The sequence below is a fragment of the Polaromonas sp. P1_F1 genome (genome assembly GCF_056405795.1).
The window spans coordinates 1181830-1236402 of the sequence record NZ_JBFUBJ010000001.1; the positions used below are offsets into that span (position 1 = coordinate 1181830).

57 protein-coding genes and 1 tRNA gene (1 of these 58 only partly in view) are annotated in these 54573 nt (G+C 62.0%); 21 read left to right on the forward strand and 37 right to left on the reverse strand.

The window, feature by feature from the left end; translation table 11 throughout:
- On the reverse strand, nucleotides 1-503 hold the 5' portion of the coding sequence (locus AC1DZE_RS05660) for a YggS family pyridoxal phosphate-dependent enzyme (protein WP_477668826.1). 217 nt of this gene lie to the left of the window's left edge; the window shows 503 of its 720 coding nt (coding positions 1-503); the start codon lies at nucleotides 501-503; the stop codon falls past the left edge of the window.
- 48 nt (nucleotides 504-551) lie between these two features.
- Here AC1DZE_RS05660 and AC1DZE_RS05665 point away from each other — a divergent pair, with 48 nt between their 5' ends.
- Together AC1DZE_RS05665 and AC1DZE_RS05670 are read left to right on the forward strand one after the other, a co-directional pair.
- The gene (locus AC1DZE_RS05665; RefSeq protein WP_457281553.1) at nucleotides 552-1595 is read left to right on the forward strand and encodes a type IV pilus twitching motility protein PilT; all 1044 of its coding nucleotides are present in this window, start codon (nucleotides 552-554) and stop codon (nucleotides 1593-1595) included.
- 188 nt (nucleotides 1596-1783) lie between these two features.
- Nucleotides 1784-2920: a PilT/PilU family type 4a pilus ATPase gene (locus AC1DZE_RS05670; RefSeq protein WP_457281554.1), complete on the forward strand. Its 1137-nt coding sequence runs from the start codon at nucleotides 1784-1786 to the stop codon at nucleotides 2918-2920.
- On the opposite strand, the gene AC1DZE_RS05675 is transcribed toward AC1DZE_RS05670, so the two are convergent.
- On the reverse strand, nucleotides 2917-3864 hold the full coding sequence (locus AC1DZE_RS05675) for a LysR family transcriptional regulator (protein WP_477668827.1): 948 nt from the start codon (nucleotides 3862-3864) through the stop codon (nucleotides 2917-2919). The two genes, AC1DZE_RS05670 and AC1DZE_RS05675, sit on opposite strands and share 4 nt — an antisense overlap.
- Before the next feature lie 116 nt (nucleotides 3865-3980).
- On the opposite strand from AC1DZE_RS05675, the gene AC1DZE_RS05680 reads away from it, so the two are divergent.
- The 3 genes from AC1DZE_RS05680 to AC1DZE_RS05690 all read left to right on the forward strand — a co-directional run bounded on the left by AC1DZE_RS05680 (nucleotide 3981) and on the right by AC1DZE_RS05690 (nucleotide 5940).
- On the forward strand, nucleotides 3981-4403 hold the full coding sequence (locus AC1DZE_RS05680) for a 4-oxalocrotonate tautomerase (protein ID WP_477668828.1): 423 nt from the start codon (nucleotides 3981-3983) through the stop codon (nucleotides 4401-4403).
- Nucleotides 4404-4486: 83 nt separating this feature from the next.
- Nucleotides 4487-4867, forward strand: coding sequence for a tautomerase family protein (locus AC1DZE_RS05685; protein WP_477668829.1), 381 nt, complete (start codon nucleotides 4487-4489; stop codon nucleotides 4865-4867).
- 170 nt (nucleotides 4868-5037) lie between these two features.
- Nucleotides 5038-5940: an NAD(P)-dependent oxidoreductase gene (locus AC1DZE_RS05690; RefSeq protein WP_477668830.1), complete on the forward strand. Its 903-nt coding sequence runs from the start codon at nucleotides 5038-5040 to the stop codon at nucleotides 5938-5940.
- 81 nt (nucleotides 5941-6021) lie between these two features.
- Here AC1DZE_RS05690 and AC1DZE_RS05695 read toward each other — a convergent pair whose 3' ends face one another.
- From AC1DZE_RS05695 to AC1DZE_RS05705, 3 genes are all read right to left on the reverse strand, one after another.
- Nucleotides 6022-6681: a BON domain-containing protein gene (locus tag AC1DZE_RS05695; protein WP_477668831.1), complete on the reverse strand. Its 660-nt coding sequence runs from the start codon at nucleotides 6679-6681 to the stop codon at nucleotides 6022-6024.
- Complete coding sequence (locus tag AC1DZE_RS05700) at nucleotides 6678-7277, reverse strand: phosphoheptose isomerase (RefSeq protein WP_431098788.1); 600 nt, start codon at nucleotides 7275-7277, stop codon at nucleotides 6678-6680. Before AC1DZE_RS05700 ends, AC1DZE_RS05695 begins: the two co-directional genes overlap by 4 nt.
- Before the next feature lie 95 nt (nucleotides 7278-7372).
- On the reverse strand, nucleotides 7373-7828 hold the full coding sequence (locus AC1DZE_RS05705; RefSeq protein WP_477668832.1) for a YraN family protein: 456 nt from the start codon (nucleotides 7826-7828) through the stop codon (nucleotides 7373-7375).
- A 50-nt stretch (nucleotides 7829-7878) separates the two neighbouring features.
- Between AC1DZE_RS05705 and rsmI the strand changes: the two genes are divergently transcribed.
- Nucleotides 7879-8727 (forward strand): 16S rRNA (cytidine(1402)-2'-O)-methyltransferase, encoded by an 849-nt coding sequence (rsmI, locus tag AC1DZE_RS05710; RefSeq protein ID WP_477668936.1) that lies wholly within the window; start codon nucleotides 7879-7881, stop codon nucleotides 8725-8727.
- Nucleotides 8724-9956, forward strand: a complete 1233-nt coding sequence (locus AC1DZE_RS05715) for a multidrug effflux MFS transporter (protein ID WP_477668833.1) — start codon at nucleotides 8724-8726, stop codon at nucleotides 9954-9956. The genes rsmI and AC1DZE_RS05715 overlap by 4 nt, the downstream gene beginning before the upstream one ends.
- Nucleotides 9957-9971: 15 nt before the next feature.
- Here AC1DZE_RS05715 and AC1DZE_RS05720 read toward each other — a convergent pair whose 3' ends face one another.
- Nucleotides 9972-10454 (reverse strand): hypothetical protein, encoded by a 483-nt coding sequence (locus AC1DZE_RS05720; protein ID WP_477668834.1) that lies wholly within the window; start codon nucleotides 10452-10454, stop codon nucleotides 9972-9974.
- A gap of 307 nt (nucleotides 10455-10761) precedes the next feature.
- Nucleotides 10762-11685 (reverse strand): LysR substrate-binding domain-containing protein, encoded by a 924-nt coding sequence (locus AC1DZE_RS05725; RefSeq protein ID WP_477668835.1) that lies wholly within the window; start codon nucleotides 11683-11685, stop codon nucleotides 10762-10764.
- A 217-nt stretch (nucleotides 11686-11902) separates the two neighbouring features.
- On the opposite strand from AC1DZE_RS05725, the gene AC1DZE_RS05730 reads away from it, so the two are divergent.
- Nucleotides 11903-13141 (forward strand): cation:dicarboxylate symporter family transporter, encoded by a 1239-nt coding sequence (locus tag AC1DZE_RS05730; RefSeq protein ID WP_477668836.1) that lies wholly within the window; start codon nucleotides 11903-11905, stop codon nucleotides 13139-13141.
- Here AC1DZE_RS05730 and AC1DZE_RS05735 read toward each other — a convergent pair.
- From AC1DZE_RS05735 to AC1DZE_RS05770, 8 genes are all read right to left on the reverse strand, one after another.
- Nucleotides 13087-14955 (reverse strand): peptide transporter, encoded by a 1869-nt coding sequence (locus tag AC1DZE_RS05735; protein ID WP_477668837.1) that lies wholly within the window; start codon nucleotides 14953-14955, stop codon nucleotides 13087-13089. The genes AC1DZE_RS05730 and AC1DZE_RS05735 overlap by 55 nt on opposite strands.
- Before the next feature lie 63 nt (nucleotides 14956-15018).
- Complete coding sequence (locus tag AC1DZE_RS05740) at nucleotides 15019-16575, reverse strand: lyase family protein (RefSeq protein ID WP_477699859.1); 1557 nt, start codon at nucleotides 16573-16575, stop codon at nucleotides 15019-15021.
- Nucleotides 16562-20458: a beta strand repeat-containing protein gene (locus AC1DZE_RS05745; RefSeq protein WP_477699860.1), complete on the reverse strand. Its 3897-nt coding sequence runs from the start codon at nucleotides 20456-20458 to the stop codon at nucleotides 16562-16564. The genes AC1DZE_RS05740 and AC1DZE_RS05745 overlap by 14 nt, the downstream gene beginning before the upstream one ends.
- A gap of 9 nt (nucleotides 20459-20467) precedes the next feature.
- Nucleotides 20468-23497: a ShlB/FhaC/HecB family hemolysin secretion/activation protein gene (locus AC1DZE_RS05750; protein ID WP_477668840.1), complete on the reverse strand. Its 3030-nt coding sequence runs from the start codon at nucleotides 23495-23497 to the stop codon at nucleotides 20468-20470.
- A 104-nt stretch (nucleotides 23498-23601) separates the two neighbouring features.
- Nucleotides 23602-24645, reverse strand: a complete 1044-nt coding sequence (locus AC1DZE_RS05755; protein WP_477668841.1) for an alpha/beta fold hydrolase — start codon at nucleotides 24643-24645, stop codon at nucleotides 23602-23604.
- Nucleotides 24646-25121: 476 nt separating this feature from the next.
- The gene (locus AC1DZE_RS05760) at nucleotides 25122-25697 is read right to left on the reverse strand and encodes an NADP-dependent oxidoreductase (protein ID WP_477672170.1); all 576 of its coding nucleotides are present in this window, start codon (nucleotides 25695-25697) and stop codon (nucleotides 25122-25124) included.
- Nucleotides 25694-26044 carry an alcohol dehydrogenase catalytic domain-containing protein gene (locus tag AC1DZE_RS05765; protein ID WP_477672171.1) on the reverse strand — a complete coding sequence of 117 codons (351 nt, stop codon included), beginning with the start codon at nucleotides 26042-26044 and terminating at the stop codon, nucleotides 25694-25696. Before AC1DZE_RS05765 ends, AC1DZE_RS05760 begins: the two co-directional genes overlap by 4 nt.
- A 15-nt stretch (nucleotides 26045-26059) precedes the next feature.
- Nucleotides 26060-26494 (reverse strand): ester cyclase, encoded by a 435-nt coding sequence (locus AC1DZE_RS05770; RefSeq protein ID WP_477668843.1) that lies wholly within the window; start codon nucleotides 26492-26494, stop codon nucleotides 26060-26062.
- A gap of 98 nt (nucleotides 26495-26592) precedes the next feature.
- Between AC1DZE_RS05770 and AC1DZE_RS05775 the strand changes: the two genes are divergently transcribed.
- On the forward strand, nucleotides 26593-27504 hold the full coding sequence (locus tag AC1DZE_RS05775) for a LysR family transcriptional regulator (protein ID WP_477668844.1): 912 nt from the start codon (nucleotides 26593-26595) through the stop codon (nucleotides 27502-27504).
- A 107-nt stretch (nucleotides 27505-27611) separates the two neighbouring features.
- Here the strand turns inward: AC1DZE_RS05775 and AC1DZE_RS05780 are convergent.
- Nucleotides 27612-27687 (reverse strand) — tRNA-Arg (locus AC1DZE_RS05780).
- A gap of 232 nt (nucleotides 27688-27919) precedes the next feature.
- On the opposite strand from AC1DZE_RS05780, the gene AC1DZE_RS05785 reads away from it, so the two are divergent.
- Nucleotides 27920-28789, forward strand: coding sequence for a c-type cytochrome (locus tag AC1DZE_RS05785; RefSeq protein WP_477668845.1), 870 nt, complete (start codon nucleotides 27920-27922; stop codon nucleotides 28787-28789).
- A gap of 112 nt (nucleotides 28790-28901) precedes the next feature.
- Here the strand turns inward: AC1DZE_RS05785 and AC1DZE_RS05790 are convergent, their stop codons facing one another.
- From AC1DZE_RS05790 to AC1DZE_RS05805, 4 genes are read right to left on the reverse strand one after another with little or no spacing between them, the layout of a single operon-like run.
- Complete coding sequence (locus AC1DZE_RS05790; protein WP_477668846.1) at nucleotides 28902-29468, reverse strand: DUF2946 family protein; 567 nt, start codon at nucleotides 29466-29468, stop codon at nucleotides 28902-28904.
- Nucleotides 29469-29525: 57 nt separating this feature from the next.
- A complete protein-coding gene (locus AC1DZE_RS05795; protein ID WP_477672106.1) occupies nucleotides 29526-30566 on the reverse strand; it encodes a YheT family hydrolase in 1041 nt (346 codons plus the stop codon).
- Nucleotides 30567-30576: 10 nt separating this feature from the next.
- On the reverse strand, nucleotides 30577-31023 hold the full coding sequence (locus AC1DZE_RS05800; RefSeq protein WP_477668848.1) for a YybH family protein: 447 nt from the start codon (nucleotides 31021-31023) through the stop codon (nucleotides 30577-30579).
- A gap of 9 nt (nucleotides 31024-31032) precedes the next feature.
- Nucleotides 31033-31863, reverse strand: coding sequence for a hypothetical protein (locus tag AC1DZE_RS05805; RefSeq protein WP_477672105.1), 831 nt, complete (start codon nucleotides 31861-31863; stop codon nucleotides 31033-31035).
- A 75-nt stretch (nucleotides 31864-31938) separates the two neighbouring features.
- On the opposite strand from AC1DZE_RS05805, the gene AC1DZE_RS05810 reads away from it, so the two are divergent.
- The 3 genes from AC1DZE_RS05810 (at nucleotide 31939) to AC1DZE_RS05820 (ending at nucleotide 34042) form a co-directional block, all read left to right on the forward strand.
- Entirely contained in the window at nucleotides 31939-32538 is a 600-nt protein-coding gene (locus AC1DZE_RS05810) for a LemA family protein (RefSeq protein ID WP_477668850.1), read from the forward strand.
- 66 nt (nucleotides 32539-32604) lie between these two features.
- Nucleotides 32605-33495, forward strand: a complete 891-nt coding sequence (locus AC1DZE_RS05815) for a TPM domain-containing protein (RefSeq protein WP_477672107.1) — start codon at nucleotides 32605-32607, stop codon at nucleotides 33493-33495.
- 4 nt (nucleotides 33496-33499) lie between these two features.
- Nucleotides 33500-34042 (forward strand): TPM domain-containing protein, encoded by a 543-nt coding sequence (locus tag AC1DZE_RS05820; protein ID WP_477668851.1) that lies wholly within the window; start codon nucleotides 33500-33502, stop codon nucleotides 34040-34042.
- 42 nt (nucleotides 34043-34084) lie between these two features.
- On the opposite strand, the gene AC1DZE_RS05825 is transcribed toward AC1DZE_RS05820, so the two are convergent.
- The 10 genes from AC1DZE_RS05825 to AC1DZE_RS05870 all read right to left on the reverse strand — a co-directional run bounded on the left by AC1DZE_RS05825 (nucleotide 34085) and on the right by AC1DZE_RS05870 (nucleotide 42114).
- A complete protein-coding gene (locus AC1DZE_RS05825; RefSeq protein WP_457281580.1) occupies nucleotides 34085-34228 on the reverse strand; it encodes a hypothetical protein in 144 nt (47 codons plus the stop codon).
- A gap of 631 nt (nucleotides 34229-34859) precedes the next feature.
- A complete protein-coding gene (locus AC1DZE_RS05830; RefSeq protein WP_477648282.1) occupies nucleotides 34860-35279 on the reverse strand; it encodes a F0F1 ATP synthase subunit epsilon in 420 nt (139 codons plus the stop codon).
- A 40-nt stretch (nucleotides 35280-35319) separates the two neighbouring features.
- Nucleotides 35320-36723, reverse strand: coding sequence for a F0F1 ATP synthase subunit beta (gene atpD, locus AC1DZE_RS05835; RefSeq protein WP_293400292.1), 1404 nt, complete (start codon nucleotides 36721-36723; stop codon nucleotides 35320-35322).
- 60 nt (nucleotides 36724-36783) lie between these two features.
- Nucleotides 36784-37650: a F0F1 ATP synthase subunit gamma gene (atpG, locus tag AC1DZE_RS05840; RefSeq protein WP_457281582.1), complete on the reverse strand. Its 867-nt coding sequence runs from the start codon at nucleotides 37648-37650 to the stop codon at nucleotides 36784-36786.
- Nucleotides 37651-37713: 63 nt separating this feature from the next.
- Nucleotides 37714-39267: a F0F1 ATP synthase subunit alpha gene (gene atpA / locus AC1DZE_RS05845; protein ID WP_457281583.1), complete on the reverse strand. Its 1554-nt coding sequence runs from the start codon at nucleotides 39265-39267 to the stop codon at nucleotides 37714-37716.
- A gap of 58 nt (nucleotides 39268-39325) precedes the next feature.
- On the reverse strand, nucleotides 39326-39856 hold the full coding sequence (locus tag AC1DZE_RS05850) for a F0F1 ATP synthase subunit delta (RefSeq protein WP_477668853.1): 531 nt from the start codon (nucleotides 39854-39856) through the stop codon (nucleotides 39326-39328).
- 13 nt (nucleotides 39857-39869) lie between these two features.
- Nucleotides 39870-40340, reverse strand: coding sequence for a F0F1 ATP synthase subunit B (locus tag AC1DZE_RS05855; protein WP_457281585.1), 471 nt, complete (start codon nucleotides 40338-40340; stop codon nucleotides 39870-39872).
- Between the two features lie 38 nt (nucleotides 40341-40378).
- The gene (atpE, locus tag AC1DZE_RS05860; protein ID WP_293400282.1) at nucleotides 40379-40627 is read right to left on the reverse strand and encodes a F0F1 ATP synthase subunit C; all 249 of its coding nucleotides are present in this window, start codon (nucleotides 40625-40627) and stop codon (nucleotides 40379-40381) included.
- Nucleotides 40628-40712: 85 nt separating this feature from the next.
- A complete protein-coding gene (gene atpB / locus AC1DZE_RS05865; RefSeq protein WP_457281586.1) occupies nucleotides 40713-41564 on the reverse strand; it encodes a F0F1 ATP synthase subunit A in 852 nt (283 codons plus the stop codon).
- 31 nt (nucleotides 41565-41595) lie between these two features.
- Complete coding sequence (locus AC1DZE_RS05870; protein ID WP_477668938.1) at nucleotides 41596-42114, reverse strand: ATP synthase subunit I; 519 nt, start codon at nucleotides 42112-42114, stop codon at nucleotides 41596-41598.
- Nucleotides 42115-42378: 264 nt separating this feature from the next.
- Here AC1DZE_RS05870 and AC1DZE_RS05875 point away from each other — a divergent pair, with 264 nt between their 5' ends.
- From AC1DZE_RS05875 to AC1DZE_RS05905, 7 genes are all read left to right on the forward strand, one after another.
- Nucleotides 42379-42825: a DUF4149 domain-containing protein gene (locus AC1DZE_RS05875; protein ID WP_477697840.1), complete on the forward strand. Its 447-nt coding sequence runs from the start codon at nucleotides 42379-42381 to the stop codon at nucleotides 42823-42825.
- A gap of 37 nt (nucleotides 42826-42862) precedes the next feature.
- Nucleotides 42863-43408 carry a DUF2062 domain-containing protein gene (locus AC1DZE_RS05880; protein ID WP_477668855.1) on the forward strand — a complete coding sequence of 182 codons (546 nt, stop codon included), beginning with the start codon at nucleotides 42863-42865 and terminating at the stop codon, nucleotides 43406-43408.
- Between the two features lie 68 nt (nucleotides 43409-43476).
- Nucleotides 43477-44382: a D-amino acid aminotransferase gene (locus tag AC1DZE_RS05885; protein WP_477668856.1), complete on the forward strand. Its 906-nt coding sequence runs from the start codon at nucleotides 43477-43479 to the stop codon at nucleotides 44380-44382.
- Between the two features lie 14 nt (nucleotides 44383-44396).
- On the forward strand, nucleotides 44397-44714 hold the full coding sequence (locus tag AC1DZE_RS05890) for an HP0495 family protein (RefSeq protein WP_477668857.1): 318 nt from the start codon (nucleotides 44397-44399) through the stop codon (nucleotides 44712-44714).
- Between the two features lie 24 nt (nucleotides 44715-44738).
- Complete coding sequence (gene lipB, locus AC1DZE_RS05895; RefSeq protein ID WP_477668858.1) at nucleotides 44739-45449, forward strand: lipoyl(octanoyl) transferase LipB; 711 nt, start codon at nucleotides 44739-44741, stop codon at nucleotides 45447-45449.
- Between the two features lie 25 nt (nucleotides 45450-45474).
- The gene (lipA, locus tag AC1DZE_RS05900) at nucleotides 45475-46500 is read left to right on the forward strand and encodes a lipoyl synthase (protein WP_477668859.1); all 1026 of its coding nucleotides are present in this window, start codon (nucleotides 45475-45477) and stop codon (nucleotides 46498-46500) included.
- Between the two features lie 10 nt (nucleotides 46501-46510).
- Nucleotides 46511-47212, forward strand: a complete 702-nt coding sequence (locus AC1DZE_RS05905) for a helix-turn-helix domain-containing protein (RefSeq protein WP_477699861.1) — start codon at nucleotides 46511-46513, stop codon at nucleotides 47210-47212.
- Nucleotides 47213-47225: 13 nt separating this feature from the next.
- Here the strand turns inward: AC1DZE_RS05905 and AC1DZE_RS05910 are convergent, their stop codons facing one another.
- A complete protein-coding gene (locus AC1DZE_RS05910) occupies nucleotides 47226-47438 on the reverse strand; it encodes a hypothetical protein (protein ID WP_477668861.1) in 213 nt (70 codons plus the stop codon).
- Between the two features lie 225 nt (nucleotides 47439-47663).
- On the opposite strand from AC1DZE_RS05910, the gene AC1DZE_RS05915 reads away from it, so the two are divergent.
- Complete coding sequence (locus AC1DZE_RS05915) at nucleotides 47664-48509, forward strand: DMT family transporter (protein WP_477668862.1); 846 nt, start codon at nucleotides 47664-47666, stop codon at nucleotides 48507-48509.
- A gap of 12 nt (nucleotides 48510-48521) precedes the next feature.
- Here AC1DZE_RS05915 and AC1DZE_RS05920 read toward each other — a convergent pair whose 3' ends face one another.
- The 6 genes from AC1DZE_RS05920 to ptsP all read right to left on the reverse strand — a co-directional run bounded on the left by AC1DZE_RS05920 (nucleotide 48522) and on the right by ptsP (nucleotide 54520).
- Nucleotides 48522-49889 carry a sensor histidine kinase gene (locus AC1DZE_RS05920; protein WP_477672949.1) on the reverse strand — a complete coding sequence of 456 codons (1368 nt, stop codon included), beginning with the start codon at nucleotides 49887-49889 and terminating at the stop codon, nucleotides 48522-48524.
- Entirely contained in the window at nucleotides 49886-50572 is a 687-nt protein-coding gene (locus AC1DZE_RS05925) for a response regulator transcription factor (protein WP_477672948.1), read from the reverse strand. Before AC1DZE_RS05925 ends, AC1DZE_RS05920 begins: the two co-directional genes overlap by 4 nt.
- An 8-nt stretch (nucleotides 50573-50580) precedes the next feature.
- On the reverse strand, nucleotides 50581-51576 hold the full coding sequence (locus tag AC1DZE_RS05930) for an alpha/beta hydrolase family protein (protein ID WP_477672947.1): 996 nt from the start codon (nucleotides 51574-51576) through the stop codon (nucleotides 50581-50583).
- A 55-nt stretch (nucleotides 51577-51631) separates the two neighbouring features.
- Complete coding sequence (locus tag AC1DZE_RS05935; protein ID WP_477699862.1) at nucleotides 51632-52090, reverse strand: DUF4260 domain-containing protein; 459 nt, start codon at nucleotides 52088-52090, stop codon at nucleotides 51632-51634.
- A complete protein-coding gene (locus AC1DZE_RS05940; RefSeq protein WP_477668867.1) occupies nucleotides 52083-52541 on the reverse strand; it encodes a Spy/CpxP family protein refolding chaperone in 459 nt (152 codons plus the stop codon). The genes AC1DZE_RS05935 and AC1DZE_RS05940 overlap by 8 nt, the downstream gene beginning before the upstream one ends.
- Nucleotides 52542-52756: 215 nt before the next feature.
- Nucleotides 52757-54520 (reverse strand): phosphoenolpyruvate--protein phosphotransferase, encoded by a 1764-nt coding sequence (gene ptsP / locus AC1DZE_RS05945; RefSeq protein WP_457281601.1) that lies wholly within the window; start codon nucleotides 54518-54520, stop codon nucleotides 52757-52759.
- Nucleotides 54521-54573 lie beyond the last annotated feature (53 nt).

Below are 54573 nucleotides of genomic sequence, written 5' to 3' on the forward strand. Positions count from 1 at the left end.
CGCAAGGTGAGGTTCGGCAGCTGCACAACCGCCTGCGCCAGCGCCAGGACATCCTCAGGCGCCACGCCCGACTTGTTGGCGCCACCATCCACGTTGACCTGCAGGCAGATCTGGAGCGGCGGCAAATCGGGCGGTCGCTGCTCGCTCAGCCGCTGGGCGATTTTGGGGCGATCTACCGACTGCACCCAGTCAAAATGCTCAGCCACGAGACGGGTCTTGTTGCTCTGAACCGGGCCAATGCAATGCCACTCCAGCGTAATCCCAGGGCCCTGTGCCTCGGCGCCTTGCCAGGCGCGGAGGGCGGCAATTTTCTCTACGCCCTCAGTGATGTAGTTTTCGCCGAAGGCACGCTGCCCATCCGACGCGGCGTCGATCACGGCGTCCGCACCAAAGGTTTTGGAGACCGCCAGCAGCCGCACGCTCGCCGGATTGCGCCCGGCGGCTACGCAGGCCGTGGTTATCCGGTCACGGACAAGCTGGAGATTGCGCACAATCGTGGTCATAATCGAACTGTAAACTTAGTTTGAAAACCATTTTCAAAGGGTCCCGGGATGGATATCACGCAGTTGCTGGCTTTTAGTGTCAAGAACAAGGCGTCTGACTTGCATTTGTCGGCAGGCTTGCCGCCCATGATCCGGGTTCACGGCGACGTGCGGCGCATCAACATCGATCCGCTGGACCACAAGCAGGTGCATTCCATGGTGTATGACATCATGAACGACACCCAGCGCAAAACATATGAAGAATTCCTGGAGGTCGACTTCTCGTTCGAAATCGACGGCCTCGCCCGCTTTCGCGTCAATGCCTTCAACCAGAATCGCGGCGCCGGTGCGGTGCTGCGGACCATTCCATCCAAAATCCTGACACTGGAACAGCTCAACGCCCCCAAGATTTTTGGCGACCTGGCCATGAAACCGCGCGGCATGGTGCTGGTCACCGGCCCCACCGGCTCGGGCAAATCGACCACACTGGCCGCCATGGTCAACTACCTGAACGAAAACGAGTACGGCCACATCCTGACGGTGGAAGACCCGATCGAATTCGTGCACGAATCCAAAAAATGCCTGATCAACCAGCGCGAGGTCGGCCCACACACCCTGAGCTTTAACGCCGCGCTGAAATCGGCCCTGCGGGAAGATCCGGACGCCATCCTGGTGGGTGAAATGCGTGACCTGGAAACCATCCGGCTGGCCATGTCGGCCGCTGAAACGGGCCACCTTGTCTTCGGCACGCTGCATACTTCCAGCGCCGCGAAAACCATCGACCGGATCATCGACGTGTTTCCGGCCGAGGAAAAGGAAATGATCCGTTCCATGCTGTCCGAGTCGTTGCAGGCCGTGATTTCGCAAACACTGTGCAAAACCAAGGATGGTGCGGGCCGCGTGGCCGCACACGAGATCATGCTGGGCACCAGCGCCATCCGCAATTTGATCCGCGAGGCCAAGGTCGCCCAGATGTATTCATCCATCCAGACCGGCAACAGTGTGGGCATGCAGACGCTGGACCAGAACCTGACCGAGCTGGTGAAGCGCAATGTGATTTCTGCTGCCGAAGCCCGCGGCAAGGCAAAAATCCCGGAAAACTTCCCCGGCTAGAAGCTATGGCCCCCACGCTTGTCACTTCGAGCCTACGGCGCGCTGCCCCTTTCCTTACGTATGAGGCCGCTGCGCCTGCGGCCCGGCAAAGCCGGTTCCGCGGCCCCTGCTTGATTGAAGAGAGAACCACCGTCACCGATCCTGCCGAGTTTCCGGCAACGACAGAGTTTGTTTGAAAGGAGTCGCAAATGGAACGCGACCAGGCCAGTAAATTCATCAATGATCTGCTGAAACTCATGGTCAGCCGTAATGGCAGTGACCTGTTCATCACAGGCGACTTCCCACCGGCCATGAAAGTCGACGGCAAGGTGACCAAAGTGTCGCCGCAGCCGCTGAACGCCGGCCACACGCTCGCCCTTGCCCGTTCCATCATGAACGACAAGCAGGCCGCCGAATTCGAACGCACCAAGGAATGCAATTTCGCCATCTCGCCGCCCGGCGTGGGCCGCTTCCGTGTCAATGCGTTCATCCAGCAGGGCAAGGTCGGCATGGTGATGCGGACGATTCCCGCCGTGCTGCCCACCATCGACGGGCTGGGCGTGCCCCAGGTGCTCAAGGAAGTGGTGATGAGCAAGCGCGGCCTGACCATTTTGGTGGGCTCTACCGGTTCGGGTAAATCCACCACGCTGGCGGCCATGGTCGACTGGCGCAACGAGCAGTCGTTCGGCCACATCATCACGATTGAAGACCCGGTGGAATTTGTCCATGCGCACAAGAACTGCGTGATCACGCAACGTGAAGTGGGCCTGGACACCGACAGCTGGGAAGCGGCCCTCAAAAACACGTTGCGCCAGGCGCCCGACGTGATCCTGATGGGCGAGATCCGCGATCGCGAAACCATGGAACATGCCATCGCATTCGCGGAAACCGGCCACCTGTGCCTGGCCACCTTGCACGCCAACAGCGCCAACCAGGCGCTGGACCGCGTGATCAACTTTTTCCCCGAAGAGCGCCGCACCCAGTTGCTGATGGACCTCTCGCTCAACCTCAAGGCCATGATTTCGCAGCGGCTGGTGCCCAAGCAGGACGGCAAGGGCCGTTTTGCGGCGGTGGAGGTCATGCTCAACTCGCCGCTGATCTCCGATCTGATCTTCAAGGGCGAAGTCTCCGAAATCAAGGAGATCATGAAAAAAAGCCGCAACCTGGGCATGCAGACTTTCGACCAGGCGCTGTACGACGCCTTCGAGAGCCACTTCATCACCTACGAAGATGCCCTGCGCAACGCCGACTCGGTGAACGACCTGCGCCTGCAGATCAAGCTCAACTCGCAACGCGCCAAGTCCGTCGACCTGGCGGCCGGCACCGAAAACTTCGCTATCGTTTAAGCCGCTGAACTGCCGGCGTTGTTCCGGCCAAGGGCTGAGTTGGAAGGGCTAAAGGCCGCGAAGCAGGCCTGAAGGTAATCGATAGTGGCCCGGATTTTGGGAGCCCGATGGCGTTCGGCCAGAATCACCGCATCAATAGAATAGACATCGCTCACCGTGTGCCGGGCCAGCACGGGCTTTAACCGGCCTTGCGCCACCAGCTCGCGGCCGATAACGTCGTTGATCCGGGCAATGCCGGCTCCCGCCAAGGCAAGTGAAACCACCGCAGCGCTGCTATTGACGCGCAACTGCCCCTGCACCGCGAGTGGGGTGACGACCGCGTTTTCTTCGAAGGTCCATTGATTGTGGGTAATCGAAGTGGTATTTGATATCAGACTGTGCAATTGAAGATCTGCCGGCGCACGCGGAACGCCATGCTTCTTGAGATACACGGGTGAGGCGTACAAAGCACGCCCATGGCTTCCAAGATTACGGGCAATGGCCGTCTGCGCAGGTGCAACACCCGCCCTCACGACGATATCCATCGCCTCATCGGCCATGCTGACAAGGCGATCATCCAGATGCAGGTCCAGCTTCAATTCCGGGTGCAAGGCCCGCAGCTTGCCCAGCCGGGGAATCAGTACATATTCAGCAAGAATCTGGCTGATGCTCAAGCGCACCGTACCCACCACTGAGCGGCTTCTGCTGGCGAAGCTGTTTTGCAATTGCCTGTGTTCGGTAAGGATGCGCTGGGCATATTCGAGGAAGACCTCACCTTCGTCAGTGAGAGAGAGGCTGTGAGTGGTCCGGTGCATCAGCCGCAGGCCGCATTGAGCCTCCATGCGCGCGAGCGAACGCGACATATGGCTGGCCGCAACGTTGCGGTCCCTCGCTACTGTCGAGAGCGACTGGGCAGATGCAAGCTGCGCAAACAGCGAGAAGTCGTCAAGGCTGAGGTTTTTCATGCTTGTGCAGATTTGACACAAGCATTATGCATTCGGGGGGATTTCCAGCCGACGCCATCCTGGGCACAGTTCACTTCGCACGGACATGTTGCGCCGTCGCTCTTCAAAGGATTTTTATGCCCATCTCCATCCAGCTATCGCAGGGACTTTTAACGCCGGCCGGCGAGCGCGAGGTTTTCTCCAGAGTTGCAGGCGCCTTGCTGCAGGTACACGGCCTCAGCGGAAACGCCTTCATGACTCCCGCAGTCATTGGGCATGTCGACATTTACCCTGAAGAGCACAGCTATGCCGGCGGCAAACCCCAGTCGCTTGCGGTCATAGAGGTTAAGGTCCCTTCTGTCACCTTCCCCGATCAGTCGGTGAAAGACAACTTCGTCAAGGCGGCAACAGACATCATTGACGAGCTCAAGGCGGGAAAACACCCGAGAGCGCGCACCTTCGTCAACGTGACCTATGCGGTGGAGGGCGCCTGGGGAATTGCCGGCAAAGCCTATACCAACGCCGACCTGGGAATGGCCATTGGAGCTGCCGCGGGCTAGGCAAGCGCGGGAACTCACCCTGCCCCCATTCACCTCCGTCTCTCCGCACAGCACACCAACCGATTAAACCCACAGGAAACTTCATGCCTCTCGTACGAATTGACCTTCCTGACACCACGCCGGACGAAGAGCTTTCGGCCGTGTCGGGCCTTGTGCATCAAGCCCTGGTAGACACTTTCAATGTGCCGGGGCCGGATCGCTTCCAGACGCTCACGCGTCATGCACCGCGCCAGCTCATTTGCTCCGAAGAATTCCTTGGGGTCACGCACTCCGCCCACGTGGTTTTTATTCAAATATTCTGCGCCCCCGGCCGATCGCTGGACATGAAGAAGGCGCTCTTCTCGGAAATCGGAAAACAAATCTCGTCGAATTGCAGCTTTAGTCCGGCCGACGTCATCATCAATCTGGTTGAGACGTCGCGTGAGAACTGGTCTTTTGGAAACGGCATGATGCAATTCAGTTAAAAGGGGCAGGACAGCCTGTTTTGCACACCCCCCAACGCGCTGAGATGCGCCATGAATGTGAAGCTGCTCCTTCATGGGAAAACAGGGAGGTTCACTGGGCAAAGCGCGCAATCAAGCCATAATCATTGCTGCAAAACCCCCTTGCCCGACGGGCCTCAAGAGATTTAACTGTGTCATCAATTCACCCCAAAACCTACGAAACTTCCGATTCACGTACTGTCGCCTTCCTGGGCCTCGGTGTCATGGGCTTCCCGATGGCCGGGCACCTGGCGCTGGCGGGCCACGACGTCACGGTCTACAACCGCAGCGCCGCCAAGGCTGCCTCCTGGACGAGCGAGTTCAAGGGCCGTGCAGCCGCCACACCGCGCGAGGCGGCTGCAGGCGCAGACGTCATTTTCTGTTGCGTGGGCAATGATGCCGACCTGCGCAGCGTGGTACTGGGTAACGATGGAGCGCTGGCCGGCATGAAACCGGGCGCCATCTTCGTGGACCACACCACGGCCTCGGCCGATGTGGCGCGTGAACTCTCCGCCGCGGCCTCCAAGATCGACCTGCACTTCATAGATGCACCCGTCTCGGGTGGCCAGGCTGGTGCGCAAAATGGCGCGCTCACAGTGATGTGCGGCGGAGACGCCGCAGCATTTGAGGCCGTGAAACCAGTGGGCATGGCTTTTTCAAAAGCCTTCACGCTGATGGGCCCAAGCGGCGCGGGGCAACTTACCAAGATGGTCAACCAGATTTGCATTGCTGGCCTGGTACAGGGCCTGAGCGAAGCGGTGGCGTTTGGCCAGAAGGCCGGTCTGGATGTCAACCAGGTCCTGGACGTGATTGGCAAGGGCGCAGCGCAAAGCTGGCAGCTCGACAACCGCGGCAAAACCATGGTGGCCGACAAGTTTGACTTCGGGTTTGCCGTGGACTGGATGCGCAAGGACCTGGGCCTGGTACTGGACGAAGCCAAGCGCAACGGTGCGCGCCTGCCTGTGACGGCCCTGGTCGACCAGTTTTATGCCGACGTACAAGCCATGGGCGGCCAGCGCTGGGACACATCGAGCCTGATCAAGCGCCTGAAATAGAAACTGGGCCAACCGGAAAAATCGGGTGGAAAGCAGAGCGGCAATGCTGCCGAGGCCAGCACTGCCCGCCCCTAACTAACGTCAACTCCCGGCGGGTTTGGCGCCTGCGGGTGGCTCGACGGGTTTTGACGGCAGCATGCGTGCCAGCTCTTCCTCGCTGATGATTTCAAACATGCGGATGACTTTTTGCACACCCGGAGTGGAGCGGACCACTTCGGTGGCGCGATCCGCCTCGCGCTGTGTAACACGCCCCATCAGGTAGGTCGTACCACGCTCGGTCACCACCTTGAAGGCGTTCAACGACAGGTCACGGGCATCCACCAGCATCGCCTTGACACGGCCGGTGACGAGGGTGTCGGACGAGCGCTGTGTCAGGGTGGCGTTGCCCATCACGGCCAGTTCATTGACCACCGAGGTCACATTCTCCACACGCGAAACGATCTGCTCGACCAGCTGCTTGTCTTGCGCGCTGGGCACTTCACCCGTCAGCAACACCTGGCGGTTGTAGCTGGTCAAGTTGACATGCACACGGTCGCCCACGTTGCTGCGAATCCGGCTGGCCGCCCGCAATTCAATGCCCTCGTCTTCCAGCTGCGCACCCGACGTGCGGCGGTCGGTGGCAACAAGCGCCCCCCCGGCCATGCCACCTACCACCAAAGGAAAGCAGGCTGTCAGGGCACTGCCAAGCAAGACCGACGTACCAACGGCCAGAGTGAGTCGTTTCAACGGGGCATATGTCATACAGAGGTCTCCTGATCGCCAAGTAACTGGGTGTCCACACCATCGCAAATGCAATGGAGGACAAGAAGGTGCACTTCCTGGATACGCGCGGTCCGCTCATGCGGCACGCAGATATGCACATCGGTTTCGCGCAGGGCATGGGTCATCTTGCCGCCCCCGCGCCCCGTCAGCGCCACCACGGTCATCTCGCGCTCATGGGCGGCTTCGATGGCGGCCAGCACATTGGCCGAATTGCCGCTGGTGCTGATGGCCAGCAATACGTCGCCGGCGCCGCCCAGGGCACGCACTTGCTTCGAGAAGATGACCGTGAAGTCGTAGTCGTTGGCAATGGCGGTGAGGATGGAGCTGTCGGTCGTCAGCGCAATCGCACCCAGCTCCGGCCGCTCGCGCTCATAGCGCCCCACAAACTCCGCAGCGAAGTGCTGGGCATCCGCTGCCGAGCCACCATTGCCGCAGGCCAGGACTTTGCCGCCACTGGTGACGCTGGCCAGGATGGCCTGCACGGCGGCCGCAATCGGTTTGGACAGGACCTGTGCCGCCTGGTATTTCAGGTCGGCACTGTCAATGAACTGCTGTTCGATACGTTGTTCAAGCATGGGGTCAATGATAGCGGGTCGGACTGCTCCGCCGGTCCCGGAGGGGTTTGCGCAGGCTGGCAATGGATGGTTACAAATTCCGCCATTCCCGGCGTTCAGGACGCGTCGAAAGCCCCGGGCAGCCATTCAATGTCAGGGGCCGCCCCGTCGTCCTGCGGCCCGTTGACCAGGACCACGTCGAATCGACAAGGCGGTGGGCTGGCGAAACGCATGAGATAGTGCCTCGCGGCAAAGATGATTCGCTGTTGCTTGGCCGGGCTGATGCTGGCGCCGGCGCCGCCGTGCGAGACGCCCGTGCGCTGGCGCACTTCCACAAACACCAGAGTACCGTCAGGTGCGCGCATGACCAGGTCGATCTCGCCGCCGCCGCGGCCCGGCGTCCGATAATTGGTATCGACCAACACCAGTCCGGCCTTGGCGAGGTAGGCGCGCGCGGCAGCTTCCGCAGCATCACCCCTCGACTTGGTGGTAACCTGCCCAGGCGAGGCTGGGGCCTGAAGGGCCGTCGCTTTTGACGCCGTCCCGGCAACCTGTTTTCTGGAAAACCACATTGAACGCTTCCTTCGACCTGGCACTGAATGCGGCACGCGCCGCAGCAGGCATGCAGCATTATCCGGAAAGTGCGCTCTATGTGGTGGCGACCCCGATCGGGAACCTGGCCGACATCAGCCTGCGCGCCCTGCAAGTACTGCAGCTGGTAGACGCCATAGCCTGCGAAGACAAGCGGCATTCTCAACCCCTGCTGCGGCAGTACGGCATCGACAAACCCCTGCTGGCGGTGCACGAACACAATGAAGCTGAGGCCGCAGGTCTGGTGATCGAACGCCTGCAGCGGGGTGAGCGCGTGGCCTATATCAGCGACGCCGGCACGCCGGCCGTGAGCGATCCCGGCGCCCGCCTGGTCGCCGCCGTTCGTGCCGCTGGACTGGCCATCATGCCCCTGCCGGGTGCCAGCAGCGTCACTGCGGTGCTCAGCGTGGCCGGGCTGAGCAGCCCGGGCGGTGACACCGGGTTCGTATTCGCCGGTTTCCTGCCGAGCAAGGCCGGTGAACGCGACCAGGCCATCCAGCAGCTGCAAACCGATGCCCGGGCCATCGTGATTCTGGAGGCGCCACACCGCATCGAGGCGCTTGCGAAAGCACTGGCGGTGCTGCAAGGCCGCCTGGTCACCGTTGGCCGTGAGCTGACCAAGCAATTTGAGGAAATTGCGACCGTGCCGGCGCAGGATTTTTCCGGCTGGCTGGCCGCTGGCGCCCAGCGTACGCGCGGTGAATTTGCACTGGTACTGCATCCTTGCGCCGCTGCGGATAACCCCGAAGATGGCACACGGGTGCTGCAGTTGTTGCTGGCGGAGTTGCCGCTCAAGACTGCTGTAAAAGTCGCGGCAGAAATCACCGGCGTGGGACGTAACGAGCTCTATGACACCGCACTCAAGCTGAAAAAAGAATGAACCCCAACGCCGACGAACTCTGGCACGCACCACGCTGGGCGCTTGCCGCCTTGTTGGCTGTGCTCGGGATGCTCGGTCCGTTTTCCATCGACACCTACATTCCCGCCTTTTCCGGCATGGCGCAGTCGCTGGGAGCATCACCGGTAGAAATGCAACAGACGCTGTCGGCCTACCTGTTCGGTTTTGCTTTCATGAACTTGTTTCACGGTGCGCTGGCCGACAGTTTTGGCCGTCGGCCGGTGGTGTTGTGGGGAATCGCGCTATTCACTCTGGCGTCGGCCGGTTGCGCGCTTTCGCAAAGCATCGGGCAGCTGGTTTTTTTCCGGGCCATGCAGGGCTTGTCGACAGGTGCGGGCATTGTGGTGTCGCGCGCCGTCATACGCGACATGTACCCGCCGGCTCAGGCCCAACAGGTCATGAGCCAGGTCACCATCTATTTCGGAGTGGCCCCAGCCCTTGCGCCCATCGTCGGCGGCTGGCTTTTTGTGCATCTGGGCTGGCACAGCATCTTCTGGTTTCTGACGGGAGTGGGTGTGATCCTGTGGGCTACCAACTTCCGGTTCTTGCCCGAGACACTTCCGCCGCTGGAACGCCAGCCGTTTGAAGTCAGGCATCTGATGCGGGGCTACTGGCAGTTGGGTTCCAGCCCCCGCTTTTTATTGCTGGCGCTGGCCAGCGGCGTGCCATTCAACGGCATGTTTTTGTATGTGCTGTCAGCGCCCGCTTTTTTGGGGGAACACCTGGCACTGCAGCCTACCGAATTTTTCTGGTTTTTCATCCTGACAATCTCCGGCATCATGTCCGGCGCGTGGCTGAGCGGCCGCCTGGCAGGAAAAATCGCCCCCAAGCAGCAAATACGGCACGGCTTTGTCATCATGCTGGTCACCTCGGTGCTTAACCTGATTGCCAACATGCTGTTCGCCCCGCATGCTTCGTGGTCCCTCTTTCCGATCGCAGTGTTTGCATTCGGCTGGGCACTGATGGTGCCGGTTGTCACGCTGCTGGTGCTGGACCTTTATCCTGAACGGCGCGGCATGGCTTCTTCCCTTCAGGCCTTCGTGGGCTCAACCGCCAACGGCATTGTTGCCGGTGTCATCGCCCCGCTCACAATGCACTCCACCCGGGCATTGGCGGCAGTCTCGCTCGGGATGATGTGCATCGGGTTGGTTGCCTGGGTGTATCTGCATCACCGGTGGCCGGATATCGGCCGCTCCGCAACACCCGACTAGCGTGCAATACGCCTTTTAACGATCATTGACTCGCATGGGAAATTCCATGCCCTGCCCGATGCGTTGCACCACGTTGTTGCCGTCCAGATAAGCCCAGAAAAACATGGGCTGATCACTGTCTCGCCAGCGGTAAGTCATGATGTCGCCGGACCATGACGCTACACGGTCAATCTTTGCTGGCCGGCCAAATTCGCGTTCCATATCCGAGCGCATCCACTTGCCCGGCTGGATTCTTGAAAACTCTGCTGGCGTCAGGACCTCGCGGACGCTGATGACCCTGCCGGCGGCATCCAGATCTACCATCGTGGCGAACTGACCAAGCGGCTGGCCCGAATACTGCAGCCGGGTTCCCGCATCCAGCGGCACCACCCGGGACGGCGTTCCGCGAAGCGCGATGACGTTCTCGCGGGTCATGCCGGGCTTTATCGCTGTCAACGCGCAGCCGGCGGCACACAGCACCGCGACAACAAGACCGGAAACTAATTTAAATGCCCTCACGGTTACTCCTGCCTGAAATTTAATTGATTACGAGACTTGGGACTCAATCGCGGCCAGAACGTTCCCCGTGACACCTGCCCAACCGATCTTCCCTGCGCGGGCCGAATCACGGATTGTTGCATCATGCCGCACCCGCTGAAGGCGCCCGGACTGCCGCTGTCGTTGTTTCTGGCGCCCATGATGCAGGGCAACGGCTCGAAGCCGGGATTCAACGGATTGGACCAGGCCTCAAGCAAACTCGCCGACTCGTTTTGTACTGAGCCCGCCTGGGGGCCGAGGTGTTTGGTGTCCATGCACCCGCGCGCACTCAGGCTTTGTGCTGCCGCGCAAAAATTTTGGCCAGATCCAGGAAATTCTTTTCGGCCGGCGAATTACTGTCTTCCCGGCTCACCAGCGTGATAGGTGCCACCAGCGCGGGCCTGGCATTGGTGATACGGCAGTACACCACGCTCTCACGGTGAAAATCCTTCATGGATGCGGGAACCACGGAAACGCCCGCGCCCGCCGCGACCAGGCTGATATTGGTCAGCATGCGCTCCACCTCCAAGGCGATCCTGAGCGTGAAGCCCGCCTGTTCACAGGCTTCGATCAGATCCGAATACATGCCCGGTGCGCCGTGTCTGCGCACTAGAATGAACTGCTCATCAGCCAGGGATTTCAGATCAATGGCCGGCATCTTGCCCTTGGCGGCGCCCGCCACCAGCGCGTGACCCACCGGCAGAATCAGCAGCATCTCCTCTTCGAGCAAGGAAAAAAAGCTCACGCCACGCGGATGGCTTACGGGCGTGCGCAAAATCGCGACATTGACCTTGCCCCTGTCTATGCCCTCGGTCAGCTCGGCCGCATTGGCTTCCCTCAAATCCAGATGCACACCGGGATAAGCGCTGCGGTAGGCCCGGATAATCCCCGGAATAAGGGGATGGGCAGCGGCCGAACTGGTAAAGCCGATGGCCAGCGTGCCTTCAAAGCCCTGTGCGGCGCGCGCCGCGCGCGCCGATGCCTGCTCAACACTGCGCAGGATGGCCTGGGCTTCCTGCACAAATACGGCGCCCCCGGCCGTCAGCGCAGCGCCCTTGGGGTGGCGGCGGAACAATTCGAAACCCAGCTCTTCCTCCAGCAGCCGGATCTGGTGGCTCAAGGGCGGCTGCTGCATGTTCAAGCGCTCGGCGGCACGCGTGAAATGCTGCTCCTCGGCAACCATCAGGAAATAGCGCAGGTGTCTCAGCTCCATGGCGTCGGCCCATCTTTTTTAGGTATTGGAGGTCTTATTTCCGGATTTTATGCATATGCCCTCGACGGCGCGTGACGCCTTCGCGTCTTTACACGCGCCGTCCATCCGCAAAAAACAACCGTATGGCGCGGCTCCCGGGCTACGGTAGCCAAGCCGCCCGTAGACTGGGCGATAGATGATCAGAATTAGAAAAATACTTTGCCATCCCATTGCACAGATGGCTCTCGCCTTTGCCGCCGGCATGCTGTTGGGGAATTTTTTCCCCTCAGCCGGCGCGCTGATGAAGCCCCTAAGCGACGGCTTTCTGCGCCTGATCGGCATGCTGATCGGCGTGCTGATCTTTTGCCTGGTGGTGTCCGGTATCGCCAGCATGCGCAACCGGCTGCAGGCCACGCAGGTGGGCATCAAGGCCATCATCTACTTCGAGGCCATGACCTTGATCTCGCTGCTGGCGGGCATGCTGGGCGCCTTGCAGCTGGCGCCCGGGAAGGGTTTCGCGCCGGGTTTTACGGCTGACATCGCACAGCGCGTTGCACCTGCGCCGGCCACGGAAAGTACGACCGACTTTTTGCTCAACATCATCCCCCCGACATTTGCCAGCGCCTTCACCGGCAACAACAACCTGCAGATCCTGCTGCTGGCGCTCCTGTCGGGCATTGCACTGACGCGCGCGGGTGAACGCGGCCGCAGCCTGCTGGAGCTCATCGAAGCGACGCAACAGGTGTTGCAGGGCATGGTCGGCATGGTCCTGAAGCTGGCGCCACTTGCTGCCTTCGGTGCTGTGGCCTTCATGATAGGCCGTTACGGGACATCTTCGGTGCTACCGCTGCTGCAGTTTCTCGGCGCGATTTATCTCGTCAGCATCCTGTTTGTCTGCGTCGTGATGGGTCTACTGGCGCGCGCCGCTGGTTGCAACATCTTTCGCCTGGTCGCCTATGTGAAGGAAGAGCTGCTGCTGGTCTTCTTCACCGCTTCATCGATAGCCGCTTTGCCAGGCTTGGTCGGAAAAATGGAAAGAATGGGCTGCGCCAAATCGGTGGTGCGCTTGATGCTGCCGACCGGCTTCAGTTTCAACCTGAACGGCAGCAACATCTATATCGCCATGGCGGCGATCTTCCTGGCGCAGGTGGCGCATGTCGAACTGGGTTTCTGGCCGCTGCTGTCACTGCTGGGCATCGCGATGCTGACTTCCAAGAGCGCCGCCAGCGTCGCCGGTTCGGCCTTCGTCGCGCTGACAGCGACGTTGGCCAGCCAGAATCTCATTCCGGTCGCGGGCATAGTCTTGTTGCTGGGCATAGAGCGTTTGATGAAATGCCGCTCCCTCACCAACATGCTCGGCAATTGTGTGGCCTGCGTCGTTGTGTGCGCCTGGGAAAAAGCGCTGGACCGCCAAGCCATGCATCAGGCTCTGTCGGGCAGGGACCCCTCCTCGCCCGCCGTCGCCGACCAGATCTGATACAGGCGTTCGCCCAGGCATTCCGCGCGGCCTTCGAACAGGGCGTTCAGGCTCTCGGACCGCTCCAGCCTGCGGTATAGCGCGGCCCGCTCCGCATAGTCGTCGGCCATGCGGATGGCGGCGGCGACATAGTCCTCCACACTGGCGACAATGCTCCAGTCGGGCAGGCCCAAGCGCCGGAACAGCGCTTCATCAATGTGCTCGAACACCTCAGGCCCCGTCTTGCACACGCCGGGCAGGCCGACCGTCACCGCGTCGGTGATGCCGTTGGTATTGCCGAAAGGAAAGGGGCTCAGAAACATGTCGCAGCGATTGAAGATGGCGAGGTAATCCGGGTAGGGCTGGTGCGCGTAGATTTCGGCGTCCGGCAGGTAGCGGCGAATCACCCTTCGCACTTGCGGATAGATCAGGCCGGTTGCCTGTCCAATCAGGAAATGAAACCGTATCTGCTTGCGTGAGCCCGCGCGTATTTTCTGGCAGGTCACCAGGAATTTCGGATTGATCTTCATGGTGGTCGCGGCCACGGCGATGTTGACGACCACCGAGTCCTGCCGTTGTGGCCGTGCCAGCGAGACTTCGATGGCCGACGGGCGGTAAGGCTGCCCGTCCTTTGGCAAGCGCAACAGGGTTTCGCTGAAGCAGGCGGGGTCGCCGACAAAGTCTTCTTCCACGCTGATGTAATCGATACGGTCGGAATGCGTGGTGGCGGGATGGCCCAGCGCGGCCACCTGCACGGGCGCCAGGCGCTGATTGGCCGCGAACATGGTGATGGGAAACATGCCGACGCTGGGCATGTAAAACACGGCAGGCCTGAGGGAGCCGGCCAGCGCGTGCAGCTGGCGCAGACAGGCGATCATGTCATTGGGCGCAGCGAAATCAATCACCTCGTCAAACACCGCCCGGCCCAGTTCGTCGATGTTGCAGGGGTAAGCAATGGCCACCAGGCGAAAATGCCTGCGCGCGGCCTCCAAAGTCCGGGAATGCGTGCGGTAAATCGAATGCCCGCCGGAGAACCACTCGAGCAGTACCAGCATGATGGGCTTGTCCGCACTTTGCGCGGCGAGCGCGAGCGCGGGCGCAGCGCGCCCCAGGCCCAGCGCCTCGAGCTTCTTGCGAACCAGCCGGTTGATGGGGCGCTTGATCTCATGGCGGTCGGCCAGGTCGGCGTAGCTGCAGTGCATGTACACGTCATGCAGGATGCCTACCGGCAGGGTGTCCAGGCTTTCGATTTCTTCGAGGTGGGCAGGCAGCCAGGCCAGCAGCGCCTCCCGCTTGGAATGCGCGGCTGGCGAGCCGAGGAAGCGCGGCGACAACAGGGCCACGAACAGCGCGGCAGCCAGCTTTTTGTTCTGGCGCCACAGCAATTCCACATCCAGCGGGATTTCCGATTCGGGCGAATACAGGATGCAGAACTTCACGAGGTCCCGCTCGCTTACGTGGAACTCCGGCGCGCCGGAACCCAGATAGTTGAGCGACCTCAGGATGTGGTCGCAATGGACAAAGGCGCTGGCGGCGAACAGCGCCGACAACCAGCGCTGGAAGTTGATGAGCTGGCCGAAGCCGCCGGGCGAGACATGAAAGGTCGGATCGGAAAACAGGGCCGAGATGGCGCTGGTGAGGCGGGTCAGGCCGTGCGCGTCACGCTCCTGCGCACCTATGGCGGTCGACAGGCTGAGCGCGAAGTTGCCGTCCAGGTTGCCGTAGTTCCTGTCTATGAGCAGCAGCAGCTTGACCAGCTCTCGCGCAGCCGGCTCCTGCTGGCGGGAGTAGCACAGGTATTCGAAGTTCTCCAGCGAAAAAGTATCGTCAGCCATGGTGCCCTTGTCGATGGCCCCGTCAGGCCGACAGCGCCAGTATCGCCGCTGCCGCCGTGAAACTCATTGGACCAGCCCGGAAAAGGTGCGGTCCAGGTTGTACTGGGCACGCGCGAGCTTGTCCTGCTGCGCCTTGAGCCAGGCGGCGTCCTGCTCTAACCGGCTCTTCTCGGCCACCAGCATCCTGACCGTCTCCGTGCGCTGCGGGCCACCCAGGCCTTTGCTCGAGGCCAGCATGTTCTGCGCGGTCAACGACGTTCGATAGCGCTCCTGCGTCAGCGGGAATTCAGTCTGCGGGAAGCTAAAGGCTTTTACCGCCTCGGCATACAGTTGCTTGACGACGTCAAAGGGGATTTCGGCGGGTTTGAGCTTGTTGGCGCGGCCGTAGTTGACCAGATCCGAGGCGAAATGGTGGCCGACACGGAAAGGGACGTCGGCGTCGCGCTGCAGGATATCGGCCAGCTCGGTGGTGGTGGAGTACTCGGCGTCGACTTCCTGCAGCGCGCGGTTGCGATCAATGACGAGATTGTTCATCAGGTCGGCCAGCTTCACGAAGGCATTGGTCGTGAGGTCCAGGGTTTTCTCGACCTGATCGCGCTTGTAGTCGGGCATGCCGGGCGTGACGTTGTGCGCCTCCAGCTGGTAGGTGAAGGCGTTACCCACCACCTCGCTGGCCTGCAACCGCAGCCCGTTAAGAGCATAGGGATTGCGTTTTTGCGGCATGATGCTGCTGGTTCCGATGAGCCTCCCTTCCTGGATGGTGATCCAGGGAGCGGTCTGGTGGTACTGGGTGTGCATGTCCTGTACCAGCACGCCTATCATCAGCGCCGCGTTGCTGCACAGGCCCACCAATTCCACGCCCTGGTCGAGCGCGCCGAGCTGAGCCGCGTCGTAGGAATTTTCCACCGCACCGTCAAAACCCAGCAGCTCCGCCAGGCGTTGGCGATTCATCGGAAAGCTCGAGGTACCGAGCGCACCCGCGCCCAGCGGGCTCATATTGAGGCGCGCATAGGCTTCTTTCAGGCGCGCGCTGTCGCGCCCGAAGACCGAGGCAAAGGCCAGCAGGTAGTGCGCGTAAGTGGTGGGCTGGGCCTGCACGCCATTGGTATAGGCCGGAACGATGGTGTCCAGGTTCTTCTCCGCCACGGCCAGCAGCTGCGCCTTCGATTGGATCATCGCGTCCATCAGAGCCAGCGCGCGCTCCCGCTGCATCAGGCGCCGCGTGGTGGACAGAATGTCCTGGCGGCTGCGGCCGGAATGCATGCGCGAACCATCGGGGCCGGCCAACGCCAGGATCAGCGGCTCGTATTGCAGGTAATCCCCAGGGCGTTTCGCGCCCGGCTGGTTGCCGTCCCTGATCACTTGGTCGACCGCCCGCGCAATCTTTCTGCCGAGCTCTGGCGGGACGATTTTTGTCTCGACCACCATCACGGTTGAGGCCTTGTTCATCTCGCCGAGAAAATGGAAGTTGTCGTGCTCGGCTTGCCCGGCTTTCTTGTCGGCAGCGACAGCCAAAGCGGACAGCGATACCAGCAACAAAGGAACCAGCAACAGCCGACCGGCGCGGCGTGGAATGGAGCCAGTGAACGCCGCGAGGGACGCGGACTCAAGGCGTTGCATCTTCTTTGCCTGCAGCGGATGCATTGAGATTGGCATTGGACGACACCACGGAAATGGTGAGCCTGTCCGTTCCGCCGTTGGAGGTCGGGGATGCAGTGTCGCCGGCAAGGGGCGCCATCCAGTCGCTGCCAGTCATTTCCGATTGCAGCGCAGCGGTCGCCGCGGCCGAATCCGCGCTGGTCAGGCTGCTGACCATCTTGCCGCCGAGATTGCGCAGCACAACCCCGGAACCGGTGGCGGCAATTGTCGTAGCGTCCGAAGACTGGCTGAAGGGCTGCCCACTCGGCGCACTGGCGCTGATGAGCAGAACGCCGTTCTCCACCTGCAGCTTGTTGGTGCCGCCGTCTATGCGCACCCCGTAGCTGCCACCGGAGCCCGATACGAGCAGATTTCCATTACCACCCGTGCTGATGGTATTGAAGGCATTGGCGCTGCTGCCAACGATGGACAGCCCCTCGCCGGAGCCGGCTGTCGCAGCCTTGATGTCGATGTCACCGCTGCCCGACGTGATACTGACGCCGTTGGCAGCTCCCGAGGCCGCAGTGCGCAGGAGGACTGCCGGCGCCGCAGACGCCGCGCTGTTGCTGCCCGTGATCGAGAGCTTGCCCGACACCGTGGAAATGGCGGCGGAACTGGTCGCCGTCGACGGGTAAATGGTGACGCCGCTGCCATAGGTGGAGCTGCCAGCCACACTCACTGAACCGCCTCCAGTGGCGCGTATGACATTGTTACCAGTCAGCACGCCCACCCCGTCGCCATAAACACTGCTCCCGGTGATCGCGAGCGCGCCGTTCTCGACACTGACCAGGGCCTTTCCGCCACCATAGATGCTGACGCCATTGCCCTGGTCGGCTGCGCTGCCGACCAGCGTCACGTTGCCCGAACCGGTGGTCTGGATGCGATTGGCGACGTTCTGGATGGCGATACCGTGGTCGAGCTCCCCGGTGTTCGGCGAATGGAAGTTGCCGACCAGCGTGATGTTGCCGCCTTGCGAAGAGATGTTGTTGACCGAGTTGGTGCTGGATGCGCTACCGCCCAGGGAGATAGCGTCCGAGGTACCTATGGAATCGCCCCTGAAGGTGATGTCACCGCTCACGGTAGTGACGTTGACGCCGTTCGCGTTCCCGGTGGAGTTCAGGAAGATACCGTAGCCGCCGAAACTGCTCGTGCTGTTGCCGTTGACGGCAATAGCGCCGCTGCCGGTGGTAATGTTGATGGCCGCATTGGCACCGGACGGCGCGATGTCAACGCCACGCCCCGAATAGCTGGTGCCGTCGAGCGTCAGCGCGCCCGACTGCGTGCCCAGATTGATGCTGGCGTAGGCGCCGCTGGCGTCCAGCGACACGGCCTTGAATGAGCCGGTAGTGGGATTGACCACACTGTTGTTGGCCAGCAGCTTGAGTGCGCCGGCTGTGCTGTTGATGTTGATCTGCGAGGCGGTGGCCGCGCTCGTACCGACGCCGGAGCTTAGCAAACCCAGCGCCGGCGTCGTGCCGCCCGAAGTGTTGCCGGTCACCGTGATGTTGCCGTCCGAAAAGATGCTGATGGAAGATCCGGAACCCGTCGAGTTGAGCACCGTGCCGTAACTGCCGGTGCTGCTACCACGCAGCGTGATGGCACCGCTGGTCGTTGCATTGAGTACTACGGCGCCATTGCCGGAAGCCGCCAGGTAGACGCCGCGGCCGGCACCGGCAAAGCCGTTGTCATTGGCCTGGATAGTCAGATTGCCACTGCCGACGCTGAGTTTTTGGGTAGAGGTGCTGGCCGTCGAGCAGATCAGCACGCCAAAACCGGAGGTTGCGTTGCCGCTGATCGTCAAATTGCCGGAACCGCTTGCAGCCATGGTGTTGTTGGTGCTGAAAATACGCGTGCCGTTGCCGCTGCCCAGGTTGGTGCTGTCCACCGTGATGGAGCCAGCGCCGCTGGTCTGTACGTTACTGCCTCCCGTAAGCACAAAGGCGTCGCCGGTCCCGGTGGCACTGGCGACGTTGGCCAGGATGGAGATGTTGCCGCCGCCGGCATTGAGCGTGGAGCCGGATATATTCACCGCGCTGCTGCTGGAGCTTGTCGAGGTGGAGGCGCCGCGTATCGTGATGTTGCCGCCGCTGGTGCTCAGCGAAGCGCCGCTGGTGATCGCCACGCCCGAGGCGCTGCTCTGGTTGGTGCTGGCGTAGCCGGTCAGCGGGTTGCTGCCGCCGCTGATGGTGATGGCCCCGCCGTTGGTGGTAATGGTGCTACCCGTCAAGGCCACAGAGCCGTTGCCGGTGTCACCGTAATTGGAGACCAGCGAGACGTTGAGGCTTTTGCCGGTGCCGTTGGAAATGGTGCGGCCGCTGCCGATGATGATGTTGCGGTGCGCCTGCAGGGTCAGAGAGGCATTTCCCACACCCTTGACGTTGTCCAGCACGTTGATGTCGCCCGAGGTTCCGCCGACCGCAGAGGTTTGGACGATCACGTTGGCGCCTTCGGACAGCGAGGCGTTGAGCACGGCCGAACTCAGGTTGGAACTGGCTGCGCCGCTGGAGGTGAAAGGAGAGCTCCCAGTCGCGCCGACGCTTGCCGTGCTCGTAATGTTGATGTTGTAGGGGTCGATCAGCCAGGTGCCTCCCTTGCCGGAGGCCGCGCTGATATCCACCGAACCCGTTGCATCCAGGTGATGGCCCGAGGTCTCGACCAGGCCCCCGCTGCCTGTCTGCCCGCCACCCAGCACCGTGATGCCGCCGTGAAATTGCGTGCTGTCGGTGGACCACAGGATGACTTTTCCGCCGCCGCCGCTGCTGAGCGCATCGGCATGAATGCGGGCATCCTCCCCCATATAAGTTCCGACGGCCTGGCGCTCGGTACCACTGCCCTGGTAGTTGCCGCCGACCAGTACCGTGCCGCCACCGGCATCGCCGGAAGCATCGATTCGGGCACCGTCGAACACACCGACGTACTGGCCCAAAGCCTTGAAGCTGCCGCCGGTTTCGCCGGCATCGCGGCCGGAGACGTCGACACGGCCGCTTACGGCGACAACACCGGCCTCCCCGCCGTCAAGCAGGACCGTGCCGTTTCGGCGCTGCAGGCTGGTCGCCTCGATCACGCCTTCGTTGTTGACCACATTGGACATCAGCGCGTCGCCGGAGCGGGCCGACATGACGACCAGGCCACCGTTGGCCTTGAGCAGCCCCTGGTTTACCACACTGGCGCCCAGCGAAGGGTCACTCACCTGCATATTGATCAGGCCGTCACCGTTGAAGTCCAGCGTGATATTCTTGCCCGCGCCCAGCATCACGCTGCCCAGACGGGCCGTGATGCTGCCCACATTGCGCACCTGCGCACCCAGCAGCGCCACGTACCCGCCGTCGGCCGCCACGATGTTGCCCTCATTGATCACGGCGCCGCCCGCGCTGCCGGCTTCAAAGCGGTTGTTGCCGGCCATGAAGTTGCCGTCCGAGATGTTCAGCGAGCTGGCCACCAGGCCGCCGACATTGACAGCTGAACCCTGACCGAACAGGATGCCCGAGGGATTGATCAGGTAGACCTGCCCGTTGGCATTGAGCTGGCCCATGATCTGCGAGGCATCGCTGGATGTGACACGGTTGAGGGCCACCGACGAGGCCGAGGGCTGCGCGAAATTGACTTTGGCCGCGCTACCGATGTTAAAAGTGTTCCAGGTAGCAACCATCCGGTCGCTGCCCTGTACCACGTTCATGACGTTGCCGCTCTGGCTGATGCTGCCGCTGCCAGCTGTGACCTGACCATTGGTAGGTAAGGCGCTGGCGTCCAGCGCATATCCCCGTACCGGGTATATGGCGCAAAGCGCTGACAGGATGGCTGCACTCAGCGGTGTCAGCGTCGGGCGGCTTTTACGTGGGAAAACCGGGGAAGAGTGGTATGTCATGCGAGCCCCTCAGAACGTGTAGTTGATACCGAAACCGATCGCGCGGATCGTGGTGCCTGCGCCTGCGCTGCCGAACACGCCGGCAACGGCGTAGTTGTAATTGGCCAGCGGTTGGTTGCGCAGCAGCACGTACTGCCCGAAAATCCTGAGCTGCTTGCTCCAGGCATAGGAGAAACCGATGGCCTGGGAGGTCGCACCCATACCTTCCGTCGAACAGTTCACGCCATTGCCGGAAATCATGGTGCAGTCGCCTGCGAAGGCTTTGGCATGGCTGGCGCGCAACTGCCAGGCACCTATCTTGTGTGAGACGCCGACCATGTAGGCGCGGCGGCGGTAGCTGGCGAGGTCGCTTGAAGTGACGCTGGTGTTGATGACACCGGACTCGGCATAGCTCAGTTCGTCGGCGATCAGCGAAACCTTGGTATCGCCAAAATCGTAGGCTACGCCGTAGCGCACGCTGTAGTCATTGGACGAAGTGCCCTGCGTGACGTGGGTATTGGTACCTACCCCGCGCGCGTTGCGGCCCAGGCTGGCTATGCCGAAATAATTCACATGCTGCTCAGCCGCAACCACAGCAGAAAATCCGCCGTTCTCATACGACAGGCTGCCGCCGTAGAGGTAGCCTGTATCAACGTCCGGCGCGGCCTTCATGCCGTTGTTCGAATAAGCCAGCTTGAGCTGGAAGCCGCCCATCTTGGGCGTCCAGTAGCCGAACACGCCGGCCTGGCGGCGGTTGAAAGCGGCGTCGTCGTTGTTTTCCACCGCCGCCGTGCCCACCGGGCCGGAGTTTTTAGTGATGCTGGTGGCGAAGCCCGGTGACCCGATGATGTTGTAGTGCGCCGCACTGGTGGTCGCGCCGAAGGGGTCGAAGGAAGAGGTGCTTTCCTTGAGCGGCATGTCCCAGTTGCCGTACATCGCGGTGCCAGCATCTGGATGGGCGACAGCCACGCCGGTATTACGCAGCTCTTGCCTGTGTGTCCAGTTCGGGGTCGCGTCGTCTCCGGCCGCGCCCGCGCTCAGTGATAGGCCCAGCTCCAACTGCCACAGCAGCTTCCACTGCTCATGGATTGGAATGCCGCCACGCGCGCCCACATACGACACATTGTCGCGCGCACGCCAGAAGCCCGACATGTTGCGCCCATTGGGCGTGGCCAGCTTGCTCTGGTCGGCGGGCGCCGCAGGGGTCGCGCCTGAGCGGCTCACGTATTCGGGGATGATGCCCAGTGATCCGTACAGCCGCATGCCGTCTTCCGCCTCCTCGAAATCCTCACCCCGGCTGCCGCTGCTGGAGGCCAGGCCCGTGAAGGCCTGGGGTGAACCCGATACCGATAGCCACAGGCGACGCGCGCTTTTTGGTTCGCTGACCGGATTGACGCCGGGCGACACCGCGATGCTGGCATTGAACACCAGGTCCTTGTTGTAGACGTTCAGGCCCACGCCATAGCCGTAGCGGCTCGCGCGGTTTTCGCTGTTGTCCCACGGCTTCTTGTTGATGGTCACGCGCCCTGCATCGGCGAACAGCGCACCTTCCACGACGGAGTTGCCGACAACACCCAGGGTCTTGCGCAGTTCCAGACGCGCCAGCATGCCCTGGTCGCCCGCGGCTTCGCCGGCAGGGTAAGCGCGCACGCCGCCGGAGCCGCCCAGGCTCATTTTCTCTGACGCGTCCAGGTTCTTGTCGGCGTACTGCGCGGTGACCGAGCCCAGCAGGGAGTAGCCGCCGCCAAGCTGCTGCAGGCGGCTGAACGACAGGTTGAGCTTTTTGTAGTCGCCTGCCGCATTGGCCGTGAAACGGTCCAGTGCTGCGTCGTTGGGCGTTTCTTTTTTCAGGTGACCCATACCCAAACGCGCGTTCCAGCTGTTGTTCGCCGACGCGCCTGTCCAGTCGTCACGCCAGTCGCCAGACAGGCCCGCACTCATCAGGTTGGCAGACTTTTCAACGGTCGTGCCGCCAGTAGTGTCCTGGAAATGTCGGTATTCCGTCGCCAGCGACAGATTCATGTTGGCGCGCCGGCTGCGCAGCAACGCCGCGTTGAGAAACAGCGTGCTCACGCGGGCTTCACCTCTGGCCTCTACTTCCTTGAGGTTTTTGCCGATGTTGTATTGCAGGCCCGCAAAATTCGCGCCTACTGACAGCCCTGTCGTGCCGAGGGGCTGCACATAACCAACGCCTGCAATACGCAGGCCTTCAAAAGTTTGCTGCGTATTCAGGCTGAAGCTTTCGCCCATGCCCAGTGCGTCGTTGAGGCTCAGGTTGGCGGACAGGCGATTGGCACCGGTGTAATAGCTGCCACCGTTGTCGATGCTCACGCGCGAGGTGATCGCCCCCATCTCGCTGACCTTGACGATGACGTCGGTGGCGCCCGGTTCTGCCGAAGGCCGCAACACCGCCTTGACCGTCACACCGGCGATGTCAGAGAGCCGCAGCAGCGTGTTTTCGAGGTCGCTTTCCTGGATCACCTCGCCCGTCTGTAGTCCCGCGAGATGTCGGCCTATCAGTTCCGGGTCCAGGCGCACGTTGGCATCGGGCTCGGCCACCACCCGGCCGATGACGCCTTCACGGATGCCGAGGGCAACCACACCGCCTTGTATTTCCTGTGCGGGGAGGTAGGCGCGCGCTACCAGATAGCCCCGGGTGCGATAGTAGGCCGTGATTTTGGCGGCGGCTTTGCCCAGCCCGGCGAAGTCCAGCTCGCGGCCGACAAACTCCTGCAGTTGGGCTTGCAGCTCGGATGCCGGCAGAGACCGGTTGCCGCTCAGTACAAAACCCGTGACCTGGATGCCCGTTCCGCCGGCGGTGGGGCTCTGGCCCTCATCACTGCCTTCCACCTCTTTTTCGATGCGCGCAGGACGCTGCACCGCCGCCGGCGGGCCGGCATTTTCCGTCGGCGAGAGCTGTTGCCGGTTCGCGTCGAAAAGAGTACCGGCGCTGGGCGGCGTCTGCGCATGGACGGCAAAAGGGGCGGCGGCCAGCATTGCGCAGATCCGCGATGCGAGGATTTTTCGCCGTGGTGCGGCAAGGCGTGAGGGTTCCATCATGGTTTTCGTCTTCTGTCTTGGTGTTGTGTCCGCGCGTCTCTGTGCTTCTTCTTTTTTTTCTTGTTGTGCTCGTTCGGCTTGTCCCTGTTTGTCCCGGCTGTTCGCTAGTTGCCGGCGGCATGGAAAATTTTTGCAGCAACATCGCGGGACTCAAAAATTTCGGCCGCTTCGTGCCCCGCGTCTGGCACCACCATGACCGCACGCGTCACGGGTGTCTGCCATTTCTGGGCTAAAAACTGTTCGTAGCGCATGTAATTCCTGTGCCGATTAAGCCGGTCTGTGCCCTGCATGGCGGCCCCGCAGGATTTGTCGAGTGACTCGTAGGCTGGGTCGTTGTCCTGCGCGCCCACCAGGTAGAGGACTTCACGCGCTGCATAGCGCTTGAACAACTGTTCGCCGTCCAGGCCCTGCCCATAGGGAACCATGTTGCCCAAGCCGTAGCGGAAGTTGTTGTAACCGGGGCAAAGGATGCTGTTCACAGGCTTGAAGCTCCCACCCTCCGGCCGGTTGTCATCCAGGTACAAATAGGAAGACGGGCTGGAGACTACATACCGCACGCGGACGCCCGACTTGCGCAACTCCTCCTCGCTGTTGTTGAGCACGGCATAGCGCTGCATTAGCTGTCCACCGGCTGAGTGGCCGATGAAAACGATTTCCTTGAGTACGGGAAAACGCTTGCCCGCGCTCAGATAGCGGGCGATATCGTCCAGCACGCCGCAGGAATTGATGGCCTCCTTGCCCCGGGAGGGCTGGCACTGCATCCAGTTGCCACCGCGCCAAAGCGGGATATTGCCGTCAGGCGAAGTGTCTGATGCCGTCAGGAAGTGGGGTACCAGCAGCAACGTGCTTGATGCGTCCAGCCGCGCGGCTTCCAGCAAGCCCAGGCCCACGCCAAAATAACGGTCGGCATCGCGCTGCACGCCATGTACAAAAATGACCGCACGCTTAATCCCGGCGTCCGGCTGGCGCAAGTCAATGTTGGAATAGACCGCAAAGGGATATGCGGTGCCCGCGGCTTCCAGGTCAATTACCTGCTCCCTGGGCGGTTCGCCGGCGGCTTTGTCAGCTGCGGCGAAAAGACGCGCGCCAAAGAAAGCCAGGCCCATTGCCACCACCAGTTGTAACCACTTGTTTCGAGTGCGTGTCATACCTGTATCTCGCTTTGTCAAAAATGCAGACATCGAAAAGGCTTGACGCGTCGTGCTCGAATGCCGGGTGCTCCCGACTTACGCACTACAAATGGATCACAAATCCAGCGTTTCCCTTCACGGCCTTTTTTAGGAGATCCACCGGGAAAGATCAGTTGTAATAACTTGCAACTCACGGTGTTGTTGGCGATTCTAGGAAGACAACCGCTACCTGTAAAATATCTTGATTCTGGTACGTGAATACTTTAAAAGTATCTTATGAGCAAGAATCCAGCAGCGAGGATCAGCGTGACACGCGATGGACGTTAGCCACTGGATTGATACCGGGTAGGCATCGGTTCCACGCAAATTCGGTGTGGACGTGCCTCGACTCCAATGCTGGAATGCGGTCTGGCGCTAACCCCGTGCGCTCTAAGGGGATAGCCGCTGAGCGTGCGTTTTTGATGGAAGGTCCCAAGGCGCCATTGCCTCGCGGATCAGCGCGACGTGCGGATGATGACCTTGCCGCGCGCATGACCGCCGGCCACCTGCTCAAGCGCCGCGCGGGCGTCATCCAGCGGATGGATTGTGTCGAGGATCACCTGGAGCCGTTTGTCGTCGAAGCGCTTGAGAATCAGCGCCAATGCCGCAGCATCGCCGCTGAAGAATGCGAAGACGCCGTGGATATCTCCACGCGGCTGTATCGTGTGATCGACGATCGACACCACCGTCCCGCCCGGCCTTGTCACTCGCCACGACCGCTCGAGAGTCTCCCCACCAATCGTGTCGATGACCAGGTCCAGGTCTCGCCAACGCTCTGCAAAGTCATCACGGCGGTAATCGATAATTTCGTCCGCACCCAATTCTTTGACCAGTGTGTGGTTCTTTGCAGAAGCCGTGGCTAAGACGTGCGCACCTGCCTGCCTTGCGAACTGGACGGCGAAGCTGCCCACGCCACCGGCTGCCGCGTGAACCAGCACGCGCTGCCCCGCCCTTAACTTTCCAGCCCCAAACAGTGCCAGCCAGGCCGTACCAGCTGCCGTCGGCAACGCTGCGGCCTGCTCGTAGCTCATCTCAGCGGGAACCAGGCACAACGCGCTTGCGGACAGCAGGGCAGACTGCGCGAAGGCACCCCCCGCCGTCGGCGCGAGCCTCCCACGACGCGGTCACCGGGCTTGAACCGGTCAACCTCTGGACCCACGGCTTCAATCACACCGGCAAGGTCAGTGCCTAACGTATAGGGCAAAGTGACAGGAAAGACAGGCTGCATGGACCCGCCAAGGATTTTCAGATCCAGCGGGTTCACGCTCGCCGCCTCGACGCGGACCAGGGCCTGACCGCCACCCGGTGTGCCCAGGGCGGCATGTTCAATATCCGCCTGGCTGGCGCCGCCGAATGCATGGATGCGAAGTGCTTTCATCAAATTCTTTCCCAGTTAATCGCCGAGTGGAGGGAAGCTTCCAAGTTGCAGGAAAACGCCAAACCAGTCTTCCAGGTGCCAGGTTCGCTGGATACGCGTCTCATGGAATTCGTGGAACTCGTGGATGCGGATGCTGACCTTTTTTCCGGTTGCCGCAATGCCGAAGAGTGGCCCCAGATGGGTACCCGTTATCTCAGCCCGTACACCGATACGCCCGGGTACCTGAATCAAGTCGTGAATGGCAATATGGACGTCCGGCAGGGCTTCGATGAAGCTGCGGATGATCGGTTTCAAACCCTCGGGTCCCGGGCCTTGCCCGGGCGCCAGCGGAATGTCATCCCAGTCGGCAGTCACAGCGCTGTCCAGCAGGTCCGGGTTCTTGTCGTTGAATGCGCGATACAAGGTTTCGGTGGCGCGGCGCTCAGCCATCATCTGTGTGGTGTCGTTCATTTGTCCGGCTTTCGGTGGTTGAAGTGGAAGAAGGCCGATTCTGGTAGACCGATAAAAATCTGTCCAACAAATGACGTATATACAGCTATATTTGATTCATGGATTTTCATGGCATTGATCTGAATCTGCTCGTGGCGTTTGACGCGCTGATGGACGAGTGCAATGTGACCCGCGCAGCCGCGCGGGTAGGCGTGAGCCAACCTGCCATGAGTGCCGCGCTGTCACGTCTGCGAACGTTGTTTGGCGACCCGCTGTTCCTGCGCAGCGCAGAAGGACTTCTGCCGACAGCGCGTGCCAGGGAAATCGTGGGACCCGTGTCGCAAGCACTGCGGCAAATCAAGACAGCTCTCGTGCAGGAGCCGGACTTCGAGCCCGAGCAGGCATCTCTGGTGTTCAACCTTGGACTGTCCGACTATCCGGCTTTCGTATTGCTGCCCGCACTTGTCAGGGAGCTGGCGCGCGCGGCGCCGGGAATATCGCTGAGCGTGCACGCGATTAACAATCGGGATAGTGCGGTCGACATGCTGGACGCAGGAACGATTGATGCGGCAGTTGGCGTCCCGCCGACCCATGCAGAGAGACGGATATTGACACGGCCTGTTCTGAGAGACGAGTTCGTGACCATCGTTCGCCGGGACAACCCGGCAGCGAAGCGAAGCATGGGTCTGAAGGCATTTCTTGCGCTGCCTCATGTGCTCGTGTCACCTGAGGGTGATCGCCATGGCCTGGTTGACGAGGCGCTGGCCGGGCTGGGGAAGCGCCGCACCCTCGCACTGACGCTTCCGCAGATGTTTGCCGCGCCCGCGGTGGTGGCCCAGACAGATACCACGGCCACGGTGATGAAGCGCGTGGCCCTCAAATCCCCGGCTCTGCGCAAGCTGGTCTTGTTTCCGCCGCCTGTTGCGTTGCCAGAAGTCGTCTTCGACCTCATCTGGCACCGACGGAACGATGCACATCAGGTGCAGCAATGGCTCAGGGAATTGATCGCATCACTTGCTTTGGCTGCCTAGAATAATAGAACCCGCCAGTCGCTTCACCGTGACGAATTTCAGTGCAGTTGGGCTTTGAAACGCTGCGGCGTGCCTGCGCGACAACGGCAAACAAGAAAAACCATGATTGGTGCGGCTGGCGGGGATCGAACCCACGACCCTTGGCTTCGGAGGCCAATACTCTATCCACTGAGCTACAGCCGCAACGCTGGAAACGGTCTGCGCCGGATTCGCGGCCGAGGGGCGCAAAATCAGGGCAATTTGCACTGCGCGGGCGATTCACGCCGCGCAACGTCTCCGATTCTACCAGCCGGCCGTGACGCTCCCCGGCCTCTGCAAGCCCCCAGTTATAATGTGAGGTTGCTGAGCAAGCGCTGCCCAAGAGCGCCATATCACCACGCGATAGCCCCCCGATTCTTAGTTTTTTGAGGACGCCATGAGCGCAAACGACCACACCACGGCCCACGAAGAAGCCCATACTGGCCCCATCAAGACCCCCCAGCAACTGCTGGCTGCGGTTTTTTTCTCTTTTGTCGTTCCTGTTTTCGCCATCATCGGCCTGGTGTATTACGTCGCTTCGGCCAACAAGCCAGCTGCGGGTGCGGACGAAGGCGCCAAGGCGGTTGCGCAGCGCATCCAGAAGATCGGCGCGGTTGAAATCCGTGATGCCAACCGTCCGCTGAAGTCCGGCGAAGAGGTCTACAAGGCGCAGTGCGTGACTTGCCATGGCACGGGTGCAGCCGGTGCGCCGAAGTTTGGCGATACGGGTGCCTGGGCAGCCCGTATCAAGACCGGTTTTGACGCGCTCTGGCATTCCGCCCTGAAGGGCAAAGGCGCCATGGGAGCCCAGGGCGGCGGTGATTTTGAAGACGTCGAAATTGGCCGTGCAGTGGTTTACATGACGGCTGCCGCAGGCGGCAAGTTTGCGGAGCCAGCCGCCCCGGCAGCTGCTGCCGCTACGGCACCTGCAGCCGCAGCCGCCGCACCGTCCGCAGATGTGGTCGCCGCACTCGCTGCAGCCAACAAGACGGCAGCGCCAGCCGCCGGTGCAACGCCGGCTGCAGCCGGTGGTGCCGCACCTGCGCTGTATGGCCAGGTCTGCGCAGCCTGCCACGTGGCCGGCGTTGCCAATGCACCCAAGCTGGGCGACAAGGCTGCATGGGCTCCCCGGATTTCCGCAGGTGTCGAGGCACTGACAGCCAGCGCCATCAAAGGTAAGGGCGCCATGCCTCCCAAGGGCGGCTCGGCCGCCTCCGATGGTGAAATCAAGGCCGTGGTGCAGTACATGGTCAATACGTCCAAGTAAACGCTGTCGTGCACCCCAAAAAAAGCCGGTCAATGACCGGCTTTTTTAATGGAAATTTGATGTAAATTCAAAAGGAAATGGGCTGCAACCCAAGCAGAGCCAGCGCAAACAGCTACTTTTTTTGTAGCAGCTGAGGGCTTCGCACATAGCCGAACCGGCGCGACAAATCGCTGGCCAGGACTTCCTCGGGCACCCACAGGCCCTGCTCTATCGCGTCAGCCGCATGCGTCATGTCCTGGGTATGAACGAGGCCAAAACCCAGGTCGGTTTCCAGGTAGACCCTGCCGGATTCGTCCACGATGCAGCGCTGCGGCCGCGCCGTTTGGCCGGAATGGGCTGTGACCTCAAACATAGGTGCCGGGGCGACACGCCAGACCAGCGGCGTCACTTCGAGCTCCACATACACGCGCTGTGGCCCATTCTGGAAGAACCACTGGCCAGCAGCGTCGCTTTCATAATTCCGCTGAATGAAATCGATCAGCTTGTCGTGCTTGAGCAGCGAGCCCTTGCTGGCCGCATGGCGCGCGGCATCCAGGCCAGGCGCGCCACCAAAAGGTCCCGCGGCCTGGGCCCTCTCATCACGCATGTACCAATTGCCGCGTGCGTCCAGCCCCAGCCAGCCGTAGCAGTCGGGAACATTGGGCCATTTCGCAATGGCCTGCCTGACGATGTCATCCATGCCGCTATTTTGCGCTGCACACGGCAGGTGCGATGTGGGCAGGGTTATGGGTAAGCATCAAAGATGCGCAGCCAGGAAACCGGTGACCGCTTCCGGCATGGCACGCACATGACCAGGAAATGGCGGCGAAGGAAACCCGACATGGCCGCCCTGTGCCGGCTGCCAAAGCGTGACATGGCTGCCGGCGTCTGCGGTTTGCGGCAGGCTGCCGGCCGGCACAAAGGGATCGTTCAGCGCGTTCAGGGCCAGCGCCGGCACGGCAATGCTGCGCAAATGCGGCTTGGCAGAGGCACGCAGCCAGTAGTCATCCGCATCCTTGAACCCGTGGACAGGCGCGGTGAATACATTGTCGAAAGCGTACAAGTCGCGCGCGGCCAGCAATCGGTCGCGGTCAAAAAGACCTGGGTGCTGCTCCAGTTTTTTCAGCGCCTTCGGCACCATGGTTCTCAGGAACATGCGGGTGTAGACCTGCCGGTTGAATCCCCGACCTATGGCCCAGCCGCTGGCCGTCAGGTCCAGCGGCGAACAGACGGACGCAATACCGCTAACCACCTGGCGGGCCTCCGCGCCAAGCTCGCCGGCCCAGCGCATCAACGCATTGCCACCCAATGAAATGCCTACGGCAACGACCGGCCCGGAATGGGCCTGCGCAAAGCGCCGCAGTATCCAGTCTATCTCTGCAAAATCTCCTGAGTGATAAGCCCGCGGCGCTAGGTTCAATTCACCGGAACACCCCCGGAAGTGTGGAATGGCGCAGCCCCAGCCGCGCTCGCGAGCCACATCGGCAAGCGCTTCGGCGTAGTGGCTGGCAGATGACCCCTCAAGCCCATGAAACACCACCAGGAGTGGCACTTCCTTGCGCGATTCCTTGCGTCTCATCTCGATGGATTCGTTGCCCGTCGGGGAAGCTGCCGGAAGCCCCGACGAAGGCTCGTTTCCATCGAGCATCCAGTCAACGTCGACAAAGTCGCTATCGGGGGTATCCCAGCGCTCGCGGCGAAACACGGGCGGCGGGCCCAGGTAGCGGCGTGACCGCAGCGCAGCCCAGATGGTCTGCAAATTGCCGCCCGGCAGCCACCAGGGTGCTGCGTATTTCACCGCAGGCCCTTCAGTGCAGGACGGTCGGTGTTTCCGACACTTCCTGCATTTCTCGCGGCGTGCCGGGACTGGCATGGTGTGCCACCATGCGCCAGCCTTGCGCACCCTTGTGATACACATTGGTGGCAATCACGTAGGCATGCCGTGGCCCTTCATCGGTCAGCACCTCGATGCGTTCCAGCACGCTGTGCACGCAGGCGCTCATGGTCTCGACCTTTCGCACCTTGATGGCCTGGGCATTGATGGTGCCATTGGCAAACATGGCGTCAAAAGTGGCGCGTATGGCCGCCGGGCCCACCAGCCGGGCGCCACCCGGGTGCACACAGACGATGTCGTCGTCATCGCCCCAGCAGGCCATGAGCTTTTCGATGTCGCCGCTTTGCAGCGCGTCATAAAAAGCCGCCTCGATGTCATCGGCGTTGCCGCTGCTGGCGGGCGGGACTTTGGGTTTGGGCATGGGAAGGCGTCAGTCCGGCTTGGCGTTGGGTGGTGAATTCTGCTCGGGATTGAGCCTTGCAGCAAGCCACGAGCGTACGACACCTTGCATGCTGTTGTCTTGCGGCCCGATACGCCGGCCGTTTCCGCCGCTCTGGTTAGCCTGCCAAAGCACCTCAGGCGCGGCCACATGGGTACCCGGCGGCAAAACCTGCAGCGCTGCGTCGATAAACTCTGCCAGCTTGGCAGGACGCACCGGCTGCTCGGCTGCGGGAATCATGAACTTGAGGGTCGACAGCATCCACGACGCCGTCTTCTCGAAAAAATTGGCGCCCGCAATACCTTCGGTCTTGCGCGCCGAGCGCACCAACAACACGCGTTCAAAGCCCAGTGAAGCCACGGCTTGCTCATCGAGGTCGGCCAGTCCGCGCTTGAGGGCATCGGGTAAACGCCCCGAAGCGTGGGGCACCACCACAACCAGTGTCTGTGCGCCACAGCGTTTCAACCAGCGGGCCAGCACCGGCAGTTGTCCCGGCACGGGCGTCCACAGTGTGCGCTCACGCCCATAAAAAAGCCGTGGCGGCTCAAACATGACCAGGCCGGTATGAACAAGCTGAGGCCGCGCGGGCCATGCCTCGATTGCTGAAGCATCACCTGCCAGCACAATCCCCACGCCGGCCATACCGGTGGTCATGGTTTCAGTAGCCAGCACCTCGGTGTGCGCATAACGTCCGCGGCCCACAAGGCGGCGCAACACTTCATTGCCCAGCACGCCGGTCGCGCCCGCAATCATCAGACGTGGTTTCGCGGCTGCCGCCGCCAAGGGGCGCAGGTTGGCCTGCAGAGCTTGGAATGCCTGCACGGACCCGGGGGAATGAGGCGTCATCGACATTCGACTATGTTAGTGTTGCGGCTTGCATTTTCGAAAGACATCGTCATGAAATCCCGCTTTTTAAACCTGTTCCTTGTCAGCATGCTGGGCCTGCTCCTCACGGGTTGCGGCTACAACGACTTTCAGCGCCTCGACGAGCAAACCAAATCGGCCTGGTCTGAAGTGCTGAACCAGTACCAGCGCCGTGCCGACCTGGTGCCCAACATTGTGGCCACGGTCAAGGGCGAAGCCGCTTTTGAACAGGACACCCTGACCAAGGTGATTGAAGCACGCGCCAAGGCCACCTCCATCCAGGTGACGCCGGAAACCCTGAACGATCCGGCAGCCTTCAAAAAATTCCAGGCAGCGCAAGGCGAATTGGGCAGTGCGCTGAGCCGCCTGATGGTGGTCAGTGAACGCTACCCCGACCTCAAGGCCAACCAGGGTTTTCGTGACCTGCGCGTGCAGCTGGAAGGCACCGAAAACCGCATCACGGTAGCACGCAATCGCTACATCCAGGCGGTCCAGGAATACAACGTGCTGACACGCAGTTTCCCAAGCAACCTGACGGCCATGGTCTTCAGCTACAACGTCAAGCCGAACTTCACCGTGGCCAATGAGGCACAGATTTCCGCACCGCCTGTGGTGGACTTCACGAAGAAATAAGTTTCTACAGGACTTGCTGTGCAGCAACTAGCGGGTTGGATATTGGGCCGTAGCCTCCTCCGCTGGATGGCGGGATTGTTGCTGGCCGTGTGGCTGCCCCTTGTGGCCTGGGCGCAAGGCGTCCAGCCGGTGCCGGCCCTCACGGCGCATGTCATGGACAGCACTGGTACGCTGGATGCCACGCAACGCGCCGCCCTGGAGGCCAAACTGGTTGCGTTTCAACAAAGCCGCGGCGCACAGGTGGTGGTGCTCGTCGTGCCCAGCACCCAGCCCGAAGACATCGCCGCTTATGCCCAGCGTGTGGGCGATGCCTGGAAAATTGGACGCAAAAGCGTGGGCGACGGGCTGCTGCTGGTCGTGGCCAAGAACGATCGTAAGGTCCGTATCGAAACCACCAAGGCGCTGGAAGGCGCCATTCCGGACCTCGCGGCGCGCCAGGTGATCGACACCGCCATCACCCCGCGCTTGAAACAGGGCGACTTTGCCGGCGGGCTGAATGCCGCGGCTGACCAGATCATGGCGCTGATCAGCGGCGAAAACCTCCCAGTGCCTGAGCAAAAAAGTGCTTCGGACATGGCTGACAGCGGCTTCGAGTGGACCGACCTCGCGGTGTTCCTGTTCTTTGCCGTGCCGATAGGCGGGCGCCTGGCCGCCGGCGTCTTGGGGCGCAAGCTGGGCTCCATCGCCACCGGCGGCGCCGTCGGCGTGCTGGCCTGGGTGTTCACCAGCAGCCTGATTGTGGCCGGCCTGGCGGCTGTGGCGGGTATGGTGTTTGCGCTGGTGGCCAGCCTCGGCGTCCTGGGCAGCGGCAGCCGCTCTTCGGGCGGCTGGACCACTGGCGGCTTTGGCGGCGGGAGCAGCGGAGGAAGCTGGGGCGGAGGCAGCAGCAGTGGCGGCGGATTCAGCAGTGGCGGTGGCGGTGATTTCGGCGGCGGCGGCGCATCAGGCGACTGGTAGGCACATGCTCAATAAACCCAAGACCATCCTCAAGCACCTCTGGCTGGATGCCTCCGACGCCCAGCGCGCAATTGCACCCGACATGCTCAACCGGCTGGCCAGCCGGGTGACGGCCAGCGAGCGGCGGCACAGCGGCGAAATACGGATATGCGTGGAGGCCTCGTTGCCCATGAGCTACCTGTGGCGGCTGGGCAAACACCAGTCCATCGGCCAGCTCACGCGCCAGCGCGCGGTCACGATGTTCGGGAAGCTGCGGGTATGGGACACCGAACACAACAACGGTGTGCTGATTTATTTGCTGCTGGCCGAGCACGCCATTGAAATCGTGGCGGACCGCGGCGTGGCGCGCCATGTGAATCAAGCACAGTGGCAGGCCACGGTGTCGCGCATGGCCCAGGCGTTCAGGGAGAACCGGTACGAGGACGGATTGACACAGGCACTGGAAGAAACCTCAGCGCTGCTGATGGCGCACTTTGCCATCGATGGTATGCAGGGCGACGCACCCAACAATCCCAACGAACTGCCCGACGCGCCCTGGCTGCAATAGCCGGTTCGCAGGTACCGCGGGCCTGGCGCCGATAACGCCGCGTCAGGGCGCCAGAACCACGACCAACACAAAGAGGGCGACTGCCGCGAGCACAACCCGCGTCAGCCAGGCTTTGCGCGCGCGCCTGGCCCGACGCTCCGGCGACGCTTCTTCTCCCCATATCAGGCTGTCTAAGAGACTGTCCATTTCGCACCTCGTTGCTGGCTTGAACCCATCACAACGATAAGGGAGCCGCCTGGGCCATGGCTGTCATTTAGCGTGTCCAGTTGTTACCTTGCCAGCTCAGGCCAGGCGATTTTTCCGGAATCGCTCCCTATTTGATAGCTGCTTACGCTCACCCTGTATGGGTTGGAGGCCTTTTTTTGCTTGAATAGCGGAAGCACGCCAGATTTCCGCATGACGCAATGAAACGTCGCGCCGCAGCCACTCATGGCGGCGGGCAGTTAGTCCATCAACGTCCACTTCTGCTCACTGCGCGCCGATTGCACCCTTCTCGATAAAGCGGACGCCGCGGTCTCCGTCCTCGACCCGCAGATAGCCGGCGTCCAGCGGATCAGCCGCTTGCCCGGCGGCACGCACGTGGACGTCGGCCGCCCTACGAGGTAGACATTCGCAAAGGGTTCATGAAGGACTCGGGTGGCCGGCCAGTTGGCCCGCTACGCAGAGGGAGCACAAAACAACCATCTTCGTCATTTTCAGGAATGACTGTGAGCGCTTCGCCAACGGCATGAACGGCCAAACTGATTCGAATTTCTCCAGATCGAAGCGCCCATAAAAAAACCGGCCATAGGGCCGGTTTTTTCTGAAGCGTGGAAGCTTACTTTTTCTGCCGATATTTGCGCAAAGCGGCAATCTGGGCGGCCATGACGGCGAGCTCGGACTGGGCCATGGCAATATCGATATCGCTTTTTGCGTTTTTCAACGCTTCTTCAGCAGCAGCCTTGGCTTCCATCGCCTTGGCTTCGTCCAGGTCTTTGCCGCGAATCGCGGTGTCGGACAGCACGGTGACACAGTTCGGTTGCACTTCGAGCAAGCCGCCGGCCACGAACACGAATTCTTCGCTGCCGTCAGCCTTCTCGATGCGCACGGCGCCCGGCTTGATGCGGGTGATCAGCGGGGTGTGGCGCGGGTAAATGCCCAGCTCGCCGGCCTCGCCGGGCAAGGCGACAAAGTGCGCTTCACCGGAGAAGATGGACTCTTCCGCGGAGACCACGTCGACGTGAATGGTGGTTGACATAAACGCTCCTTAATGGAAAAAAGTTGCAGGGCCTGAGCCCTTAGACCTTCTTCGCCTTCTCGAAAGCTTCGTCAATTGTGCCGACCATGTAGAAAGCCTGTTCCGGCAGGTGATCGCACTCGCCGGCCACAATCATCTTGAAGCCGCGAATGGTTTCAGCCAGGCTGACGTACTTGCCGGGAGAGCCGGTGAACACTTCAGCAACGTGGAAAGGCTGCGACAGGAAACGCTGGATCTTGCGGGCGCGGGCCACGGCCAGCTTGTCTTCAGGGGCCAGTTCGTCCATGCCCAGAATCGCAATGATGTCGCGCAGTTCCTTGTAGCGCTGCAGCGTGCCCTGCACGGCGCGCGCCGTGGCGTAGTGGTCTTCTCCCACAACGTTCGGGTCGAGCTGACGGCTGGTGGAGTCAAGTGGATCCACCGCAGGGTAGATACCCAGCGAAGCGATGTCACGCGAAAGCACCACGGTGGAATCCAGGTGGGCAAAGGTCGTGGCAGGCGATGGGTCGGTCAAGTCATCGGCAGGAACGTAAACGGCCTGGATGGAAGTGATGGAGCCAACCTTGGTGGAGGTAATGCGCTCTTGCAGGCGGCCCATTTCTTCGGCCAGCGTAGGCTGGTAGCCCACGGCGGAAGGCATACGGCCCAGCAACGCGGACACTTCGGTACCGGCCAGTGTGTAGCGGTAGATGTTGTCCACGAAGAACAGCACGTCGCGGCCTTCGTCACGGAAGGACTCGGCGATCGTCAGGCCGGTCAGCGCCACGCGCAGACGGTTTCCTGGGGGCTCGTTCATCTGGCCGTAGACCATGGCCACCTTGGATTCGCCGAGGTTCTCGAGGTTCACAACACCGGAGTCGGCCATCTCGTGGTAGAAGTCATTGCCTTCGCGGGTACGTTCACCCACACCGGCAAACACGGACAAACCCGAGTGCGCCTTGGCGATGTTGTTGATGAGTTCCATCATGTTCACGGTCTTGCCGACGCCGGCGCCGCCGAACAGGCCCACCTTGCCGCCCTTGGCGAACGGGCAAACCAGGTCGATCACCTTGATGCCGGTTTCCAGCAGTTCCTGCGATGGCGAGAGTTCGTCATAAGCAGGCGCCTTGCGGTGGATGGGGGCGGTCAGGGTCTGGTCGACCGGGCCGCGCTCGTCAATCGGCGCACCCAGCACGTCCATGATGCGGCCCAGCGTGGCTTTGCCCACGGGAACGGTGATGTTGGCGCCGGTGTTGTAAACCATGTTGCCGCGGCGCAGGCCGTCGGAGGTACCCAGCGCGATGGTGCGCACGATGCCGTCACCCAGCTGCTGCTGGACTTCCAGCGTCAGCGCGGAGCCTTCCATTTTCAGCGCGTCATAGATCTTGGGCATCTGGTCGCGCGCGAATTCCACGTCAACCACCGCACCAATACACTGAACAATCTTGCCTTGAGCTTGAGCCATGATTGAATCCTCTTTCGTTTCTTTAAATCTTTAAATCGGGTGTGGCGGCCTAAACCACGATCAGACCGCTGCAGCACCGGCAACGATTTCCGAAAGTTCTTTCGTGATCGCCGCTTGACGCGTTTTGTTGTAAACCAGCTTGAGTTCGCCGATCACGCTGCCGGCGTTGTCCGTTGCGGCCTTCATGGCCACCATGCGGGCAGACTGCTCGGACGCCATGTTCTCCGCAACCGCCTGATAGACCAGCGCTTCCACATAGCGGATCAGCAAGTCGTCGATGACGGTTTGCGCGTCAGGCTCGTAGATGTAATCCCAGCCGTGCTGGTCCTTGTCGGCCTGCAGGTGCGCTGCCGTCAAAGGCAACAACTGCTCGACCACCGGTTCCTGGCGCATGGTGTTGATGAACTTGGTGTAGCACAGGTACACCGAATTGATCTTGCCTTCGCTGTAGGCATCGAGCAGCACCTTGACGGGGCCGATCAGCTTTTCCAGGTGCGGCTTGTCGCCCAGCTGCGTCGCATGCGACACCACCTTGGCGCCCACACGGTTCAGAAAACCGAGGCCCTTGTTGCCGATGGCCACAGCCTTCGCATCATGGCCGGCGGCCTGCACTTCCTTGAGCTTTGAGGTCACGGCGCGCAGCACGTTGGTGTTCATGCCGCCGCACAAGCCCTTGTCGGTCGTCACCACGATGAACCCGGTGGCCTTGGCGTCGTTGGACTCCATGAACGCGTGGGTGTATTCGGGGTTGGCCTGACTCAGGTTGGCCGTGATGTTGCGGATCTTGTCGCTGTAAGGACGGGCAGCGCGCATCCGCTCCTGCGCCTTGCGCATCTTGGAGGCGGCCACCATCTCCATGGCCTTGGTGATCTTCTTGGTGTTTTCCACCGATTTGATCTTGCCGCGTATTTCCTTGCCTGCTGCCATATGGATTCCTAAGGGGTTCCTGAGGGTTGCTTAATTACTTGCTTGACGATGCGTCAGGCGAGATCAGGCAAACGACTTCTTGAACTCGGCCACAGCCGCGTTCAGTTCAGCCTCAGCATCCTTGTCCATGGCCTTGTTGGCTTCGAGCTTGGCCATCAAGGCCGCGTTCTTGTCCTTCAGGAAGGCGTGCAAGCCGTGTTCGAAAGCCAGGACCTTCTTGACTTCGATGTCGTCCATGAAGCCCTTGTTCACTGCGAACAGCGTAGCGGCCATGTTGGAAATGGACAAAGGCGAGTACTGGGCCTGCTTGAGCAGCTCGGTCACGCGGGCACCGCGGTCCAGCTGTTTGCGGGTGGCTTCGTCCAGGTCGGAAGCGAACTGCGCGAAGGCAGCCAGTTCACGGTACTGGGCCAGGTCGGTACGGATACCGCCGGACAGATTCTTGATCAGCTTGGTCTGGGCAGCACCGCCGACGCGGGACACCGAGATACCGGCGTTAATGGCGGGACGAATACCGGCATTGAACAGGCTGGTTTCCAGGAAGATCTGGCCGTCGGTGATCGAAATCACGTTGGTTGGCACGAAAGCGGACACGTCGCCGGCTTGCGTTTCAATGATCGGCAGTGCGGTCAGTGAACCGGTCTTGCCCTTGACGGCGCCCTTGGTGAAGTCTTCAACGTACTTCTCGTTCACGCGAGCTGCGCGCTCGAGCAGACGGCTGTGCAGATAGAACACGTCGCCGGGGTAGGCTTCGCGTCCTGGTGGACGGCGCAGCAGCAGCGAAACCTGGCGGTAAGCCACGGCTTGCTTGGACAAATCGTCATACACGATCAGCGCGTCTTCGCCGCGGTCGCGGAAGTATTCGCCCATGGTGCAGCCAGAGTAGGCGCTCACGTATTGCATGGCGGCGGATTCGGAAGCGGAAGCGGCCACGACGATGGTGTATTCCATTGCGCCGGCTTGTTCCAGCGAACGCACCACGTTCTTGATCGACGAAGCCTTCTGGCCGATCGCGACGTAGACGCAGGAAACGCCTTTGCCCTTCTGGTTGATGATGGCGTCGATGGCCACAGCGGTCTTGCCGGTCTGACGGTCGCCGATGATCAGTTCGCGCTGGCCGCGGCCGACGGGCACCATGGAGTCGATGGACTTCAGGCCGGTCTGCAGGGGCTGGTCAACGGATTTACGGGCGATCACGCCGGGCGCGACCTTTTCGATCACGTCGGTCAACTTGGCGTTGATCGGGCCCTTGCCGTCAATCGGCTGGCCCAGTGCGTTGACCACACGGCCAAGCAGCTCAGGACCCACAGGCACTTCCAGGATGCGGCCCGTGCACTTCACGGTGTCGCCTTCGGCGATGTGCTCGTACTCGCCCAGAATCACGGAGCCGACGGAGTCGCGCTCAAGATTCAGCGCCAGGCCGTAGGTCGGCGTGCCGTCGGCGGTTGCGGGAAATTCCAGCATTTCGCCCTGCATCACGTCGGATAGGCCATGGATACGGACGATACCGTCGGTCACAGACACTACGGTGCCCTGGTTGCGGACATCGGCACTGGCTGTCAAGCCTTCGATGCGGCTCTTGATCAGTTCAGAAATTTCTGCGGGATTGAGTTGCATGACTCTTTCCTTCTTTCTATGTTGTTGGCTAAAAACCGGGGCGCGCCTGAGCGCAAGCTCAGGAAATCAGCGCCACTTTCATTTGCTCTAAACGGGCTTTGACCGAGGTGTCCAACACCTCGTCACCCACCACGACACGTACGCCACCGATCAGCGCCGGCTCAAGCTCGACCGAAAGGTTGAGCTTGCGGCCAAACCGCTTTTCCAGCGTTGTTGCCAAATCGGCCAGCGCAGCGCCTTCCAGCGGAAATGCGCTGTAAACGGTGGCATCCGAAGAACCACTTTGCGCATTTTTCAGTGCGCGAAACTGTGCGGCGATTTCCGGCAGGACGCTGATGCGGCCGTTCTCGATCACGGTCCGCAAGAAGTTCCTGGCGGCTTCCGGCAGCTTCGTTTTGGCCACCCCGGAAACTACGTCAAACGTCTGGTTTACCGTCACGCTGGGGTTGCCCGCAAATTGCTGCAACTGCACGTTGGCGGCAATGGCGGCAAGCTCATCGAGCCAGACGGCGGTGCCGCCCAGGTCGGAACCGGATGCCTTGAACAACGCTTCAGCGTAGGGACGGGCAATGGTGGCTAGTTCGGCCATGTTTTACGCTCGCTTAAAGTTCGGTCTTCAGGCGACCCAGCAAGTCAGCATGCACACCGGCATTGACTTCCTTGCGCAGAATCTGCTCTGCACCCTTGACGGCCAGTGCGGCGACCTGCTCACGCAGGGTCTCGCGGGCCTTGACGGTTTGCTGCTCGGCCTCAACCTTGGCGGCGGCAATGATCTTGCTGCCCTCTTCGGTTGCGCGGGCTTTAGCCTCTTCAATCAGGGCCTGGGCGCGGCGCTCGGCTTCCGCCAGGCGCACTGCCGATTCGTTGCGCGATTTGGCCAGTTCTTCTTCCACGCGCTTGTTGGCAACGGAGAGTTCAGACTTGGCTTTATCGGCAGCGGCAAGGCCGTCGGCGATCTTCCGGGCGCGTTCGTCGAGCGCAGCTGCAATTGGTGGCCACACGAATTTCATCGTGAACAGCACCAGAATCGCAAACACGACGAGCTGCGCAAAGAATGTGGAGTTAATACTCACAGCGGCACCTCTGTAGGTTGTCTAGAAAGGCGTGCGATTTACTTCAACACAAACGGGTTGGCAAATGCGAACAGCATGGCAATACCCACGCCGATCAGGAAAGCAGCATCGATCAGACCGGCCAGCAGGAACATCTTGGTCTGCAGTTCGTTCATCAGCTCAGGCTGGCGTGCAGCGGCTTCGAGGTATTTGCTGCCCATGATGCCGATGCCGATACATGCGCCGACAGCGCCCAGGCCAATGATCAGGCCAGCGGCCAAAGCGACAAAACCGAGTACGTGTTCCATTTAATGCTCCTATGGATTTAACTAACTAACAAAAATAAAAAAGAAAGCGGAAACCAGAAAACCAGGGGAAACTGATTCGTGAGAATCAGTGATGGTCGTGGGCCTGCCCCACATAGACCAGCGTCAACATCATGAAAATAAACGCCTGCAGCGCAACGATCAGGATGTGGAAGATTGCCCAGCCCGTGCCCGCGAGCACATGGCCGATGAAGAGGAACACACCAGTCGCAGAGCCGAAGCCCACTGCACCCATCAGCGCGATCAGCATGAACAGCAGTTCGCCCGCGTACATGTTGCCGAAAAGCCGGAGGCCGTGAGATACGGTCTTGGCGGCGAATTCGATCATCTGCATCAAGAAGTTGACGGGATACAAAAACCATTTGTCGCCGAACGGGGCCGAGAACAGCTCATGCACCCAGCCGCCAAAACCCTTGATCTTGACGTTGTAGTACAGGCAAACCAGCAGCACGCCGCAGGACATGCCCAGCGTGGCCGAGAGGTCGGCCGTGGGAACCACGCGGAAGTTGTGAATGCTGTGATCGAGGCCGGTCACAGCAAAAATTGTGTGGAACAGGTCGACAGGCAGGAAGTCCATGGAGTTCATCAGGAAAATCCAGATGAATACGGTGAGCGCCAGTGGGCCGACGGCCTTGCGCGATTCGGCGTTTTTAACGATGCCCTTGGCCTGGCTGTCCACCATTTCGAGCAGGATTTCAACAGCCGCCTGCAGGCGACCGGGAACGCCGGCGTGCACGCTTTTGGCCACACGCCACATCACGAACATACCGATCACACCGAGGGTGATGGCCCAGAAAATCGTGTCGAAATTGACAACGGAAAAGTCGACGATGCCTGTCTGTTTGTGGTTTTGCAGATGGACCAGGTGGTGACCAATGTACTCACCAGCGGTCAAAGCGTTTCCGGAAGATTCAGCCATTTACGAACTCTTTTCAACTCTTGAAAATGGATTACGCCAACTTTTTCGGCCGGGACTGGAACCAAAGCACCAGCCAGACCACCTTCATTGTCACTACAAGGCCAACCAGCATTGCCGGCCAGCTCAAATCCGAAACCATTCGGGGAGCAGCGAACAACATCGCTACCGTCAGGCCAATCTTGACCATTTCCCACAAAAAAAATCCAGCCACCGCAGCGCCCGGATTCATTGAAGACATCTTGCTGGTCAGGCCGCGCGCAAACAACGCACCCGGGATGACCACCGCCAGCGCGCCATAAAGGGCGGACCAGCCTGCACTTTGCCTTCCGGTCAATCCCCAGGCGGCCAGCGCCACCACAAGACCCACCACACTTTGCCCCGCCAATACCACCCAAGGTGAAACCGAGGGGTCCGCTTCACGAAGCTTTTGGGCTTCTTCACGCGTCAAGGGCTTGAAACCCTCATCACCAGTCTCCATCTCTTCTGTGACACGCCGCCCTGTCACACCCGGATTTCCCGGGTTTGTCGCTGACTTTGCCGAATTTGCCATTTTGGTCGTCACAAATTACGGAAAAGTTACAGGGCAGTTATCAGCAAAGCCCTTGATTATACGTAGAAACCCCTGCGTATCCGACAAAACCCCCGGCTTGCATATGAATTAGGGGCGATTCGCATCATTTGGGTGCGGCTCGCAGCGGGTGGTTCACAATTGTCCGGCGACTACGGCGCGCCGACCCTCCTACGTAGTTGCACGTGATGCTCGACGATGGCCCAAGCCCCCGCATCCGTCACCTTCCACCCACCGAAAGATGCCATGCCCGCCCTGATGAAATTCCTGCACATTGCCGCCGCCATTGCCTGGCTGGGCGGGGTGGTCTTCATGCTGTTTGCCTTACGGCCTGCCGTCGCCGAACAGCTGGCGCCACCCCAACGCCTGCCGCTCATCGCAAAGGTCATGCAGCGATTTTTCGTCCTGGTCTGGGCCACCATCGGCGTCCTGCTGGTGACAGGCCTGGCGATGCTGCTGGCCGAGGGCATGAAAACCGCCCCCCTGGGCTGGCACCTGATGTTCGGCATCGGCCTCTTGATGTTCGCGCTGTTCGGACATCTGTATTTCGGCCCTTTCCGGCGCTTGAAGCTCGCTGTCAGCGCGTCCGACTGGCCCGAGGGCGGTCGCCGCGTCGGGCAGATCGCCACTCTGGCCATGGTCAACCTGGTGCTGGGCGCGCTGGCGATAGCCGCCGTCATCTTTATTGCCTGATGCCGGAGCGAGCCTGCCATCTTGATCACCGCCTGCCATGAGCGCCCCTAAAAAGAAGGCGCCGCAACACCGGCACTGGACGGACCGGCTGAAAGCATCCGTGCCGACACGTGAAGCCCTGGTTGCGAACCGGTGGCTCAAGCCGGTGGCCCACCGGCTGCTGGAACCGCAGCTGTGGCGGCTGCAGCACGAGGCCGTGGCGCGCGGTGTGGCCATCGGCATATTCTGGGCATTTGCCCTGCCATTTGCGCAAACCGTGGCGGCCGCAGCCCACAGCGTCTGGTGGCGCGCCAATATTCCGGTGGCCGCCGGCATCACCTTCATTACCAACCCTTTCACCGTCGGATTCTGGCTCTGGCTGGCCTATCAGGTGGGCGATCTGCTGCTGGACGCGCCGCCGCCCATCCGCATCTCGGAAGGCTCAGGCATCGTGGCGTGGGCAGCCTCCTTCGGCGGGCCTGCCATCCTGGGCATGGGCATCTTTGCCGTGCTGGGCTCGATTACCGGCTACCTGCTGGTCAAGCTGGGCTGGCGCGTTCGCATCTGGTTCAAACGCCGCCGCCGGCAAACCGCCAGACGTTAGACAATCGGGTGCAGACCGTCCGGCAGTAGCCGTCTCGACACAGTTTCATTTCCTTTTCAAACCGATCCATGACAACGCTTCCCGCCAACGCCCTTCCCGACACCCCCTGCTACCTCAACGGCGAATTCACCCCGCTCAAAGACGCCAAGATCAGCGTGATGGACCGCGGTTTCATCTTCGGCGACGGTATTTATGAAGTGGTGCCGGCGTATGCAGGCAAGCCGTTTCGCTTCGAGCAGCACATGGCGCGGCTGGAACGCAGCCTCACCGAGCTGCGCATCGCCAACCCGCTGACCCGCGCCGAGTGGCTGGAAATTGCTCTTAAATTAATAGCTGCCTGCGCACAATCCACGGTCGCCTCAGCCGAAAAAGGCAATCAACTGGTGTACATCCAGATCACCCGCGGTGTGGCCATGCGCGACCACCCCATGCTGCCGGGCCTGACGCCCACCGTGTTCGTGATGTGCAATCCGATGAAGCTGCCCAGCGACCAGGCACGCGAAAACGGCGTGGCCTGCGTCACCGCCGACGACTTCCGCTGGGAAAAAGCCCACATCAAAAGCACCAGCCTGCTGGGCGCGGTGTTTTCACGCCAGATCAGCGTGGACGCTGGCGCGGTCGAGACCGTGATGTTCCGCGGCGACTACCTGAGCGAAGCCGCTTCCAGCAACGTCTGGATCGTCAAGGACGGCAAAGTCATGGGGCCGCCCAGGGACAACCTGGTGCTCGAAGGCATCCGCTTTGGCCTGATCGAAGAGATGTGCCGCGCGGCGGGCATTCCTTTTGAGCTGCGCCGCATCACCCGCGCCGAAGTGCTGGCAGCAGACGAGCTGCTGCTCTCATCCGCCACCAAGGAGGTTCTGCCCATCACCCTGCTGGACGGCCAGCCGGTCGGCCACGGAGTGGAAAAAGGCAAACCTGGCCCCATTTATGCAAAGCTGTACGCCCAATACCAGCGTGCCAAAGCGGCCTGAAAGGACCCATTGCCATGACGACTTCCCCCAACATCCCCAAAATCATCGGTGTTCCCAGCACGGAGCCCTCGCGCCAGGAATCGCTGATCGAGTACCCCTCGCAGTTCCCGATCAAGGTGATGGGTGAGAAGGTCGATGGCATGGTCGCGGCCATCACGTCCATCGCACACCAGTTCGACCCGGCCTTCGACGCCTCCACCATCGAGCTGCGTGAAAGCAAGGGCGGCAAATACCTGGGCGTCACCATCACCGTCACAGCCACCAGCCGCGAGCAGCTCGACGAGCTTTACCGCACGCTGTCGACGCACCCGATGGTCAAGGTAGTCCTGTAAACAATATCCGGGCAGACGCCGAACATGCAGGCTGAAACGCGCAACCTGGGCAAGGTCGACTACCTGCCCACCTATGAAGCCATGCAAGCCTTCACGGCGGCGCGCAACCCCGGTTTTTCAAGCGAAAATGGGCTGCAGCCTAATCGGGGCCTGCCCGACCAGCTATGGATTTGTGAGCATCCACCGGTCTACACCCAAGGCCTCGCGGGCAAGAGCGACCATGTTTTGAACCCCGGCAGCATCCCGGTGGTGCAGACCAACCGCGGCGGCCAGGTGACTTACCACGGCCCCGGCCAGGTGGTGGCCTACCCGCTCATCGATTTGAAGCGTGCCGGCTATTACGTCAAGGAATACGTCTACCGCATTGAAGAATCCGTCATCAAGACCCTGGCGCACTTCGGCGTGACCGGGCACCGGGTGGCCGGCTCGCCCGGCATTTATGTGCGGCTGGACGACCCCACCTCACATGCCGCCCTGACCGGCCCGATGCACCCTGCCGACCCGTTTCGCGGCCTTGGGAAGATCGCCGCCCTGGGCATCAAAGTCAGCCGGAATTGCACCTACCACGGGGTCGCGCTCAATGTGGCGATGGACCTGGAACCCTTCTCGCGGATCAACCCCTGCGGGTATGTGGGGCTCAAAACCACAGACCTTTCTACAATCGGGGTATCGGCAAGCTGGCAGGAAGCCGCAGATGTGCTGGGCCGCAAGCTCGTCACCTACCTGGCGCCCTGAGCACATTCCTTCAAAGAAATACACCATGAGCACCCCAGAAACCGTCAATCCTGTTGTTCGGGACATCCAGAGCCAGGAAGACTACAACCCGCTGGCCAAGCAAAAAGCCGCGGCCAAGCTGTCGCGCATCCCCGTCAAGGTGGTGCAGGGCGAAATGCTCAAGAAGCCCGACTGGATCCGCGTCAAGGCCGGCAGCCCGACCACGCGCTTTTACGAGATCAAGCAGATCCTGCGCGAAAACAAGCTCAACACAGTGTGCGAAGAAGCCAGCTGCCCCAACATCGGGGAATGCTTCGGCAAGGGCACGGCCACCTTCATGATCATGGGCGACAAGTGCACGCGCCGCTGCCCGTTTTGCGACGTGGGCCACGGCCGCCCCGATCCGCTGGACGTGAATGAACCGCTGAACCTGGCGAAAACCATCGCAGCACTCAAGCTCAAATACGTGGTGATCACCAGCGTGGACCGCGATGACCTGCGCGACGGCGGCAGCGGCCACTTTGTGGAATGCATCCAGAAGATCCGCGAACTCTCGCCCGCCACCACGATTGAAATCCTGGTGCCCGACTTCCGCGGCCGCGACGACCGCGCGCTTGAAATTTTGAAGGCCGCGCCGCCCGACGTGATGAACCACAACCTCGAAACCGCGCCGCGCCTTTACAAAGAAGCGCGTCCCGGCAGCGACTACAACTTCAGTCTGAACCTGCTCAAGAAGTTCAAGGCCCTGCACCCCGATGTGCCGACCAAGAGCGGCATCATGGTGGGCCTGGGCGAAACCGACGAGGAAATTCTGCAGGTCATGCGCGACATGCGCGCGCACAACATCGACATGCTGACCATCGGCCAGTACCTGGCGCCCTCCACCAGCCATCTGCCGGTGCGCCGCTATGTGCACCCCGACACCTTCAAGATGTTTGAAGAAGAAGCCTACAAGATGGGCTTCACGCACGCCGCCGTGGGCGCCATGGTGCGCAGCAGTTACCACGCCGACCAGCAGGCCCACGCGGCAGGCGTGGCCGACAAGGCCGACGCGGCCACCGCCGCTCTTTAATCCCCGCAACATGACCTTGCCGCAAGGCTCCCTGTCGCTGCGCCACTACGGCGCCTCGCACGGCAGCCATGCGCATGACCACTTCCAGGTACTGCTGGGCCTGAGTGGTGTGCTGGAACTGGAAGTACGCGGACGCGGGCGGCGCATTGCCGCCGGCCAGGGCTGCGTGATCACACCCGGCGACCGGCATGACTTTGAATCACGTGAAGGCAGCCGCTGCCTGGTGCTGGACACCACGCATGCGGACTGGGCTCGCTGCGCCTATGACCCTGCAAAAACCGCGCAAACCCTTGCGCTGGGAAATTACCTCGCCGAAGCGCTGCAGCAGCCGGGCAGCCTCGCGCAACTTCACGGTCCGGCGCTGTTGCTGGAAGCGTGGCAACCCACAACACCCGCATCAACGCCCTTGCGCCATGCGCGGCCCATCCACTGGGAACAACTGGCCACCTGGACACAGCAGCGCCTGCACGAACCACTGAGCGTCGCGCAACTGGCCGCGCAGGTGTTTTTAAGCCCGACGCAGTTTGCCGCACGCTGCCGGCGCGAAACCGGCCTCAGCGTGATGCAGTGGCTGCGCCGGCAACGCCTGGCACTGGCCGTGCAACTGCGCAGCCGCGGCATGAGCGTGGCCGACACCGCGCTGCACTGCGGCTACCAGTCGCCCTCAGCCCTGACGGCCGCGATGCGGCGCGCCGGGCTGGGCAGCGCCTGACCTTTACGGATTTTCAATAGCGACTCGGGTCGTTCGGCCGGCGGTCGTAGCGGTTGCGCACACCGTCGCCATCGCGGTCACCCCGGTAGCCGGGGCCATAGCCCGGCGCAGGGGCGGGCACGACACGATATTGCGGTCCGTTGTCATAAGCCACCGGGTAAGCCACGCAGCCCGACAGGGCGGCCATGCCGGCCAGCGCCAGCAAGAGGATGGAAAGCTTTCTCATGGTGAGTCTCCTTGGGTTTCATGCGATTTCGGAGAAATCTGCCATGCCATTGCAACTGAAGTCCGTACGGGCAAGGTGTCTGCAGCGCCCCTCGCACGTGAAGCTCGTTACCGGATGTTGGTCTGCGCGTAGGACATACCCCTGAATCGCCAGAACCGTCGTTGCACGACAACAAAGCGTTGCTCTGCGACGACGCCCACGTGACGTCCCCCTATGCTTGCCGCCATGCCAGCCAATCTCTACGCACTGGGCGCCATCGCCCTCTGGACCCTGCTCGCCTCGCTCGGGGTCTCGCTCAAACACGTTCCGCCCTTTCTGCTCACCGGCGTTGCGCTGCTGACCGGCAGCCTGCTGGCCCTGCCTTTTGTGCTGCGGGACCGCGCGCAATGGAAGATTCCCACCGCCACGCTGGCGCTCGGCGTGTACGGCCTCTTCGGCTATCACTTCCTGCTTTTCATCGCGCTGCGGTATGCGCCGGCAGTCGAGGCCAACCTGGTGAACTACCTCTGGCCGCTTTTTATCGTGGTGCTGGCGCCGCTGTTCCTTCGTGGCGTGCAGCTGCGCGCTGTGCATGTGGCTGCAGGCCTGCTGGGATTTGCCGGCGCCGCCATTGCCATATTGGGCGCGGGCGGTGGCGGTGCGACGTCCTCCGCAGGCTGGTCATGGGGTTACCTGCCGGCGCTGGGCTCGGCCTTCATCTGGGCCAGCTACTCGCTGCTGACAAAACGCGTGCCGGCCTTTCCCACCGCGGCCATCGGCCTCTTCGGCCTGGTCTCGGGCGTGCTTTCGCTGCTGTGCCATTGGGCGCTGGAGCCTGCCGCCACGCTGTCGGCGCAGGACTGGCTATTGCTGGCGGTGCTGGGCGCAGGGCCGCTGGGCGCGGCGTTCTTTCTCTGGGACAAGGCCCTCAAGCTGGGCGACGCGCAGCAGATCGGCATCCTCAGTTACCTCACGCCGCTGGGCTCGACTGCACTGCTGATGGGGGTAAGCGGCCGCGCGCTGAGCTGGAGCATCGCCCTGGCGGCGGTGATGATCATCGGCGCCGCGCTGCTGGGAACAAGAGCAAAATAAGGCTGCAGCCCTTTAAGGACGGGCGCCAGCAGCTCCTGATTCAATAGCATGCCACAGCACGCACACGGCCAGCCCGGGCTCTGCATTGCGCACTTGCAGCTCGGCGCCATGCGCTTCGGCCACCAGTCGGCACAAGTACATGCCCAGGCCCACGCCGCCCGTGGCGCGCTGGCGTGCGCCGTCGGTCCGGTAAAAGGGCTCGGTCAAATGCGCCAGCTGCGCGGCATCCACCCCCGGGCCGAAGTCGCGCACTTCCAGCATCACGCCGCCGCCCGCCGGCTGCAGCGACACATGCGGCGGCCTCCCGGCGCCGCTGCTGTAGCGCAGTGCGTTGTCCATCAGGTTGCGCACCAGCAGGCGCACGCGCATGCGGTCCAGTGCCAGCGGCGCAAGGCCAGTCGCCAGGTCCAGCACCATCTCCGACGCACCTGGCACCTCGGTGGCCGTCTCGCGCACCAGCGCCGCCAGGTCCACCGGTTCGCGCTGTAGTGCGACGTGCGGGCTGGCCAGACGCTCGCTTTCGAGCAAGTCGCTGATCAGGTCGCGCATCTCGCCCAGGTCGCGCAGCAGCGCCTCGCGTTCGCGCTCGCCGGCACCGGTGCCCTCGGGCGTGGTGGGCAGCAACTCGGCGTTGAGCCTGGCGCGTGTCAGCGGGGAACGCAGCTCATGGCTCAATGCCAGCAGCAAGGCGCGTTTGGCGTTGAGCATGCCTTCGATGTCGTGCGCCATGGTGTTGATGCGCCCGGCCAGGTCGCCGAGTTCGTCGCGGCGGCGCAGGGGAATCGGCGTTGCGAACTCGCCGCGGCCAAAGCGCTCGGCGCCTGCGCGGATGTCGTCCAGCGGGCGCAGCAGGCGCCGCACGTAGGCATAGGCGCCTATGAGCAAGCCCAGCAGCAGCGCCAGCGTGATCCAGCCAAACACGCCGTGTGGCGCTGCCTGCCAGGGCGCAGTGCCGGGGCCAAAAATCACGCGATGGCCGTCGGCCGTGGTGCGGCTCAGCCAGTCCTTGGCGCGGGCGTCGAACACCTTGCGGTCGGGCCTGTCAGGATGGGACTGCCAGTTGACCTGCGGCCCTTCAATGCGGATGGAAATCGGCAGCCGCGCAGCCAGCGCCTGGGCACGGCCCACATCGGGCGGCGAACCCAGGTCGGCCACCAGCCTGTCCATGTAGTCGCTGATCAGCGGTTTGGCCGCGTCGCGCCAGCCCGTTGAAAACGCCCGCTGCATGCCGCTCATGAACACAGCACCCATGGCCAGCGCCAGCAGCAGGAACACGGTGATCAGCCGCAGCCGGAGCGAATGCTTCCAGCGGTGGCGCCAGCGCTCGGGGCGTGAGCGTTCGCGGGCCCGGCAGTCCCGGCGCGTTTTCCACCGCCTCATGGCGTACCCGCCTTGCCGGCAGCGAGGGCATAGCCCGCGTTGCGCAAGGTCTTGATGCAGTCCAGTGGCTCCAGTTTTTTGCGCAGCCGGCTCACCACGATGTCGACGGCGCGCGTGTACAGCTCGGCCTCGTGGCCGCGCAGGCGGTTGAGGATGTCGTCGCGGTTGAAGACCTTGCCGGGCTCGGCCGCCAGCAGGGCCAGCAATTCAAACTCGGTGCCGGTCAGCTCGACCTTTTCACCCAGGCGCAGCACTTCGCGCGTTTCCACATCGACCACCAGCCCCTGGAACACATGGCGCTGGGTAGCCGCAGCCGGTGCGCTGCGCTGGCGCCGCAAAATGGTCTGCAGGCGCGCCACCAGCTCGCGCGGCTCAAAAGGCTTGGGCAGGTAGTCGTCGGCGCCCAGCTCCAGCCCGACCACACGGTCCATCACGTCGCCGCGGGCCGTCAGCATCACGATGGGGATGTCGCTTTCCTTGCGGATCTCGCGGCACAGGGCAAAGCCGTCCATCTCGGGCAGCATGACGTCCAGGATGGCTGCGTCATACGCACCGGTGCGCAGCATGGCCAAGCCTTCACCGGGGCGCAGCGCGCTTTCGAGCACAAAGTCAAAACGGGCAAAGTAGGCGGCCAGCGGCGCAGCCAGGTGCTCGTCGTCGTCGATCAGCAGGATATGGGGCATAGGATTGGCTACATTCGCTTCGGAAAACTCGCATCGACCTGGAGTTGCTCCTGAAAAAACATCAATGCATCGCGGTTCACATTGTCATGCACAGCAGCCCGATTGACGCCTTGTGGATCCGTACACAGAGCGGGCGCGACGCCGCGCATCTCCGACGTGCACGGCGCGAGAAACACGAAGTGGTCGGCTGCGGGGATCTCGGTGTATCGGGCCAGTGAGGGAAGCAGTTCCTTTACTTTTATCGCGTTCTCCTTGACCGGGAGCACGGAATCGGCGCCGGCCGCGTACAGATTCACCGGCCTCGAGACCTGCGACAGGCTTTCGCGGTCAAAGAAGGCTCCCGGCGGGCTCATGATGAACGCGGCGCGGATGCGGTCGTCGGTCTTCGCGATCAGCGGGGGAGACGACAGGGAAACCTTTCCGCCACCGGCACATAGAACACTTGTCGGCAAGGCTTTGCAATAGGCACTCAGCAGCTCGAACTTCGGTTTGGCGCCCATCAACAAGAGGGCCGAATAGCCGCCTGCCGAAAAACCCGCGACGCCCACCCGCCGGGAATCGATCAGGCCCGCAGAGGCCGGAGCCTGCAACAGGAAATCCAGCAGTGCCGACAGTTGCAGCGCTCTTCCAATCAGCACCCGATCGGTGCCGACCCCGCTGCTGTCGCGAAAATTGTCGCCCGGATGCTCGATTGCGGCCACCACGTAGCCATGACGCGCGAGGAATGTCGCTGTATCGTGGTGACTGAACCGGCCGGCACCATTGCCGTGCGAGAGCAGCACCAGAGGATGGCGCACACCCATCGGCGCCGCATCCTTCGCGGCAGACACAATGACAGCCCCCATCCTGGTTGTTTCAGACGTAGGTGCTGCCGGATAGAACACCGCCGCCTGCATCGGTTGCTGCGTGACAGGATCGGGAAGCTGAATCAAACGAAAGCCGGCGCCACCGGAAAGTTCAGTGGCGTCCACCACGCCGGCGATCGCCGCCAAAGCAACGAACATGCTGCAAGTTAGCGATTTCAACATCGGGTTCCTTTGAAGCGGAGAAAAGCGCTGTTCACCACGGATCGGCCCGTCCGATGCGCCCGAGGTGCGTCTGGCCAAAACCCGCCGCGTACTTGAGCCCGTAGCCCAGCGCACGGTCAAAGCCGATGTGCGCGCACCAGACCAGGCCGCCGGCCACCAGCACGGGGGTTGCGCCCAGAACGCCCGCCGCCAGCAGGGCTACGGCGCCGAAGTAGGAATGCATGGCGTTATAGGCGGCAGCCCCCACACGCGGCCCGGCCAGGTAGGCCAGGAAAGACAGGTCGGGCAGCAAAAATAACGCTGCAAACCAGCCCCACCCCGCGCCGAACTGGGCGTAGGCCGCAGCCGCCGCAGCCACCACCGCCAGCCCCTCGGCACGCAGCAGCAGGCGTACGCCGCCGTTGGCGCTGCCCGGGGCAACTGCCGTGGCGATGCGGCGCTGAACGGTTCGCGCCACGCGGCCTGCCGGGAAGAAAAGTGCCTCAGCCACGGTAGCCCCAGCGGCGGCCGCGCTCCATGAAGTCGCGCACTTTTTGCTGTTGCTCAGGTTTGAGGTTGTCAAAGAAGTCCGCCGCTGCGGCGATCACTTCCGGGCTGCCGGACTGAATCGCGGCGGTTTTTTCCTCGATCAGCTTTTTGGCGCCGGCCTGGTCCAGCTTGTTGCCGGCAAAGAGGCCGCGAACGGCTTCCCGTGGCTCACTGCTGCCGCGCAGGGCCGCGCGCTGTGCCTGCAGCTTGTCAGCCAGCACGGCGAGTTTTTGCTTTTGCACAGCGTCCAGGTCCAGGCGTGAGCCGATTTTTTCGACCATGCGGGCGCGCGCTTCAGGGGAGCCGGCGTCGCCGTGCCAGCCGTGGCCGCCGTGCGAGCACGCACCCAGGCTGCCGACGATGAGCGCCCCGCCGAAAAGGCCGAGCAGGATTTTTTTAACGCGATGTTTCATGAGGAGCCTCAAAGAAGAAGTGAAGGTTCCTCATGGTGCCCGCGGGAGGCCCGCGGCTGTTTGCAGCGCGGTTGCGGCGTGTTTCGCTTTGTTTCAGCCCTCTCAACGGGTAGATTCGCGAGATTTACAAGCGTTTTCGGGCTCTAGCCCAATCTGAACGTGCGCGAGCAGCTATATTTTTAATAGCATCACACCTGCCCTGCCGGCAGCACCCTTCAGCCTTGCAGCATCGTCGCCGGCTCTTCGCAGGCCAGCACCTGTTCAGCCCAGGGCTGCAGCTTGGCGGCATCGGCGCGCAGGATTTGCTGCTTGACCGCCAGGATCTGCGACGGGTGCATGGAAAAGCTGCGCAGGCCCATGCCCAGCAACAGCCGCGTCATGGTGACGTCGCCGGCCATCTCGCCACAAACGCTGACACCCTTGCCCTGCGCGTTGCATTCGTTGATGGTGTCGGCGATCAGCCGCAACACGGCCGGGTGGCAGGGGTTGTACAGGTGTGACACCGCCTCGTCGGCGCGGTCGATGGCCAGCGTGTACTGGATCAGGTCGTTGGTGCCGATGGACAGGAAATCGAAGTACTTCAGGAAGAGCTTGAGCGTCAGCGCCGCAGCCGGGATTTCGATCATTGCGCCCAGCCGTACCGGCCCGTACGGAACGCCCTTGTTGTCGAGCAATGCGCGCGCACGGTCAATCAGCGCCATGGTCTGGCGGATTTCACTGCCGTGCGCCAGCATGGGCACCAGCAGGTTGACCTTGCCATGGGCGGCCGCACGCAAAATGGCGCGCAGCTGCGTCAAAAACATCGGCGGGTCGGCCAGGCTCCAGCGGATCGCGCGCAGGCCCAGCGCCGGGTTGAGGTGGGTGTCCTGCGCCTTGTGGCGGTCCAGCTGCTTGTCGGAGCCGATATCCACGGTGCGGATGGTGACGGGCAGGCCGTGCATGCCTTCAATCGCCTTGCGGTAGGCCTGGTATTGCTCTTCCTCGTCGGGCAGTTTGCCGCTGCGGCCCATAAATAGGAATTCACTGCGAAACAGCCCGACGCCGACGGCGCCGGCAGCCACCGCGCCCACCGTGTCTTCGGGCATTTCAATATTGGCCAGCAGATCGACTTTCTGCCCGTCGATGGTCAGCGCCGCCGTGTGCTTGAGCCGGTTCAGGCGCTGGCGTTCCAGCTCGCCCTGGCGCTGCTTGAAGCCGTATTCGGCCAGGATGATGGGCGACGGGTCGACGATCAACACCCCGGCCTCGCCGTCGATGATGACCCAGTCGTCCTGCTTGATCAGCTGGCTGGCGCTACGCGCCCCGACCACCGCCGGGATGTCCATGCTGCGCGCCACGATGGCGGTGTGCGAGGTCTTGCCGCCCACATCGGTGGCAAAGCCGGCAAAGAGGCTCTGCTTGAACTGCAGCATGTCAGCCGGGGAAATGTCATGCGCGATCAGCACCAGCGGCACGTCGGTGGTGTCGTCCAGCAACAGGTCTTGCTGCGACTGCTTGCGGCTGGCGCCCGCCTGGGCCGCGGGCTGCACCGGCGAGGCCACGCCTTTCATGTGGCGCAGGATGCGCTCGACCACCTGCTCGAGGTCGGCCTTGCGCTCGCGCAGGTACTCGTCCTCCATGTCGTCGAACTGGCGCGCAATGATTTCGTACTGCGTGGTCAACGCCCACTCGGCGTTGTAGTGGCGGTCGACGATCCAGTGTTTCACGCCGCTGATCAGCTGCTCGTCCTGCAGCAGCATCAGGTGCACGTCGAGCAGCGCAGCCAGCTCGTGCGGTGCGTCTTTGGGCAGGTCTTGCTGCAGGCGCGTGATTTCCTCCATCACCGCATTGCGCGACACCCTGACCCGCGTGATCTCGTCCGCCGTCTTGGCGTCGTCCACGAAATAGTGCGCCACGTCGGCACGGCTGGAAGCCACCAGCACGGCGCGGCCGATAGCAATGCCGCGCGAGACCGCCAGGCCGTGGACTGAAAAAGTCATGCAACAACTCCCTCCACGACGGTATCTTCGAGCCAGTCCGAGACGTGGAACCG

Bases quoted from the DNA above. Each gene is read 5' to 3' on its own strand.
- AC1DZE_RS05665 (WP_457281553.1), top strand. From the start codon at position 552: ATGGATATCACGCAGTTGCTGGCTTTTAGTGTCAAGAACAAGGCGTCT.
- AC1DZE_RS05670 (WP_457281554.1), top strand. From the start codon at position 1,784: ATGGAACGCGACCAGGCCAGTAAATTCATCAATGATCTGCTGAAACTC.
- AC1DZE_RS05675 (WP_477668827.1), bottom strand. From the start codon at position 3,864: ATGAAAAACCTCAGCCTTGACGACTTCTCGCTGTTTGCGCAGCTTGCA.
- AC1DZE_RS05680 (WP_477668828.1), top strand. From the start codon at position 3,981: ATGCCCATCTCCATCCAGCTATCGCAGGGACTTTTAACGCCGGCCGGC.
- AC1DZE_RS05685 (WP_477668829.1), top strand. From the start codon at position 4,487: ATGCCTCTCGTACGAATTGACCTTCCTGACACCACGCCGGACGAAGAG.
- AC1DZE_RS05695 (WP_477668831.1), bottom strand. From the start codon at position 6,681: ATGACATATGCCCCGTTGAAACGACTCACTCTGGCCGTTGGTACGTCG.
- AC1DZE_RS05700 (WP_431098788.1), bottom strand. From the start codon at position 7,277: ATGCTTGAACAACGTATCGAACAGCAGTTCATTGACAGTGCCGACCTG.
- AC1DZE_RS05705 (WP_477668832.1), bottom strand. From the start codon at position 7,828: ATGTGGTTTTCCAGAAAACAGGTTGCCGGGACGGCGTCAAAAGCGACG.
- rsmI (WP_477668936.1), top strand. From the start codon at position 7,879: ATGCAGCATTATCCGGAAAGTGCGCTCTATGTGGTGGCGACCCCGATC.
- AC1DZE_RS05715 (WP_477668833.1), top strand. From the start codon at position 8,724: ATGAACCCCAACGCCGACGAACTCTGGCACGCACCACGCTGGGCGCTT.
- AC1DZE_RS05725 (WP_477668835.1), bottom strand. From the start codon at position 11,685: ATGGAGCTGAGACACCTGCGCTATTTCCTGATGGTTGCCGAGGAGCAG.
- AC1DZE_RS05730 (WP_477668836.1), top strand. From the start codon at position 11,903: ATGGCTCTCGCCTTTGCCGCCGGCATGCTGTTGGGGAATTTTTTCCCC.
- AC1DZE_RS05735 (WP_477668837.1), bottom strand. From the start codon at position 14,955: ATGGCTGACGATACTTTTTCGCTGGAGAACTTCGAATACCTGTGCTAC.
- AC1DZE_RS05740 (WP_477699859.1), bottom strand. From the start codon at position 16,575: ATGCAACGCCTTGAGTCCGCGTCCCTCGCGGCGTTCACTGGCTCCATT.
- AC1DZE_RS05745 (WP_477699860.1), bottom strand. From the start codon at position 20,458: ATGACATACCACTCTTCCCCGGTTTTCCCACGTAAAAGCCGCCCGACG.
- AC1DZE_RS05750 (WP_477668840.1), bottom strand. From the start codon at position 23,497: ATGATGGAACCCTCACGCCTTGCCGCACCACGGCGAAAAATCCTCGCA.
- AC1DZE_RS05755 (WP_477668841.1), bottom strand. From the start codon at position 24,645: ATGACACGCACTCGAAACAAGTGGTTACAACTGGTGGTGGCAATGGGC.
- AC1DZE_RS05760 (WP_477672170.1), bottom strand. From the start codon at position 25,697: ATGAGCTACGAGCAGGCCGCAGCGTTGCCGACGGCAGCTGGTACGGCC.
- AC1DZE_RS05765 (WP_477672171.1), bottom strand. From the start codon at position 26,044: ATGAAAGCACTTCGCATCCATGCATTCGGCGGCGCCAGCCAGGCGGAT.
- AC1DZE_RS05770 (WP_477668843.1), bottom strand. From the start codon at position 26,494: ATGAACGACACCACACAGATGATGGCTGAGCGCCGCGCCACCGAAACC.
- AC1DZE_RS05775 (WP_477668844.1), top strand. From the start codon at position 26,593: ATGGATTTTCATGGCATTGATCTGAATCTGCTCGTGGCGTTTGACGCG.
- AC1DZE_RS05785 (WP_477668845.1), top strand. From the start codon at position 27,920: ATGAGCGCAAACGACCACACCACGGCCCACGAAGAAGCCCATACTGGC.
- AC1DZE_RS05790 (WP_477668846.1), bottom strand. From the start codon at position 29,468: ATGGATGACATCGTCAGGCAGGCCATTGCGAAATGGCCCAATGTTCCC.
- AC1DZE_RS05800 (WP_477668848.1), bottom strand. From the start codon at position 31,023: ATGCCCAAACCCAAAGTCCCGCCCGCCAGCAGCGGCAACGCCGATGAC.
- AC1DZE_RS05810 (WP_477668850.1), top strand. From the start codon at position 31,939: ATGAAATCCCGCTTTTTAAACCTGTTCCTTGTCAGCATGCTGGGCCTG.
- AC1DZE_RS05815 (WP_477672107.1), top strand. From the start codon at position 32,605: ATGGCGGGATTGTTGCTGGCCGTGTGGCTGCCCCTTGTGGCCTGGGCG.
- AC1DZE_RS05820 (WP_477668851.1), top strand. From the start codon at position 33,500: ATGCTCAATAAACCCAAGACCATCCTCAAGCACCTCTGGCTGGATGCC.
- AC1DZE_RS05825 (WP_457281580.1), bottom strand. From the start codon at position 34,228: ATGGACAGTCTCTTAGACAGCCTGATATGGGGAGAAGAAGCGTCGCCG.
- AC1DZE_RS05830 (WP_477648282.1), bottom strand. From the start codon at position 35,279: ATGTCAACCACCATTCACGTCGACGTGGTCTCCGCGGAAGAGTCCATC.
- atpD (WP_293400292.1), bottom strand. From the start codon at position 36,723: ATGGCTCAAGCTCAAGGCAAGATTGTTCAGTGTATTGGTGCGGTGGTT.
- atpG (WP_457281582.1), bottom strand. From the start codon at position 37,650: ATGGCAGCAGGCAAGGAAATACGCGGCAAGATCAAATCGGTGGAAAAC.
- atpA (WP_457281583.1), bottom strand. From the start codon at position 39,267: ATGCAACTCAATCCCGCAGAAATTTCTGAACTGATCAAGAGCCGCATC.
- AC1DZE_RS05850 (WP_477668853.1), bottom strand. From the start codon at position 39,856: ATGGCCGAACTAGCCACCATTGCCCGTCCCTACGCTGAAGCGTTGTTC.
- atpE (WP_293400282.1), bottom strand. From the start codon at position 40,627: ATGGAACACGTACTCGGTTTTGTCGCTTTGGCCGCTGGCCTGATCATT.
- atpB (WP_457281586.1), bottom strand. From the start codon at position 41,564: ATGGCTGAATCTTCCGGAAACGCTTTGACCGCTGGTGAGTACATTGGT.
- AC1DZE_RS05870 (WP_477668938.1), bottom strand. From the start codon at position 42,114: ATGGCAAATTCGGCAAAGTCAGCGACAAACCCGGGAAATCCGGGTGTG.
- AC1DZE_RS05875 (WP_477697840.1), top strand. From the start codon at position 42,379: ATGCCCGCCCTGATGAAATTCCTGCACATTGCCGCCGCCATTGCCTGG.
- AC1DZE_RS05880 (WP_477668855.1), top strand. From the start codon at position 42,863: ATGAGCGCCCCTAAAAAGAAGGCGCCGCAACACCGGCACTGGACGGAC.
- AC1DZE_RS05885 (WP_477668856.1), top strand. From the start codon at position 43,477: ATGACAACGCTTCCCGCCAACGCCCTTCCCGACACCCCCTGCTACCTC.
- AC1DZE_RS05890 (WP_477668857.1), top strand. From the start codon at position 44,397: ATGACGACTTCCCCCAACATCCCCAAAATCATCGGTGTTCCCAGCACG.
- lipB (WP_477668858.1), top strand. From the start codon at position 44,739: ATGCAGGCTGAAACGCGCAACCTGGGCAAGGTCGACTACCTGCCCACC.
- lipA (WP_477668859.1), top strand. From the start codon at position 45,475: ATGAGCACCCCAGAAACCGTCAATCCTGTTGTTCGGGACATCCAGAGC.
- AC1DZE_RS05905 (WP_477699861.1), top strand. From the start codon at position 46,511: ATGACCTTGCCGCAAGGCTCCCTGTCGCTGCGCCACTACGGCGCCTCG.
- AC1DZE_RS05910 (WP_477668861.1), bottom strand. From the start codon at position 47,438: ATGAGAAAGCTTTCCATCCTCTTGCTGGCGCTGGCCGGCATGGCCGCC.
- AC1DZE_RS05915 (WP_477668862.1), top strand. From the start codon at position 47,664: ATGCCAGCCAATCTCTACGCACTGGGCGCCATCGCCCTCTGGACCCTG.
- AC1DZE_RS05920 (WP_477672949.1), bottom strand. From the start codon at position 49,889: ATGAGGCGGTGGAAAACGCGCCGGGACTGCCGGGCCCGCGAACGCTCA.
- AC1DZE_RS05925 (WP_477672948.1), bottom strand. From the start codon at position 50,572: ATGCCCCATATCCTGCTGATCGACGACGACGAGCACCTGGCTGCGCCG.
- AC1DZE_RS05930 (WP_477672947.1), bottom strand. From the start codon at position 51,576: ATGTTCGTTGCTTTGGCGGCGATCGCCGGCGTGGTGGACGCCACTGAA.
- AC1DZE_RS05940 (WP_477668867.1), bottom strand. From the start codon at position 52,541: ATGAAACATCGCGTTAAAAAAATCCTGCTCGGCCTTTTCGGCGGGGCG.
- ptsP (WP_457281601.1), bottom strand. From the start codon at position 54,520: ATGACTTTTTCAGTCCACGGCCTGGCGGTCTCGCGCGGCATTGCTATC.